Annotated in this window: 52 protein-coding genes (1 of these 52 cut by a window edge); 26 read left to right on the top strand and 26 right to left on the bottom strand. The window is 59.7% G+C overall.

Annotation, left to right across the window (positions count from 1 at the left end; genetic code table 11):
* Positions 1–12, bottom strand: the beginning of a protein-coding gene (locus tag AC1RL4_RS26305) for a 2-hydroxyacid dehydrogenase (protein ID WP_018929656.1). It extends 960 nt beyond the left edge of the window; only the first 12 of its 972 coding nucleotides appear in the window; it begins with the start codon at positions 10–12; its stop codon lies beyond the left edge, outside the window.
* A 566-nt stretch (positions 13–578) separates the two neighbouring features.
* On the opposite strand from AC1RL4_RS26305, the gene AC1RL4_RS26300 reads away from it, so the two are divergent.
* Positions 579–1,859, top strand: coding sequence for a serine/threonine transporter (locus tag AC1RL4_RS26300; RefSeq protein WP_019579351.1), 1,281 nt, complete (start codon positions 579–581; stop codon positions 1,857–1,859).
* A gap of 12 nt (positions 1,860–1,871) precedes the next feature.
* Here the strand turns inward: AC1RL4_RS26300 and AC1RL4_RS26295 are convergent, their stop codons facing one another.
* Positions 1,872–2,552 (bottom strand): glycosyltransferase, encoded by a 681-nt coding sequence (locus AC1RL4_RS26295; RefSeq protein WP_050438312.1) that lies wholly within the window; start codon positions 2,550–2,552, stop codon positions 1,872–1,874.
* Between the two features lie 149 nt (positions 2,553–2,701).
* Positions 2,702–5,311, bottom strand: a complete 2,610-nt coding sequence (gene acnB / locus AC1RL4_RS26290) for a bifunctional aconitate hydratase 2/2-methylisocitrate dehydratase (RefSeq protein WP_018929654.1) — start codon at positions 5,309–5,311, stop codon at positions 2,702–2,704.
* Between the two features lie 409 nt (positions 5,312–5,720).
* Between acnB and AC1RL4_RS26285 the strand changes: the two genes are divergently transcribed.
* Positions 5,721–6,191: a DUF1289 domain-containing protein gene (locus AC1RL4_RS26285; RefSeq protein WP_007937731.1), complete on the top strand. Its 471-nt coding sequence runs from the start codon at positions 5,721–5,723 to the stop codon at positions 6,189–6,191.
* 104 nt (positions 6,192–6,295) lie between these two features.
* Here the strand turns inward: AC1RL4_RS26285 and AC1RL4_RS26280 are convergent, their stop codons facing one another.
* The gene (locus AC1RL4_RS26280; RefSeq protein WP_230172534.1) at positions 6,296–7,159 is read right to left on the bottom strand and encodes a universal stress protein; all 864 of its coding nucleotides are present in this window, start codon (positions 7,157–7,159) and stop codon (positions 6,296–6,298) included.
* Between the two features lie 159 nt (positions 7,160–7,318).
* Here AC1RL4_RS26280 and AC1RL4_RS26275 point away from each other — a divergent pair, with 159 nt between their 5' ends.
* The 3 genes from AC1RL4_RS26275 to AC1RL4_RS26265 all read left to right on the top strand — a co-directional run bounded on the left by AC1RL4_RS26275 (position 7,319) and on the right by AC1RL4_RS26265 (position 10,082).
* Entirely contained in the window at positions 7,319–7,927 is a 609-nt protein-coding gene (locus AC1RL4_RS26275; protein ID WP_008010271.1) for a MiaE family protein, read from the top strand.
* A 160-nt stretch (positions 7,928–8,087) separates the two neighbouring features.
* Positions 8,088–8,795: a winged helix-turn-helix domain-containing protein gene (locus AC1RL4_RS26270; protein ID WP_096481623.1), complete on the top strand. Its 708-nt coding sequence runs from the start codon at positions 8,088–8,090 to the stop codon at positions 8,793–8,795.
* Entirely contained in the window at positions 8,796–10,082 is a 1,287-nt protein-coding gene (locus AC1RL4_RS26265) for an ATP-binding protein (protein ID WP_019579349.1), read from the top strand.
* A gap of 120 nt (positions 10,083–10,202) precedes the next feature.
* Here AC1RL4_RS26265 and AC1RL4_RS26260 read toward each other — a convergent pair whose 3' ends face one another.
* The 4 genes from AC1RL4_RS26260 to AC1RL4_RS26245 form a co-directional block, all read right to left on the bottom strand.
* Positions 10,203–10,691, bottom strand: coding sequence for a GFA family protein (locus AC1RL4_RS26260; protein ID WP_019579348.1), 489 nt, complete (start codon positions 10,689–10,691; stop codon positions 10,203–10,205).
* Positions 10,692–10,789: 98 nt separating this feature from the next.
* Complete coding sequence (locus tag AC1RL4_RS26255) at positions 10,790–11,407, bottom strand: DNA-3-methyladenine glycosylase family protein (protein WP_230172536.1); 618 nt, start codon at positions 11,405–11,407, stop codon at positions 10,790–10,792.
* Positions 11,408–11,482: 75 nt separating this feature from the next.
* Positions 11,483–12,295 (bottom strand): isocitrate lyase/PEP mutase family protein, encoded by an 813-nt coding sequence (locus AC1RL4_RS26250; protein WP_019579343.1) that lies wholly within the window; start codon positions 12,293–12,295, stop codon positions 11,483–11,485.
* 60 nt (positions 12,296–12,355) lie between these two features.
* Positions 12,356–13,438: a bifunctional transcriptional activator/DNA repair enzyme AdaA gene (locus tag AC1RL4_RS26245; protein ID WP_096480082.1), complete on the bottom strand. Its 1,083-nt coding sequence runs from the start codon at positions 13,436–13,438 to the stop codon at positions 12,356–12,358.
* Positions 13,439–13,564: 126 nt separating this feature from the next.
* Between AC1RL4_RS26245 and AC1RL4_RS26240 the strand changes: the two genes are divergently transcribed.
* Positions 13,565–13,978 carry a VOC family protein gene (locus AC1RL4_RS26240; protein WP_086946053.1) on the top strand — a complete coding sequence of 138 codons (414 nt, stop codon included), beginning with the start codon at positions 13,565–13,567 and terminating at the stop codon, positions 13,976–13,978.
* 3 nt (positions 13,979–13,981) lie between these two features.
* Here the strand turns inward: AC1RL4_RS26240 and AC1RL4_RS26235 are convergent, their stop codons facing one another.
* Positions 13,982–14,602: a LysE family translocator gene (locus AC1RL4_RS26235; RefSeq protein WP_096480084.1), complete on the bottom strand. Its 621-nt coding sequence runs from the start codon at positions 14,600–14,602 to the stop codon at positions 13,982–13,984.
* A 181-nt stretch (positions 14,603–14,783) separates the two neighbouring features.
* Positions 14,784–14,996, bottom strand: a complete 213-nt coding sequence (locus AC1RL4_RS26230) for a DUF1059 domain-containing protein (RefSeq protein WP_007937743.1) — start codon at positions 14,994–14,996, stop codon at positions 14,784–14,786.
* Positions 14,997–15,237: 241 nt separating this feature from the next.
* On the opposite strand from AC1RL4_RS26230, the gene AC1RL4_RS26225 reads away from it, so the two are divergent.
* Positions 15,238–15,825: a LysE family translocator gene (locus AC1RL4_RS26225; protein WP_230172538.1), complete on the top strand. Its 588-nt coding sequence runs from the start codon at positions 15,238–15,240 to the stop codon at positions 15,823–15,825.
* A 24-nt stretch (positions 15,826–15,849) separates the two neighbouring features.
* Here the strand turns inward: AC1RL4_RS26225 and AC1RL4_RS26220 are convergent, their stop codons facing one another.
* The 3 genes from AC1RL4_RS26220 to AC1RL4_RS26210 all read right to left on the bottom strand — a co-directional run bounded on the left by AC1RL4_RS26220 (position 15,850) and on the right by AC1RL4_RS26210 (position 21,076).
* Entirely contained in the window at positions 15,850–19,533 is a 3,684-nt protein-coding gene (locus tag AC1RL4_RS26220; RefSeq protein WP_230172540.1) for a hypothetical protein, read from the bottom strand.
* Between the two features lie 171 nt (positions 19,534–19,704).
* A complete protein-coding gene (locus tag AC1RL4_RS26215; protein WP_028940447.1) occupies positions 19,705–20,538 on the bottom strand; it encodes an AraC family transcriptional regulator in 834 nt (277 codons plus the stop codon).
* 34 nt (positions 20,539–20,572) lie between these two features.
* Complete coding sequence (locus tag AC1RL4_RS26210) at positions 20,573–21,076, bottom strand: VOC family protein (RefSeq protein WP_018929635.1); 504 nt, start codon at positions 21,074–21,076, stop codon at positions 20,573–20,575.
* 252 nt (positions 21,077–21,328) lie between these two features.
* On the opposite strand from AC1RL4_RS26210, the gene AC1RL4_RS26205 reads away from it, so the two are divergent.
* The 4 genes from AC1RL4_RS26205 to AC1RL4_RS26190 all read left to right on the top strand — a co-directional run bounded on the left by AC1RL4_RS26205 (position 21,329) and on the right by AC1RL4_RS26190 (position 25,252).
* A complete protein-coding gene (locus AC1RL4_RS26205) occupies positions 21,329–21,784 on the top strand; it encodes a (2Fe-2S)-binding protein (protein ID WP_007937751.1) in 456 nt (151 codons plus the stop codon).
* Positions 21,785–21,820: 36 nt separating this feature from the next.
* The gene (locus AC1RL4_RS26200) at positions 21,821–23,989 is read left to right on the top strand and encodes a xanthine dehydrogenase family protein molybdopterin-binding subunit (protein WP_230172541.1); all 2,169 of its coding nucleotides are present in this window, start codon (positions 21,821–21,823) and stop codon (positions 23,987–23,989) included.
* A 1-nt stretch (position 23,990) separates the two neighbouring features.
* A complete protein-coding gene (locus AC1RL4_RS26195; protein ID WP_018929632.1) occupies positions 23,991–24,569 on the top strand; it encodes a hypothetical protein in 579 nt (192 codons plus the stop codon).
* 74 nt (positions 24,570–24,643) lie between these two features.
* Positions 24,644–25,252, top strand: coding sequence for a GGDEF domain-containing protein (locus tag AC1RL4_RS26190; protein WP_204123768.1), 609 nt, complete (start codon positions 24,644–24,646; stop codon positions 25,250–25,252).
* On the opposite strand, the gene AC1RL4_RS26185 is transcribed toward AC1RL4_RS26190, so the two are convergent.
* Both AC1RL4_RS26185 and AC1RL4_RS26180 read right to left on the bottom strand, forming a co-directional pair.
* The gene (locus tag AC1RL4_RS26185; protein WP_230172542.1) at positions 25,243–26,520 is read right to left on the bottom strand and encodes an amidase; all 1,278 of its coding nucleotides are present in this window, start codon (positions 26,518–26,520) and stop codon (positions 25,243–25,245) included. The genes AC1RL4_RS26190 and AC1RL4_RS26185 overlap by 10 nt on opposite strands.
* Complete coding sequence (locus AC1RL4_RS26180) at positions 26,517–26,942, bottom strand: VOC family protein (RefSeq protein ID WP_019579332.1); 426 nt, start codon at positions 26,940–26,942, stop codon at positions 26,517–26,519. Before AC1RL4_RS26180 ends, AC1RL4_RS26185 begins: the two co-directional genes overlap by 4 nt.
* Positions 26,943–27,056: 114 nt before the next feature.
* Between AC1RL4_RS26180 and AC1RL4_RS26175 the strand changes: the two genes are divergently transcribed.
* Entirely contained in the window at positions 27,057–27,923 is an 867-nt protein-coding gene (locus AC1RL4_RS26175; RefSeq protein ID WP_204123766.1) for a LysR family transcriptional regulator, read from the top strand.
* Positions 27,924–28,117: 194 nt separating this feature from the next.
* A complete protein-coding gene (locus tag AC1RL4_RS26170; protein ID WP_230172543.1) occupies positions 28,118–29,347 on the top strand; it encodes an NHL repeat-containing protein in 1,230 nt (409 codons plus the stop codon).
* Positions 29,348–29,419: 72 nt separating this feature from the next.
* On the opposite strand, the gene fabI is transcribed toward AC1RL4_RS26170, so the two are convergent.
* From fabI to gloB, 8 genes are all read right to left on the bottom strand, one after another.
* Positions 29,420–30,214 carry an enoyl-ACP reductase FabI gene (gene fabI / locus AC1RL4_RS26165; RefSeq protein ID WP_007937760.1) on the bottom strand — a complete coding sequence of 265 codons (795 nt, stop codon included), beginning with the start codon at positions 30,212–30,214 and terminating at the stop codon, positions 29,420–29,422.
* A gap of 22 nt (positions 30,215–30,236) precedes the next feature.
* On the bottom strand, positions 30,237–31,847 hold the full coding sequence (locus AC1RL4_RS26160) for an ABC transporter ATP-binding protein (protein WP_018929627.1): 1,611 nt from the start codon (positions 31,845–31,847) through the stop codon (positions 30,237–30,239).
* Position 31,848: 1 nt separating this feature from the next.
* A complete protein-coding gene (locus AC1RL4_RS26155; RefSeq protein WP_007906755.1) occupies positions 31,849–32,868 on the bottom strand; it encodes an ABC transporter permease in 1,020 nt (339 codons plus the stop codon).
* A 1-nt stretch (position 32,869) separates the two neighbouring features.
* Positions 32,870–33,943, bottom strand: coding sequence for a microcin C ABC transporter permease YejB (locus AC1RL4_RS26150; RefSeq protein ID WP_018929626.1), 1,074 nt, complete (start codon positions 33,941–33,943; stop codon positions 32,870–32,872).
* Between the two features lie 4 nt (positions 33,944–33,947).
* Positions 33,948–35,789, bottom strand: coding sequence for an extracellular solute-binding protein (locus tag AC1RL4_RS26145; protein ID WP_096480091.1), 1,842 nt, complete (start codon positions 35,787–35,789; stop codon positions 33,948–33,950).
* A complete protein-coding gene (locus AC1RL4_RS26140; RefSeq protein WP_019579328.1) occupies positions 35,786–37,618 on the bottom strand; it encodes an extracellular solute-binding protein in 1,833 nt (610 codons plus the stop codon). The genes AC1RL4_RS26145 and AC1RL4_RS26140 overlap by 4 nt, the downstream gene beginning before the upstream one ends.
* Positions 37,619–37,919: 301 nt before the next feature.
* Positions 37,920–39,374: a transglycosylase SLT domain-containing protein gene (locus AC1RL4_RS26135; RefSeq protein ID WP_096480093.1), complete on the bottom strand. Its 1,455-nt coding sequence runs from the start codon at positions 39,372–39,374 to the stop codon at positions 37,920–37,922.
* A 99-nt stretch (positions 39,375–39,473) separates the two neighbouring features.
* Positions 39,474–40,241: a hydroxyacylglutathione hydrolase gene (gene gloB, locus AC1RL4_RS26130; RefSeq protein ID WP_019579326.1), complete on the bottom strand. Its 768-nt coding sequence runs from the start codon at positions 40,239–40,241 to the stop codon at positions 39,474–39,476.
* A 65-nt stretch (positions 40,242–40,306) separates the two neighbouring features.
* Here gloB and AC1RL4_RS26125 point away from each other — a divergent pair, with 65 nt between their 5' ends.
* From AC1RL4_RS26125 to AC1RL4_RS26105, 5 genes are all read left to right on the top strand, one after another.
* On the top strand, positions 40,307–41,065 hold the full coding sequence (locus AC1RL4_RS26125; protein ID WP_019579325.1) for a methyltransferase domain-containing protein: 759 nt from the start codon (positions 40,307–40,309) through the stop codon (positions 41,063–41,065).
* Between the two features lie 93 nt (positions 41,066–41,158).
* Positions 41,159–41,611, top strand: a complete 453-nt coding sequence (gene rnhA, locus AC1RL4_RS26120; RefSeq protein WP_003180633.1) for a ribonuclease HI — start codon at positions 41,159–41,161, stop codon at positions 41,609–41,611.
* A gap of 91 nt (positions 41,612–41,702) precedes the next feature.
* On the top strand, positions 41,703–42,461 hold the full coding sequence (gene dnaQ / locus AC1RL4_RS26115; RefSeq protein ID WP_019579324.1) for a DNA polymerase III subunit epsilon: 759 nt from the start codon (positions 41,703–41,705) through the stop codon (positions 42,459–42,461).
* Positions 42,462–42,649: 188 nt separating this feature from the next.
* Positions 42,650–44,905, top strand: coding sequence for an Orn/Lys/Arg family decarboxylase (locus AC1RL4_RS26110; RefSeq protein WP_018929620.1), 2,256 nt, complete (start codon positions 42,650–42,652; stop codon positions 44,903–44,905).
* 14 nt (positions 44,906–44,919) lie between these two features.
* A complete protein-coding gene (locus AC1RL4_RS26105) occupies positions 44,920–45,534 on the top strand; it encodes a GNAT family N-acetyltransferase (protein WP_028940455.1) in 615 nt (204 codons plus the stop codon).
* Here AC1RL4_RS26105 and AC1RL4_RS26100 read toward each other — a convergent pair.
* Both AC1RL4_RS26100 and AC1RL4_RS26095 read right to left on the bottom strand, forming a co-directional pair.
* Positions 45,500–46,393: a LysR substrate-binding domain-containing protein gene (locus AC1RL4_RS26100; RefSeq protein ID WP_019579322.1), complete on the bottom strand. Its 894-nt coding sequence runs from the start codon at positions 46,391–46,393 to the stop codon at positions 45,500–45,502. The genes AC1RL4_RS26105 and AC1RL4_RS26100 overlap by 35 nt on opposite strands.
* Positions 46,394–46,481: 88 nt before the next feature.
* Positions 46,482–46,718 (bottom strand): hypothetical protein, encoded by a 237-nt coding sequence (locus tag AC1RL4_RS26095; RefSeq protein WP_018929617.1) that lies wholly within the window; start codon positions 46,716–46,718, stop codon positions 46,482–46,484.
* 184 nt (positions 46,719–46,902) lie between these two features.
* On the opposite strand from AC1RL4_RS26095, the gene AC1RL4_RS26090 reads away from it, so the two are divergent.
* A complete protein-coding gene (locus AC1RL4_RS26090; protein WP_018929616.1) occupies positions 46,903–47,463 on the top strand; it encodes an NADPH-dependent FMN reductase in 561 nt (186 codons plus the stop codon).
* A 144-nt stretch (positions 47,464–47,607) separates the two neighbouring features.
* Positions 47,608–48,891 (top strand): arsenic transporter, encoded by a 1,284-nt coding sequence (locus AC1RL4_RS26085; RefSeq protein WP_018929615.1) that lies wholly within the window; start codon positions 47,608–47,610, stop codon positions 48,889–48,891.
* Positions 48,892–48,913: 22 nt separating this feature from the next.
* Here AC1RL4_RS26085 and AC1RL4_RS26080 read toward each other — a convergent pair whose 3' ends face one another.
* Complete coding sequence (locus tag AC1RL4_RS26080; RefSeq protein ID WP_096480095.1) at positions 48,914–49,864, bottom strand: DUF1853 family protein; 951 nt, start codon at positions 49,862–49,864, stop codon at positions 48,914–48,916.
* Between the two features lie 112 nt (positions 49,865–49,976).
* Between AC1RL4_RS26080 and AC1RL4_RS26075 the strand changes: the two genes are divergently transcribed.
* The 6 genes from AC1RL4_RS26075 to pepN are packed head-to-tail and all read left to right on the top strand — an operon-like array spanning position 49,977 to position 56,491.
* Positions 49,977–50,867, top strand: coding sequence for an NAD(+) kinase (locus AC1RL4_RS26075; RefSeq protein ID WP_060540504.1), 891 nt, complete (start codon positions 49,977–49,979; stop codon positions 50,865–50,867).
* The gene (locus tag AC1RL4_RS26070) at positions 50,864–51,838 is read left to right on the top strand and encodes a metallophosphoesterase (RefSeq protein WP_172901237.1); all 975 of its coding nucleotides are present in this window, start codon (positions 50,864–50,866) and stop codon (positions 51,836–51,838) included. The genes AC1RL4_RS26075 and AC1RL4_RS26070 overlap by 4 nt, the downstream gene beginning before the upstream one ends.
* Complete coding sequence (locus AC1RL4_RS26065; RefSeq protein ID WP_019579319.1) at positions 51,835–52,704, top strand: rhomboid family intramembrane serine protease; 870 nt, start codon at positions 51,835–51,837, stop codon at positions 52,702–52,704. Before AC1RL4_RS26070 ends, AC1RL4_RS26065 begins: the two co-directional genes overlap by 4 nt.
* A 31-nt stretch (positions 52,705–52,735) precedes the next feature.
* Complete coding sequence (locus AC1RL4_RS26060; RefSeq protein ID WP_007906784.1) at positions 52,736–52,996, top strand: YeaC family protein; 261 nt, start codon at positions 52,736–52,738, stop codon at positions 52,994–52,996.
* Positions 52,993–53,823 carry a DUF2797 domain-containing protein gene (locus AC1RL4_RS26055; protein WP_018929611.1) on the top strand — a complete coding sequence of 277 codons (831 nt, stop codon included), beginning with the start codon at positions 52,993–52,995 and terminating at the stop codon, positions 53,821–53,823. Before AC1RL4_RS26060 ends, AC1RL4_RS26055 begins: the two co-directional genes overlap by 4 nt.
* Positions 53,824–53,833: 10 nt before the next feature.
* Entirely contained in the window at positions 53,834–56,491 is a 2,658-nt protein-coding gene (pepN, locus tag AC1RL4_RS26050) for an aminopeptidase N (RefSeq protein WP_019579316.1), read from the top strand.
* Positions 56,492–56,755: the final 264 nt, after the last annotated feature.

The raw sequence follows: 56,755 nt of genomic DNA, 5'->3' as shown, positions 1-56,755 counted from the left end.
GGTTGCGGTCATGCTGGGCTCCTGTGGGCAGCGGAGTGTCGGGGCTCGAACGTCGCGTCAGATTGCTGACTCCAGAGCAGATTGGCAATGGTCCGAGATCATAGGCTATTGGTTGGCAAGCACCTGTGCAGGCGTTGGCGATACCGGCGAGCTTCTTAGATACAACACTAGATCAGTGCGCGGCAGGTGGAGAGGATTTGTCCGCGATGAAATTGCCGTAGCAGCTGTCGAGCCTGCGAGGCTGCATTCGGGTGTAGCAGCTGTCGAGCTTGCGAGGCTGCGTTCGGCTGCGCAGCAGTCGTAAAATCAGGCACTGCGGTCCGTCAGGCACACCGTACATTCAGGGTTTACTAAAGCGTGTCAGAAAACGACACATCGCATACCAACTGCCGACAGTTATTTTTCTAAAAGCGACAGGCCTTTGATCTGCTCCGCACAACCATTGCTCAGCTAAGCCTTTGCTTCTGCTCGTTTATCGCGGAGAATCCCGCCCCTGTTTCGGCCGGAGCATGTCTGTCGGTTTTTTCCGACGCGTCCTGACCGAGTGGCAAGTGACCGGAAAGCGGAGATCCGACCGGATGAATGATCAGGCCAATAGCGTCGACGAACGCTATGTAGCGGCGACACCAGCGAGCCTCGAAAGCTGGAATCGCCATGACACCACCTGGATGCTGGGCCTGTTTGGCACGGCAATCGGGGCCGGTACCCTGTTTTTACCCATCAACGCGGGGCTGGGCGGCTTTTGGCCGTTGCTGATCCTGGCATTGCTGGCGTTCCCCATGACGTTTTACGCACACCGTGGCCTGACCCGCTTTGTGCTGTCCGGTCGTGAAGGTGCAGACATCACCGAAGTGGTGGAAGAACATTTCGGCATTAAGGCCGGCGCGCTGATCACCTTGTTGTATTTCTTCGCGATCTTCCCGATCCTGCTGATCTACAGTGTGGCCCTGACCAACACCGTGGGCAGTTTCCTCGAACATCAGCTGCACATCATGCCGCCACCGCGCGCCGTGCTGTCGTTCGTGCTGATTCTCGGCCTGCTGGCGGTGGTGCGTTGCGGTGAGCAGGTGATCGTCAAGGCCATGAGCCTGATGGTGTATCCGTTCATCGTCGCGCTGCTGTTCCTGGCGGTGTTCCTGATTCCTCACTGGAATGGCGGCATCCTCAGCACCGCGTCCACGCTGCCTGAGTCGTCGGCGCTGCTGCACACCCTGTGGCTGGCGATTCCGGTGATGGTGTTCTCGTTCAACCATTCGCCGATCATTTCGGCGTTCGCGGTGGACCAGAAACGTCGCTACGGCACTCATGCTCAAGAGCGCAGCTCGCAGATCCTGTCCCGCGCCCACCTCTTGATGGTGGTGATGGTGCTGTTCTTCGTCTTCAGCTGCGTGCTGACCCTGTCGCCGGCGCAACTGGCGGAAGCCAAGGCGCAGAACCTGTCGATCCTGTCGTACCTGGCCAACCACTTCAGCAACCCGACCATCGCCTTCGCGGCGCCGTTGATTGCCTTCGTGGCTATTTCCAAGTCATTCCTGGGCCACTACATCGGCGCCAGCGAAGGCTTGAAGGGTTTGATCGTCAAGAGCGGCAAACGCCCGGCGCCGAAGACCCTGGACCGTATCGTCGCCGCGTTCATGCTGGTGGTCTGCTGGATCGTCGCGACCCTGAACCCGAGCATTCTCGGCATGATCGAAACTCTCGGTGGCCCGGTCATCGCGGCGATTCTGTTCCTGATGCCGATGTACGCGATCCGTAAGGTGCCGGCAATGGCGCGTTACCGTGGCCAAGCCTCCAACGTCTTCGTGACGCTGGTGGGCCTGGTGGCCATTTCGGCGTTGATCTACTCGCTCACCGCCTGAAGCAGCGGGCGATCAATCGGGGCTGCCCCGGTTGATCGCCCCCTTCGAATGCCTGGCCAGACGACCTTTGGTTCGCTGGCGGCAATGCTCGATAGCCGCAACGGCTTTTTCGCAGGCCTTGCACAATGTGGCCGGCGCAGTGGCTTGCTGCGGTGCGAACCATTCGGGGCAGAAGCTGATCACGCCGTCCGGCGAGTGCATCCATTGACTGACAACATGTTGAACCGTCCCGCCCAGTCCCTTTCTGGCTCGTAACGCGTTGAGCTGTGGCGCACAGAGTTGGTCCAGCATCAGCCGGTGGGTCTCGCGCAAGAACGGTGAAATCTGTACCGAAAGGTAGGCAATGCCGAACTTCTCCCGGGCCACACGTGCGCCCAACGCCCAAAATGAGCCCACCACCACGATATCCTCATGGCGCCGCGCTGCGATGTAGTCATAGGTCGGTTCGAGCAGGTGCGAGACCGCGTTCCACTGCTCTGCCAAAGCGCTTTTCGAGTCTCGCGGGCGGGGCGTGTCGTCGCAGCTTTGCTGGCCTAACGGCTCGAATTCCAGCCCGTACTGTTCGACGGTGGCTTTGAACGCCGGCAGGCTGCACAAGGTCGCGCGATGACCGCGCAGGTTCAGCGCATTGGCCAGGCCAATGAAGGGGAAAACGTCACCGGGCGAACCGATGGCGATCAAGATGACCCGCATGACTCCTCCTTGAGATAAGGCCCGTGGGGCCTCGTGGCACGCCGTCCTGGTGCCGACATCAGGCAAAGATAGCTGGGTAATTGGCGTCAGGCATAAAAAAAACGCCGCTCATCTCACGATGGGCGGCGTTTTTTCATGGCTTTGTAGCGTTAGGCTTGAACGACCGGGATGTTGGCGTTCGCAGCAGCTTCACGGAACTCGGCGATCTGGTCGAAGGACAGGTAGCGGTAAACGTCGGCCGCCATGCTGTCGATCTTGCCAGCGTATTCCATGTACTCCTCGACGGTCGGCAGGCGACCCAGGATGGACGCAACGGAGGCCAGCTCGGCCGAAGCCAGGTAGACGTTCGCGCCGTCACCCAGACGGTTCGGGAAGTTACGGGTCGACGTCGACACCACGGTGGAGTTCGGCTCTACACGTGCCTGGTTACCCATGCACAGCGAGCAGCCTGGCATTTCCATGCGTGCGCCGGCCTTGCCGTAGATGCCGTAGTAGCCTTCTTCGGTCAGCTGGTGAGCGTCCATTTTGGTCGGCGGCGACAGCCACAGACGGGTTGGCAGCTGACCTTTGACCTGTTCCAGCAACTTGCCGGCAGCGCGGAAGTGACCGATGTTGGTCATGCACGAACCGATGAACACTTCGTCGATCTTCTCGCCAGCAACGCTGGAGAGCAGACGGGCGTCGTCCGGATCGTTTGGTGCGCAGAGCACAGGCTCATTGATGTCCGCCAGATCGATTTCGATGACTTCGGCGTATTCGGCGTCAGCATCGGCTTCCATCAGTTGCGGGTTGGCGATCCAGGCTTCCATCGCTTGAGCGCGACGTTCCAGGGTACGTGCATCGCCGTAGCCTTCGCCGATCATCCAGCGCAGCAGGGTGATGTTGGACTGCAGGTACTCGGTGATCGACTCTTTCGACAGCTTGATGGTGCAACCGGCAGCCGAACGTTCGGCCGACGCGTCGGACAGTTCGAAAGCCTGTTCCAGCGTCAGGCCTTCCAGGCCTTCGATTTCCAGGATGCGGCCGGAGAAGGCGTTTTTCTTGCCTTTCTTCTCGACGGTCAGCAGGCCATTCTGGATGGCGAAGTAAGGAATGGCATGAACCAGGTCACGCAGGGTGATGCCAGGTTTCATTTTGCCTTTGAAGCGCACCAGGATCGATTCCGGCATGTCCAGCGGCATGACGCCGGTGGCTGCGGCGAACGCGACCAGACCGGAACCGGCCGGGAACGAGATGCCCATCGGGAAACGGGTGTGCGAGTCGCCACCGGTACCCACGGTGTCTGGCAGCAGCATGCGGTTCAGCCACGAGTGGATGATGCCGTCGCCCGGACGCAGGGAAACGCCGCCGCGGGTCATGATGAAGTCAGGCAGGGTGTGGTGGGTGGTCACGTCGATCGGCTTTGGATAAGCCGCGGTGTGGCAGAAGGACTGCATCACCAGATCAGCGGAGAAGCCCAGGCACGCCAGGTCTTTCAGTTCGTCACGGGTCATTGGACCGGTGGTGTCCTGGGAACCCACGGTGGTCATCTTCGGTTCGCAGTAGGTGCCAGGACGAACGCCTTTGCCTTCTGCCAGGCCGCAAGCCTTGCCGACCATTTTCTGCGCCAGGGTGAAACCCTTGGTGCTTTCGGCCGGTGCTTCAGGCTTCTTGAACAGGTCGAACGGTGGCAGACCCAGTTCGGCGCGAGCCTTCTCGGTCAGGCCACGGCCGATGATCAGCGGAATACGGCCGCCGGCGCGGACTTCGTCCAGCAGAACCGGGGTCTTCATTTCGAAGGTGGTCAGGACTTCGTCGCTGTTGTGCTTGGTGACTTTGCCAGCATGCGGGTACAGGTCGATCACATCGCCCATGTTCATGTTGGAAACGTCGAACTCGATTGGCAGTGCGCCGGCATCTTCCATGGTGTTGTAGAAGATCGGAGCGATTTTGCTGCCGAAGCAGAAACCGCCAGCGCGCTTGTTCGGCACGTAAGGAATGTCGTCGCCGAAGAACCACAGTACCGAGTTGGTAGCGGATTTACGCGAGGAACCGGTACCGACCACGTCACCGACGTAGGCGATAGGGAAACCCTGGCCGCGCATTTCTTCGATCTGCTTCATCGGGCCGGTCTTGCCTTGCTCGTCCGGAACGATGCCGTCACGGGCCATTTTCAGCATGGCCAGGGCGTGCAGCGGGATGTCTGGACGCGACCAGGCGTCTGGAGCAGGGGACAGGTCGTCGGTGTTGGTTTCGCCGGTCACCTTGAAGACGCGCAGGCTGATCTTGTCGGCCAGCACCGGGCGCTTCTTGAACCACTCGCCGTCAGCCCAGGATTGCAGCACGGCCTTGGCGTGAACGTTGCCGTTCTTGGCTTTTTCAGCCACGTCGTGGAAGGCATCGAACATCAGCAGGGTGTGCTTGAGTTCTTCGGCAGCCACTGGCGCCAGTTCGGCGTCGTCCAGCAGGTTTACCAGGGTCACGATGTTGTAGCCGCCCTGCATGGTGCCGAGCAGTTCAACAGCGCGCTTCTTGTCGATCAGAGGGGATTTGGCTTCGCCCTTGGCGAGGGCAGACAGGAAACCGGCCTTTACATAGGCGGCTTCGTCCACTCCTGGCGGAACGCGATTGGTGATCAGGTCAACGAGGAAAGCTTCTTCGCCAGCCGGGGGATTCTTCAGCAGCTCGACCAGGCCTGCAGTTTGTTCGGCGTTAAGCGGCTGGGGAACGATACCCAGTGCTGCGCGCTCTTCGATATGTTTGCGGTAGGCTTCAAGCACAGTTATTACCCTCATCAGTGGTCCCAAATGGGTGTCCGGGACGCTCATCCCGAAATTACCGTACTCATGCGCTGCGTGGCGTTGTGGGCCGCTTAGCCAGAATTACCGGCAATTCCTTACAGAAGCTGCTTTCAAAGTTTTACGCCTGCAGAACGGGGAGCTGATGAGGGTTGGCGTTGGGCTTTTCCCCGCTGGAAAAACCCTTCGCCAACACCGCTCTGAAGGAACGACTGTGCTCGTGACGCTTTGAAAACAGCTTCTTAACGGACATTGGCGCCTTAAAAGGCTGGCTGATTCTACGGCAAAAAAATTTGAAAGGTAAGTTAGGTCCAAAACTTTGAGGGGTGATGAATGTTAGACAAAGGGCTAACATGCCGACCTGTTCTGCTTTCCCGTGTTTTGTCTACCTATGCCCAATCAGACCATCAAGACCCCCTGCGTCGGCCTCTGCTCCACTGTTTACGGTGATTTGGTGTGCCGTGGCTGCAAGCGTTTCCATCACGAAGTGATCCACTGGAACGGTTACAACGAGGAAGAAAAACGCGCGGTGTGGTTGCGGCTTGAGCAGCTGTTGTCGCAGGTGATGGCTGCCAAGGTAGAAATTTTCGATCCCGCGCTGCTGAGAATGCAGCTGGAACAGCGCAAGATCCGTTTTGTGCCGCATCAGTCGGAGTATTGCTGGGCTTATCAGCTGATCGCCCGGGGCGCGCGGGTCATCAATAATCTGGAAGCCTACGGAATGGTGCTGCTGCCGGAGTTCCGCGACTGGAACCTGCCGGAATTGCGCGATGCCATTGATCGGGAATTTTTCCTGCTCTCGGAAGCGCATTACCAGCGCTACATTGCGCCGGGGTTCCTAAAAGACGCCTTCGGCGGCTGATTTTTAAAAGCTTCGCGGGCAAGCCTCGCTCCTACAGTCTTGCGTTGCTTACCCTGTAGGAGCGAGGCTTGCCCGCGAAGGCGATCGACCCGACGCCGAAAATCTCAATGCCGGGTCACGATCTCTTCCAGGTGATCCATGATGTCGTCCGGCTTGAGCACCAGCACATCGCTTTCCAGTGCATCAAGCACCACTTCCGCCGTATTCCCGATCAACGCCCCGGACAACCCGGTCCGCGCCACCGTGCCGATTACCGTCACGGAGGCCCCCAGCTTATGGGCCATGAACGGAATCAATACATCCGCCGGGCCTTCCTCGATGTGCAGGTGGTCGTCGTCGATGTCGAACTCGGCCTGGAACGCCTGGCACTGCTCGCGGTAACGGGCCTCGATGGTTTCCTTGAGCTGCATCGTCGGGTCGGCCGCCGACAGCATCGGCGACGGATGGGCGCTGATCACGTGCAGATGGGCCTTGGCCAAGCTGGCAATGTCGTAGCCATGATCGATGATGCTGGCATGCAAGGTGCGGTGTTCGCCGTCCATGTTGCCGACATCGATGGCCGCCAGGATCACGCCACCGGCCCAGGGTTTGGCGGTTTTCACCAGCAGCACCGGAGTCGGGCAGTAGCGCAGCAGTTTCCAGTCCGCCGGGGTCAGCAGGGCCTTTTTCAGTGGGCTGTCGGGATAATGCTGCTTGACCACCAGCCCGCAACCTTCAGCCTGCTGCACATCGATAATGGTGTCGTGCAGGCTTTCGTTCCAGGCTTGCTCGGTGGTGACGTTGTACCCGTCCGCCAGCAGGGCCGCCTTGAGCACGCCGAGCATCGCGCTGTGATCATGCTTTTTATCGCAGACCAGCAGGTGCAGATGAGCCTGGGTCACGCCAGCGATCAATTTGGCCCGTTTGAGCGCCAGGCTTTCCGAGTGTTCGGGTTCAATGACCACCAGAATGCTGCGAATGGCTTGCATGATCGGGATCTCCAGGAAGGTAAAAACACTGCGTTGGACAACTATAGTTGCTGGTCGGGCATTCGCGACTTGATGCATATCAACGGTGGCGACTGGTGGTCTGTCGGCAGGCCGGTATAATCGGCGCCCTTCGTTTTGAACCTTTTATCCGTGAGCCCCATGATCCTTCCCGAAATTCACGAGTTCCTCGGCTGCCGCACGCCCGACGGTTGGGTCCAGGCCGCGCTGGCCGATCAGGAAACGCTGCTGATCGACCACAAAAACTGCGAATTCAAGGCGGCCAGCACGGCGTTGAGCCTGATTGCCAAGTATCACTCCCACGTCGATCTGATCAACCTGATGTCGCGTCTGGCCCGGGAAGAGCTGGTGCACCACGAGCAGGTCATGCGCCTGATGAAAAAGCGCAAGATCGAGCTGCGTCAGTTGTCCGCCGGGCGTTACGCCTCGGGGCTGCGCAAAGTGGTGCGCAGCCACGAGCCGGTGAAACTGGTGGATACGCTGGTGGTCGGCGCGTTCATCGAAGCCCGCAGTTGCGAGCGTTTCGAGGCGTTGGTGCCGCATCTGGATGAGGAGCTGGGCAAGTTCTATTTCGGCCTGCTGAAAAGCGAGGCCCGGCATTTCCAGGGGTATCTGAAACTGGCCTATCAATACGGTGACGCCAAGGACATCGCCCAGGTGATCGACAAAGTGCGCGACGCCGAACAGGCGTTGATCGAGTCGCCGGATGTGGAGTTCAGGTTTCACAGTGGTGTGCCGGTCGCGGCGTGACAATGTTTCATCTTCAATAATTGTTAAAAACTCTTAAAAGAATGAAACATCGCCAAAAACCGGCCCCCGTGGCCGGTTTTTGCTGTCTGCGATAACCGTCCCTTTATCGATTGGCGCCATAATGCCGGCCATTTCATTCAAGGGTTGGCAGACGGTCATCATGGAGAGTCTGGGTTTTGGCAAAGTATTGCTGGTGGAAGACGACGAGAAGCTCGCCGGGCTGATTGCGCATTTCCTGGCCCAACACGGTTTTGAAGTTCGACAGGTGCACCGCGGTGACCTCGCGGTAGCCGCTTTCCTTGAATTCAAACCGAAAGTCGTTGTGCTCGACCTGATGTTGCCGGGGCAGAGCGGCCTGCACGTGTGCCGCGAAATCCGCAGTGTGTCCGACACACCCATCGTCATCCTCACCGCCAAGGAAGACGACCTCGATCACATTCTCGGCCTGGAATCCGGTGCCGACGACTACGTGATCAAACCCATCAAACCCCCAGTGCTGCTCGCCCGATTGCGCGCTTTGCAACGCCGTCAGCTGCCGGACAGCAGTGTGTGCAGCTCACTGGAATTCGGTCATCTAAGCATCGATCGCAGTTGCCGCGAAGTGCGCCTGGCGGGCGAGGGCATCGAGCTCACCACCATGGAATTCGAACTGCTGTGGTTGCTGGCCAGCGCCGCCGGCAAGACGCTGTCCCGCGACGACATCCTCAACCGCATGCGCGGTATCGCCTTCGACGGCCTCAACCGCAGTGTCGACGTGTACATCAGCAAACTGCGCGGCAAGCTCAAGGACAACCCGCGCGAACCGGTGTGCATCAAGACCGTGTGGGGCAAGGGTTATCTGTTCAATCCGTTTGCGTGGGAGCTGTAAATGCTGCGGTTATTTTTGGGACTGTTTCTGGTGATGACGGTTGGCCTGGTACTGGGGCTGCAAACCGTCGAGCGCACGTTCGATGCGCTGCTCGACGGTCAGATGCGCAGCTACAACCAAGAGGCGGTGCGTGGTCAGGCCTGGTCGCTGGTCGAGCAATTGCGCGGCCTGGACAGTCCGGCCCGGGAGCGACAGCTGGAAGCCATACGCCCTCACTACGGTTTGGGCCTGGCTCTGGTCGAGACCGATCAATTGTCTCTGACCGATCAGGAACAAGCCGAGTTGGCCCAGGGCCTGCTGGTGATGCGCGACAAGTACACGCAGTTCATTTCGCGCATTGACGACGGTTCGCAACTGCTCAGCATCAAGCTGCCAGCCGAGCCGAGTCTGATGCCGTTCTACATTGCCGCGGCCTATCTGATGATCGCGGTGATGATCGGTTTTGTATTGTTTTTCTGGGTGCGCCCGCATTGGCGCGATCTGGAGACACTGCGCCTGGCCGCCGAGCGCTTTGGCGACAACGACCTGTCGGCGCGTATCCAGCTGTCCAAGCGCTCGAACATTCGTGACCTGGCCGAACACTTCAACCTGATGGCCGCGCGCATCGAGGGGCTGATCGCCAACCAGCGCGAGCTGACCAACGCGGTGTCCCATGAGCTGCGCACACCCATCGCGCGGTTGTCGTTCGAACTCGACCAACTCAAGCAACAGCCCGACCCAACCCAGAACCGCGAGTTGATCGCCGACATGTACGCCGACCTCGGCGAGCTGGAAGAAATGGTTTCCGAGTTGCTGACGTACGCCAGCCTTGAACGCGGCGCCACGGTGATTACCCGGGAGAACATTCAGGCCAGCCATTGGCTAGACAGCGTGGTGGGCAGCGTGACGCTGGAGGCTGAAGCCGCCGGGGTGCAACTGCTGATTGTCGAATGTCAGGTTGACGAAATTCGTATCGAACCGCGCTTCATGGCCCGGGCAGTGATCAATTTGCTGCGCAATGCCATTCGTTATGCCGATCAGCGGGTGGAAGTGTCGTTGGTGCGCACCGGTGATCATTACGAGGTGCAGGTCAACGATGATGGGCCGGGCGTGCCGCTGGACGGGCGGGAGAAAATCTTCGAGCCGTTCTCGCGCCTCGATGCCAGCCGCGACCGCCGCACCGGTGGTTTCGGCCTGGGCCTGGCGCTGGTGCGGCGGGTGTCTCAATCCCATGGCGGGCAAGTGGAAGTGGCGGATTCGCCGTGGGGCGGGGCGTCGTTTCGCATGACCTGGGCGCATTTGGATTAGCTCGGGGTTGCTCTCACTGACGCCATCAACAACACCGCATCATCAAAAGGTATAAACCACCTGACCAGCCAACGACATCTGCATCCGCCGCTCCACAATCGTCAAAGACTGTGAACGGGATTACCGACTTAAGCCCAGGCGAATATGCCACTGGGCAATGGACTCTACGGGGTAGACCTCGAATTGCTGGTCCCCCGGATACACCTCGACTTCCACCCACGGCGCCTTGGAGCCGAGCATCAGATGCGTGTGCTCGGGCGGCACCGGCAACGGGGTGTCGATGGCCGAGGCAAACGGGTGAATCAGCTCCGGCCATTCAGGGCTGAACAGCCATAGCCCCGAACCGCACAGGGAGCAGAAATGTCGCTCGGCGGTGCTGCGCCGGGCGCGTTTATCGCCTTCGTCCTTGAGCCGCGCATGGTAAATCGAGATGTGCTTGCGACCACGCACCTTGAGGCTCTGGGCGTCGCCCGCCAGGTTGATCGCATAACCGCCACCGCCCTGGGTCTTGCGACAGATGGAGCAGTAGCAACGCTGATAAGGGTAGGGGTGGGCGCTGGTCAGGCTGAACGACACCGCGCCGCAATGGCAGGAGCCTTCGAGCTGCATGGGAGCCTCCGATGGGGTTGGGATGACTCAAGACAGACTAGACCGTAAGCGTTTCTGGACAGTTGAATTTATGCTGGATGTGCTGGCGCCTTCGCGGTCTACCGGTTAGGCACCCGCCACAAGTACCACGCCGCCACCGTCCGATAAGGGCTCCACGCCAACCCGATATCAATCATCTGCTTGCGACTCGGCTGTTGTTCCAGCCCCTTCAACCGGCGATAACCCTCACGCACCCCGAAGTCATCGGCCGGCAAAACGTCTGGCCGCTCCAGGCTGTAGATCAGCAGCATTTCCACGGTCCAGCGGCCCACTCCGCGCAAGGTGATCAAACGCTCGATCAACGCTTCATCGTCCATCGCCAGCGCCGTGGCGTAGTCCGGCACCACGCCGTCCAGAGCCGCTTGGGCGATGCCCTGGATGGTCGCGATCTTGCTGGCGGAAAAGCCGCAACCGCGCATCTGCTCGAAGTCAGTCGCCAGGATCTGCTCGGGTCTGGGGAAGGTGCTCGCGGGAAACAACGCCAGCAGCCGGCCGACAATCGCATCGCCAGCCTTTGCATGCAGTTGCTGATAGGCAATCGCCCGCACCAGCGACTCATAAGGATCGCGCGCCGCATGGGGCTGATGCAGGCAGGGGCCGATGGCGCTGATGTGGCGCTGCCAGTCGGCATCGAGGGCCGAGAGGAATTGGCTGGCCAGTTGATAGTTGTCGGGCATGGAGCATCCTGAGGGGGCGGGTGGCAGCGGGAAGACTAGTCGTCTCCCCGCAGCGCCGCACTCCATTGCTTGCGGTCAAACTTTCCCGGTCGGGGCCAGCAGGGCGTTCACTTGGCTGTAGGTGAAGGCCTTGAGGTGACTGCTGTCGAGCGTGCCGGTTTGCAGAAAGCTTTTGGCCAGGCCGGCCATGGCGCCGTAGAGGAATTCGGCGATGCCCGAGCCGGCGCTCAAACGGCGTACGCCAAGGGCTTGCAGTTCTTCAGGCGACGGCAGGCCCGGGAAGCCGAGCACGTTCAGCGGCAGCGTCGTGCCGTGGCACAGGGCGTCGATCTCGTACGCCGCCGTGACGCCAGCGGCGAACAGTCCGTCGGCACCGGCCGCCTGATACAACGCGGCGCGTTTGAGCGTCTCGGCGACACGATCTTCGGCCGGCACCAGCCCCCTGAGGTACACGTCAGTGCGGGCATTGATGAACAGCTTCACATCCCGGCGATTGGCAACCTGGCGCGCGATTTCGATCTTGCGGGCCAGCAGGTCGGGCGGGGCAGCACCGTCCTCGATATTGATCCCCACGGCACCGGCGGCGATCACCGCGTCGACCACTTGCGCAACTCGCCCCAGGTCATCGGAATAACCCGCCTCGATGTCCACGCTCAACGGCACGCTGATGACCCGGGCGATGGATTCGACGGTGGAAACCAGCCGCTCAAGCGGCAAGGTGTTGCCATCCGGATAACCATGCACCCAGGCCACTGCAGCGCTGCTGGTGGCCACGGCTTTACTGCCCAGCTGTTCCACCAGTCGCGCCCCGGTGGCATCGGCGACGTTGGTCAGAATCAACAGCCCGCTCTGGTGCAGTTGATGGAATTGAGTGTCGAGTGTGTCCATCGAATGTCCTTCCTTATGACTCTTTATTGGAAAACCTTTTTTTGAAAAGCCGTGGAGTGATCAGAATGCCAGTTGTTGGGTGATTTGCACCGCGGCGCTTTCCAGCCTGAGCAGAAACGCTTTACGCGGTTGTCCACCACCATAGCCGGTCAACGAGCCGTCTGCGCCGATCACCCGATGACAGGGCAGCACAATCGCCAGACGGTTTTGTCCGTTGGCCATGCCCACGGCGCGACTGGCGCCGGGCTTGCCCAGTTGCGCGGCAATCGCGCCATAGGTGCTGGTCTGGCCGTAGGGGATCTTCATCAATTCGCTCCACACCTGCTTGGCGAACGCGCTGCCGGGCAGGTGGAGGGGCACGTTGAATTCGCTCCGTTTGCCGGCGAAGTATTGCGCCAGTTCCTCTTCGATCTGCTGCAAATGCCCGTTGTGGCCGGGGGCCACGGCGTAGCCATAATGGTTCTGCAGTTCTTCGATTTCCTTGGTCAATGCCGGTCGGTCGAGAAACTCCAATAGCACCAGCCCACGCTGTTCGGCCATGGCGATCATCGGCCCCAGCGGCGTGGTCAATCGGGTGAACAGCAGCGGCTCGCTGTGGGCGGCGCGACCGGGCGTGATGTGGAATGACTTTTGAAACGCATCGCGAAAACCGCTCAAGGATTCGTAGCCGGAATCGAACGCCGCGTTGTCGATGGATTCGCCTTGCTTGATGCCACCGAGGGCGATGCCCAGGCGTCGGCTGCGCAGCCAGGCGTGAAAGGTCATGCCGAAATGCTGCTTGAACCAGCGCCGCAGTTTCAGCGGCTCGATGCTCTCGGCGAGCAATTGGGCATCGGTCCAGCGCTGGTCGGGGGCGGCGTCGACGGATTTCAGCAGTCGTTGCACCCAGTCCGGCGCAATGGCCGCGGCGTCCAGCGGCTTGCACCGCAGGCAGGCTCGATAACCCGCCGACATCGCCTCATCGGCATGGGCGAAGAACTCGACGTTTTCCGGCTTCGGTTTGCGCGCCGTGCAACTGGGGCGGCAGAAGATGCCGGTGGTTTTGACCGCGGTAAAGAACACCCCCTCGTAGGCGGTGTCGCGTTCGAGCATGGCGCGAACCATCTCGGCGTGGGGCGGAAGCACAGCGTTTTGTAGGTTCATGGACTGAGCATAAGCCGCGTTGCCTGGCGCCTCCACCGGAAAATCGACAGAGAATTTTTGTACCCTGAGCTACAGTCATCGGGGCACTGGCAATGCTGTAAACGATATTTTCAGGAATCCATCCCAATGCAAGCATTCACGATTAAACACATCGATCACATCGTCCTGCGCGTCGAGGATCTCGAACGCAGCATCGCGTTTTACGGCGAGGTTCTCGGCGCCGAACTGGTCAAGCGCCGCGACGATCTGGGCCTGGTGCATTTGCGTGCGGGCACCTCGATGATCGACCTCGTCGATATCCAGGGCGAACTCGGCCGCACGGGCGGGGCTGCCGCTGGTCGCGAACGGCGCAACGTCGACCACTTCTGCCTGCGCATCGAACCGTTTGACGAGGAAGCGCTGGTCAGTCACTTGCAGTCCTTCGGCCTGAAACCCGAGAAAGCCGCGGTGCGTTTTGGTGCCGAGGGCAACGGGCTGTCGATCTATTGCTTCGATCCGGACGGCAACCAGGTCGAACTGAAAGGACCGTCCCAAGCGTAAAGGTCAGGCCCGTTTCGCCATCAACAGCACCGAAGCTGCCGCCGACAGCAACCCCGCGCAGCAACGGTTGAACATCCGCTTGCCCCGTGGTTCTGCAAACCAGCGGCGCATGTGCAGGCCCATGTAGGCGTAGGCGCTGATGGCAATCCATTCCAGCAGCAGGAACAACGCGCCGAGCACCGCGAATTGCGGAGCCACCGCCTGGGTCGGGTCGACGAACTGCGGCAGGAAGGCGGTGAACAGCAAAATGGCCTTGGGATTACCCGCTGCCACCAGAAACTCCTGCCGCGCCAGGGCCAGAATCCCCACCGGCGTGCCGGTGACGTGCTGCTCGGCCTCGGGATTGGCACGCCACAGTTGCCACGCCAGGTACAACAGGTAAGCGGCACCGATGATCTTGATCGCGTAGAACAGCCATTCCGAGGTTTTCAGCACCACCGACAATCCGGCGGCGGCCAGGCCAATCATCCCGGCAAACGCGAGCAAACGCCCGACGCCGGCCACACAGGCGCGACGATAGCCATAACGGGTGGCGTTGCTGACCGACAACAGATTGTTTGGGCCGGGGGCCATGTTCAGGGCGAAGCAGGCCGGCAAAAACAGGAGGAGGGTGGCGAGGTCCATGAACGGGGCTCCAGGAACGAGAGCGGTATTTTTATCACGGGTGGTTGGTGATTTGGCCCATACAGCGGTGGATGCAAATAGCCGTACAGAAAAACACGGGACAGACCACGATTGTTCGGCATTTGCCTTGAGTCGTGGTCTGTCCCTTCTTGCGTTTACGGATCGCAGTCTTCGGCAGTTCCTACGCCGGACGCGGTGCTTCTACGGGCGGGGTCCCGTCGTGGAACATTGTCTTCAGTTGAGCACGCAGTTCTGGTGAATCGGTGTGCTTGTGAACACTGACCGCATGCTGTGCCGCGGCCTCCAGCAGTTCGTTTTCAGAGTCTGCGGACAGGGCGACCGAGCATTTGGAAGCGCTTGGGAACTCGCGGCAGTCGATGTATTTACGCGCCATGATCTTCTCCTCCCTACGATGAAGGCAGGCTGTGGCCTGCGTGAACGATCACTCGACGCGCCCCGCATCGAGTGTGCCGACTCTTGAAGTATAGGCCCGCCATAAGGTGCCTCGTGACAGTCTTGCAACCTACAGGGCGCGACATGCATCGCGGAACAGGCAAGGGTTGTTTTCTTCAATACAGCATTTCCCTGGCTCTTTACCTTGAGCCCTGGTTCAACTGAATTGAAGAAGGTATGCAATGAGTCTGATTCTTTCCATGGCGGCGTTTGCCTTGGTCGCTTCCATTACACCGGGGCCGGTGAACATTGTGGCGTTGAGTTCGGGGGCGCAGTTCGGTTTTCGCGCCAGTCAGCGACATGTCGCCGGAGCAACGCTGGGTTTCGTTTTATTGCTGGTATTGATGGGAATGGGGTTGCATGAGGTATTGCGGTTGTGGCCGGCGCTGACGCAAGTGGTGCAACTGGCGGGTGTTGCGTTTCTGTTGTTCATGGCCTGGAAACTGGCGGCGGACGATGGCCGCATCGATGCGGATAAATCGCGCCGGGCGCCGTCGATGTTATATGGCGCGATGATGCAATGGCTCAATCCGAAAGCCTGGCTGGCCTGTGTAGCGGGCATGGGCGCGTTCGTCGCGGACGGCGAGGCGCGGCTGGTCTGGCAGTTCGCGGCGGTGTATCTGGTGATCTGCTATGTGTCTGTCGGATGTTGGGCGTATGCCGGGACATGCCTGCAGGGTTATCTGAATAATCCTGTAGGCATGCGATGGTTCAACCGGCTCATGGCATTGTTGCTAGGGCTGAGTGCGGTGTATTTGTTGCTTTCCTAAGCAACATACCCTCAGTCATTCACCTTAATCGAGTCCGTGCAGCAAACTGAACTCTTGTTTTGTCAGCGGTGTGAACCGGTTGTTTCGAAGCTGGCTGATGGCATACAGGGCACGACCCGTACGGCCATTACCGTCGCCTAGACCGTGGAAACCTACGACGGTCGCCAGCAACTGTTTGTCGAAATGCTCATGACTGGAATTCAGTGTTTTCAGATGTTGTTCCATCGCGGCGAATCCACTGATGTTGCTGGCGTATTTCTTGTCATTGACGCCCACGCGCACGACGTCCGAGGTGGCTGGCGCGATACGGGCATGCAGCTGTTTGATCACGGTCGGATCAGTCAGTGTTTTTTGATTGCCGGCGTACTCGCGCAGTACCGAAACGATGCTGTCGAGGTCGTTGCCAGGGGAGGTAGAACCATTGACGATCCAGGCGCCGGCCCTTTGCGAGTTATCGGTAAAGCCCATTGGATTGAAGGCTGACTCTGGCATGACCTGATTAAACGGTGTCTTGCCCAGGTCTTGCTGTAATACGTTTTGTTGGTAATTCTTCATGTAGGTGACGTTTTTCGTTTCGACCTGGGCAAAGGTTGCCAGCGTATCGGCGTAACTTTGGACAGCGGATGCGGAGCGGGCGCTGGTGTAGCTGTATTGAGCTTTTTCCAGGACGGCCTTGAAAAGATCATCAACAGCCGTTCGGCCGATCAATGCCTGCAGATCTTGTGTTTGCCTGAGTCCGGTCGCCGATTCAACAAGCGCATTGTTGAACAGATGCTCCAGTTCGGACGGCAGAGCGCCATCTGGCAGTCGACTGTGCTTGTTGCCCAGGCGGGTCACAATCTGTTCAACGGTTTGAATGCCGTCGTCCTTGAACAGCGCACGACCATGGGCAACCGTGTCCAGCGACATTCGAATCCGTGGGGCCGCGCCGGAATGGTTGATGGCCTTGATCAAGTCGTAGCCGTTTGCACCGGACATAAAACGCAATTGCTGTCTGGCCAGGTGAGAAGCGGAGCGGGCGTGGCCGCTCAACTTCATTACACCTCGAGCCAGCAGCTTGCCGCCACCGGTGAGTAACTTTGCAGGATCGTCGATGGGAGTGAAGAGGCTGATGACGGTACTGCCAACCACTTTGGAAGTGGAAAGCAGTTTCGAGACCAGGGTTGTGGCCTTCGCGCTGATAGCGGCCACTTTAATGCCGATGACGGCAACGGAAACAGCGAGGGCCGCGGCATCCATGATACAGCCGAAAATGGCGCGGTTTTGTCGGGCAGGAACCCCCGAGGAAAGCTCCTCGACGCACTCCTTGAACGGAATGATCAGGTTCAGAATGAACGTGTATATAGCTTCGGTCTTTTCAATCGCTTTTTCACGTTTGGTCTGATCGAAGCCCAGTTGCATCAGTTCATCTTCAGTGAAATAAGGATTCTCTTTTGCAATAAGATTGCTGATTGCTTCTTTTCGCGTCGAACGAAAGTAGGGGTTCGGTGTGGTGGTGTCTGCACTTGCTGATGGGTTGAACTCACCGATCTTGTGGATGAAAAAAGCGGATTTTGAATAGCTGCGGGGGGCCGTGTTCGCTCGATAAGCCTGTATATCCAGACGGCCTTCCAAATGTTGTTGGTGGTCCACAAATGTTGCGCCGGCTATGGGCCCGTTGGCCATTACCAGAGGACGAAACACTTCGCTGAGTTCTTCGCTGAATACACATTCCGTCCTCATCGGGAACAGTTGATAACAACGAAGCTCCGAATGGAGCACCGCACAGATGAGAACGCCGTAACGAGCGGTCTTTCCGGGGGTGGGCGTTGCCGGTCTTACGACGCCCGGCCAGCCGGGAATATAAGGAGCTCGGGTGGTTGTGTACTCCTGAACACAATAGATACCCAGGTGGCCGTCCTCAATGAACGACCTGTCCGTCAGGCTTAGTTGCGAAAATGTAACATTGATAATGGCCGACAACGCTTCGGTCATTGAGTTGTAATGATTGTGGATCGCTTGCTGAAATAAATCTGCAACGGGGTACATGTCAGCCAGATCAGGGAAGGACTGGTAAATGCTGGTCCCTTTGGCTCGATCCCAATCCTGGGTGTGAAGCTCGTCGCCCAGGTAAAGATCGACAACCGATACCCGCCTTCCTGCGCCGCCGCCCGTTCCGCGATGTTTGACCAACAGTTCCTCGGGGTCACAATCCGGCACCTGGGATTTCAGTTCTTTAAGCGCGAGCGCCTTGCGATGGGGCAGCGGTTTGCCCAGATCAATCAAGGCGCTCGTCATCATGTCCGCATGTTGCTTGTACTCATCCATCGCCACCGTAACGGCTTGCTGATTGAGGTTGCCCTCTGAATTCCGGGAGATCAGGTCGTTCATCAGCGCCCAGGTGATCACCGGGTCAGCCGAGTGTGCGGTAAACACTGCTTTGAGCTCGGGTGTCAATTGCGATGCGCGGGCGAACCCCAGCAGGTGTTGGTAGGCCATGTTCCGGGAAACACCGGGGGTGATCGCTTCGGCAAAGTGTACGGCCTGGGTGAAGACGACCCATGCCGGTGTGCCGATACGCAGATTGGACGGCAGTTCATCGGCAAGATACTCCGGCGCCATGCCACCCAAGACCAGTTCCGCGACGAGCGGGGCAACCATGGCGTCGAGCTTGAGTTGGCTGACCAGATGCTGTTCAAGTTGCGTGCGGACCGCTGAGGGGGGAAGCAGCAAATAACGCTTCGAGTAGAGGTCAAAACCTGCAAACGAGGTATTGGCGCTGTCCAGTTCCGGATCAAGGTCAAGCAGCATCACCGCAATCATCAGCTGTTCGATGAACTGCTCGGTGGGCTTGGGGCCGTTTTCATCAGCGAACCAGCCTAATGCCGTCATGAACGCATGCCCATTATTCGCGCTCGACACTGCAATATCGATCAGCCGTGCCAGACGGTAACCTTGGCTGGTGGGCAGTTTGTCGGCGGAAAAGCTTTCAAGTTTCAGCGCATGGCCATAAATCGAAACCAAAGGAAGTTCGCCTCCGGTTTCTTCCTCGATCACATCGCGAATGAGGGCGCGATTTTTCTCCGTGAGTTCGAACGGTGAGTCTTTGGGAGGGCTCAGCAACTCCCAGTAGTTCCCATAGGGGGACGGTGCTGGAAGTGTGGTGACATTCAGTAAATCAATTAACTCTTTTGCACTTTCCACGCTGGCCGGAAGTGGCATGCCGTGAAAACGCAACCACTGGCTTATTGTGATTTTTTCGGTGGACGTCACCCATCCGCCGGTCAGCTTGGCACTGTCTGAAAGGAGGCCTAGCTGTTCATCGATATCGGCAACGCCGGTGTAGTGATGGGCGATGTCGTTACGCTCGGAGAAGAAACCAACGGTGACCAGCTCGCCGTTGACTTCACGGGTACTGATATTGTCATAGGCGTAAAAGAGTTGGCCGTGTTCATTGACATGAAAGATGTTTGTTTGGGGGATGCCTTGTTCGCCGCCGATTTTTTTGAAGTCGGGTTGCCGGGTGAGCCTCGCCAGGCAGGTAGTAGCTGGACGATGTAACTGGGAGAAGTCGGAATTCGGGTCACAGGTAACGGATACACGATCCCACGACCATCCAACGGTTGCCATGACGTCTTCATCGCTGAGGAAGTTGGCGATGGCTTCAATGACTGATTGTTTCTCGCGTTGGTTGCTGGAATGAAGTACGTGGTTATTCGACGTGTTCAAGTAAGAAGCTCCATCTTCTGATATTGGGTTGTCGCGTGGGAAGGGAGCTTAAATAATAGTTTTGAGTGTTGTCATGTTAGTTATATGACTTTGTATGACTTTTGTCGGTATGGCTCGTGGGTTGATATTAACTAATCTGTTTTTAACAGGGGCGTTTGTCGGCGTATTAACTTACCCGCGATATTGCCCCGGTGTCGCCGCCAGATGTTGCTTGAACGCCCGCTGAAAATGCGCCTGATCGGCAAACCCGGCTTCCAGTGCTACATCGGCGATCAGCCTGCCGCTGCGCAGTCGATCCCGGGCGAACTGGATGCGCCGGTTGACCAGAAATGCATGGGGCGTCATGCCGTAATGCTGTTTGAACGCGCGGATAAGGTAGGACGGCGACAGTTGCGCCGCTTCGCAAATGTCTTCGAGCTTGAGCTGATGCGTGCAGTTATCGCGGATGTAGTCGGCGGCCCGTTCCAGCTTGAAGTTAGGCTCGCGCAACGGTTGATCTACAGGGTTGAGCCGCTGTTGCACCTCGGTGAAAAACTCCACCGCCGCGCTGTGCTTGCGCAGCACGTCTTGCTGCTGATCGATCAACACCTCGTATACGTTCTTCAGGCCGGCAAACAGCTCGACATCGCGATTGTGGGTGATGGAAAACCGGCGAAACGCCGAATCCTGGCTGAAGCCGAGCTGATGCTGCAAGTCGGTCAGCCAAGGCGTCTCGACGTACAGCATCAGGTACGACCAGGGCTGGTCGTCGATCGGATTGCAGGCATGCACATCGCCGGGGTTCATCAACACCACGGTGCCGGAGCTGACCTGAAACTCCGATTGCTCATGGATGTAGGTGCTGCGCCCGGCGGTGATTGCACCGATGGAAAAGTGTTCGTGGGAATGCCGTGCGTAGCAGACCTCGCGGCCGTCGGCGATGGAGCGGGCTTCGATGAAGGGCAGGGCGTCGTCGCGCCAGAAACGCGGGGCTTTGTCTGCATCTTTGGCGACGGTGTGCTTCATCTCGATGTCCTCGGCGGGCCAGTGCCTGAGTGTATTAGCTCTGGCCGGCAAAGGCTCGTTCCAGTTCGGCTATGTCGAGCTTTTTCATTTGCAGCATCGCTTGCATCGCGCGCTGGGACTTGTGCGTATCGGGGTCTTGCATCATGTGCATCAGCGCGATCGGCACGATCTGCCATGACACGCCGAATTTATCCTTGAGCCAGCCACATTGCTGCGCCTGCACAGGCCCGCCGGCGGACAGGTTGCCCCAGAAGTGGTCGACTTCCTCCTGATTCTGACAATTGACCTGGAACGACACCGCTTCGTTGAAGGTGAACACTGGCCCGCCATTGAGACCGGTGAAGGTCTGGCCATCGAGCTCGAAGCTGACCGTCATCACCGAACCTTCCGGGCGGCCGTGGATTTCCTGACCGGCTTTGCCGTAATGGGTGATGGCGGTGATTTTCGAGTGATCGAAGATCGAGCAATAAAATTTCGCCGCCGTTTCGGCCTGATCGTCAAACCACAGGCAGGGCGTGATTTTTGGAAAGCGTTGCATGGCGGTTGTCCTCGGCAGGTTAAACACACTGGATTATCAGATTAGCCAGTCCGCAGTAGACGGGTGGCGCCGTAGATCGACAAGTCCGTAGCAGCTGCCGAGCTGCTACGGGACGGGAGCGACCGGTGGTCGATGAACATGGCTTGTGGGTGAAATTGCGCTTAGCTGTAGGGATGACCCAAGGCGCCGCGTAGGTATTTCGCTGCCACAGCGGCGCCCCTTCAGAACACCGTGAGTCTGAGGAAATCAGCCATGCTGACCCTGAATATCAATGGCAAGGACCAGGAACTGGATGTCCCCGCGGACATGCCGTTGCTCTGGGTTCTGCGCGATGTCGCGCACCTGACGGGCACCAAATTCGGTTGCGGCATGGCCCAGTGTGGCGCCTGCACCGTACACGTCGACGGCGCGCCGCTGCGCTCTTGCATCACGCCCGCTACGGCGGTGGCCCACGGGCAGAAAATTCTCACCATCGAAGGCCTGTCCAGCGACGGCTCGCACCCGGTGCAACAGGCCTGGGCCGAACTCGATGTGGTTCAGTGCGGTTATTGCCAGTCCGGGCAGATCATGTCGGCGGCCGCGTTGCTGGCGAAGATCCCCAAGCCTACCGACAGCGACATCGACCAGGCGTTGTCCGGCAACATTTGCCGCTGCGGCACCTACCCAAGAATCCGCGCCGCGGTCAAACGCGCCGCCGAGATCGGGTGAGGCGACGTTGAAGCCACGTTGAAGGGAGTCTGAGCAATGAACAGCATCAACCCTGTCTCGCGTCGCGGTTTTCTCAAGGGCAGTGCCGTGTTGGGTGGCGGTCTGGTGGTGGCGTTTGTCATTCCTGGCGGCCATCGCTTCGCCTTCGGTGCCGAGAATCAAGGAGAGGTGTTCGCGCCCAATGCCTTTTTACGCATCGGCAACGACAACAGCGTCACTGTGCTGCTCGGCCATTCGGAAATGGGCCAGGGCATCTGGACCGGCCTGACTATGTTGATCGCCGAAGAACTGGACGCCGACTGGTCGAAAATACGCGTCGAACACGCGCCAGCCTCGGCCGCCGAGTATGGCCTGCCGGCGTTTGGCGGGATGCAAATCACCGGCGGTTCGACCTCGACCTGGATGGAGTTCGATCGCTATCGTCAGGCCGGCGCAGCGGCGCGCTTGATGCTGATCGACGCTGCGGCCAAGCGATTCGACATGGCGCCTTCGCAGATCCACACCGAATCGGGCGTGGTCATTGCCGGCGACAAACGCGTCACTTACGGCGAACTGGCGGATGACGCCGGCAAGTTGCCGGTGCCGGATCCAGCCTCGATCAAGTTCAAGGAAGCCAAGGACTGGAAGGTCATCGGCAAACCCACCAAGCGCCTCGATACCCCGGAGAAAATCACCGGGCAGGCCAAGTTCGGCATGGACGTGCAATTCGACGGGCTCATGACTGCGGTGGTCGCTCGGCCGCCAGTGTTCGGTGGCAGCGTCAAATCCTTCGAAGGCGCCGAGGCGCTGGCGGTGCCTGGCGTGCACAAAGTGGTGCAGGTGCCCACGGGGGTCGCGGTGATTGCCGATCATTATTGGGCGGCGAAGCTGGGGCGCGATGCGCTGAAGGTTGTATGGGAACCGGGGCCGAACGCCGGGCTCGACAGCCAGCAACTGCTGGAAAGCTTCCGTAAACTCGCCGCCACCCCCGGCACCTCGGTCAGCCAGGCCGGGGACGCGACGGTGATGTTGGGCAGGGCGGCGAAGACTATCGAGGCCGAATACAGCGTGCCGTACCTGGCCCACGCGCCGATGGAACCCCTCAATTGCACGGTGAAAATCACCAAGGACACATGCGAAATCTGGACCGGCACGCAGTTCCAGACCCTGGATCAGATGATCGCGGGGAAGATCACCGGGCTCAAGCCCGAACAGGTCGAGATCCACACCCAATTCCTCGGTGGCGGCTTCGGGCGTCGGGCCAACCCGACCTCGGATTTTGTCAGCGAGGCGGTGTACGTCGCCAAAGCGGCGGGCGAACCGGTGAAAACCGTCTGGTCCCGAGAGGATGACATTCGCGGCGGTTACTATCGCTCGGCATTCCTGCATCAGGCACGCATCGGGCTGGACGCCGACGGTATGCCGATCGCCTGGAAGCATGTGCTGGTCGGGCAGTCGATCATGGCCGGCACGTCGTTCGAGGCGACCATGGTCAAGGACGGTGTCGACAAAACCTCCGTCGAAGGTGTGTCCGACAGTCCTTATTTAGAGGGGCTGGCCAATCACCTGATCGACCTGCATTCCCCGCAAACCGGCATCAGCGTGCTGTGGTTGCGGTCGGTGGGGCATACCCATACGGCATTCGTCATGGAGTCGTTGATCGATGAGCTGGCAGAGGCGGCCGGCAAGGATCCGGTGGAATACCGACGAACCTTGCTCAAGGCGCATCCACGGCATCTGGGGGTGCTGAATCTGGCGGTGGAGAAAGCCGACTGGAAAGCCCCATTGCCGGACGGCCACGCATTGGGCGTGGCGGTGCATGAGTCTTTCGGTAGCTACGTCGCCCATGTGGCGGAGGTGTCGCAGGACAACCTGGCGATTCGCGTACACCGGGTGGTGTGTGCGGTGGATTGCGGCATTGCGGTCAACCCGCAGAGCATCGCCGCGCAGATGGAGTCAGGCATCACCTTCGGTCTCGGATTTACCTTGCACAGCAAACTGACGTTCAAGAACGGCCAGGTGCAGCAATCCAATTTTCACGACTATCAGGTGTTGCGCCTGAACGAAATGCCCGTGGTCGAAGTGCATATCGTCCCCAGCACCGACAAACCCGGCGGCATCGGCGAGGTTGGTGTACCGCCCGTGGCGCCGGCCGTGGCGAACGCGGTGTTTGCCCTGACCGGGCAGCGTCTGCGGGAACTGCCGCTGCAATTGTCGGGGGTGTGACATGAAACGACATCTGTTGCTGGGCGCGGTGGTGCTGATCGGGCTGACTGGCTATGCCTCGGACCTGTTCGCTGATGATAAAGAGGCGCTGAAGGCGTTTGACACGGTACAGAAGGTGTTCCAGAGCCCGCGCTGTCAGAACTGTCATATCCCCGGCGATTCGCCTTTACAGTTCGACGCCGGCAATCCTCACGCGATGAGGGTGGTTCGCGGGATGGATGGCAAAGGGGCGGCCGGTCTGCCGTGTGCCAGTTGCCATGCCGACAGCAATCCGCCCGCCAGTTATGGGCCTCACACACCGCCTGGAGCGCCGCATTGGAGCCTGCCGCCAGCCGCGCACAAAATGGCCTGGATCGGCCTGCCGCCCGACAGGTTGTGCGCAATGATCAAGGATCGTTCCAGTAATGGCGATCGTGATTTTGCGGCACTGATCAAACATGTCAGCGAGGACAAACTGGTGCTCTGGGGCTGGCATCCAGGTGAGGGACGGACGCCGGTGCCGGTGCCCCACGACATTTTCGTCACCCAGTTCAAACTCTGGGCGGACGCTGGAGGGCCGTGTCCGGTGGCGGGTAGCTGACCAGCGGCGCGTTTATAGGGAGTCAAACCGGGTGTGAACGACTCTAACGTTTATATCCATCAAGGGAGTGAGTAATGCTAACCCCAGACAAACCGCTCAAACCCGGCGTGGGCACGCCGAACGTCCTCGACGGCGCCGTGCAGGACCGCGATGTACTGCGCGACCTGGCGCGCAAGGCCGAGCAAGAACTGATGGGCGTGCAGATGGCGAGCATGGATGAGTTGACGCTGCTGTCCAATCGTCATGGCTTCGAGGCTCTGGCCCAATTGGCGCTGGAGGCCTGTCGGCAGTTGGGCCAACCTGCGACCTTGTTGTTTTTCGACCTTGACGACTTCAAGCGCATCAACCGGTTGTATGGGCGTGCCGAGGGCGACAACGCCCTGAAAACCTTTGCCGACGTGCTGCGCATCGCTTTTCGTGAAAGCGATGTGATCGGTCGGCTGGGCAGCGATGAGTTTGCCGCCTTATTGACCGGCGCCAACACGGTGGAGATTGCCGCAATCAGGGCGCGCCTTGAAGAAATACTCGATGAGCGTAATGCCACGGTGCATCGTGGCTATGACATTCGCTTCAGTGTCGGGCAGATCGAGTTTGATGCTCAGCTAACCCAAACGGCGCAAGACCTGCTGGCTCTGGTCGATAAGGCGTTGCGTGCCCGACAGTTCGATGCTCGTCATTCTTGAATGGCGCCTTGCAAAACCGCTGCAACGTGCTCGGCCGTTCGTAACAGCCGACCATCCTCTCTGAACCTTCCGATCATCTGTAGCCCGACAGGCAACATGGCTTGGCCGGGCCTCAGCGGGATGTTCAGTTGCGGCCAGCCAAACGCCCCCCAGAACTTGATGAAATCCGACGGTCCGGTGCTTTCCAGGCCGACCGGCGCGACCATCCCGCAAGAGGCGCCGAGCATGGCGTCGAAGGGGCGGCAAAGCTCGCTCAAGCGTGGGGCAAGATCAGCCAGGCGCGCCTTGGCAGCGGATTCCTGTTGCCAGGTTGTGGTTGCCGCCCGCTCGAACATGGCCAGGGTCGAAGGGCTCAATTGTGTTCGGTGTTGTTGAAACTCCTTTGCCAGCGAGCGGGCACCTTCGCAATCGTTAATCAACTGATGATCGTCGAATACACCGGCAAACTCATCCGGCAGCCGTACATCGCTCACGTGATGGCCGGCGCTGCGCAACTGATCCACCGCCTGTTCCAGGGCAAGGACCACGTCGGGGTCCACTTGATCCCAGCGCGACGTGCGGCAGAACCCCAATTGCAGTGTACGCCGCTCGATGTCAGGCACCACGAACTCGGGAATCAACACGCGCGCTACCAGGTGCAGGTCGCGCACTGACTGGCCATACCAACCCACGGTGTCGAAGCTCGGCGCCAACGGTTTTACCCCTTCCAGCGACACCAGCCCCAGCGACGGTTTGAAGGCGAAGAGGCCGCAGTAAGACGCCGGCTTGAGCAACGAGCCAGCGGTCTGGGTGCCCAGCGCCAGGGCAAAGAACCCTGCAGCCATCCCGGCCGCCGAGCCAGCGCTGGAGCTGCCCGGCGTTCGCGTAAGGTCATGGGGATTGCGGGTTGGACCGGTGTGCATGTACGCAAACTCGGTGGTATGGGTCTTGCCCATGATCAGCGCCCCGGCCTGGCGCAGTAGCGTCACGACGTGGGCGTCCCGGGAGGGTTGATGGTCGGTATAAATGGGCGAATAGAACTGCGTGGGGTAGGCCGCGGTGTCGAAAATGTCCTTGATGCCCACGGGGACGCCGGCCAGCAGGCCACGGCCGTTGTGCTGCGCCGCATCGGCGCGGACCTGCAGGGCGTCGAACGAGACAAAAGCCTGGATATCCGGCTCTTGAGCCTGAATGCGCTGAAGAAATGTTTCGGCGATGATGGCGGCGGTAGTTTCACCATTGACCACCGCTTCACTGAGGGTGGTGGCGTCAAGGGGCGAGCGGATCATTTGGCGAACAACTGATTGATATTTTTGAACGCCTTGAACTCCAGAGCATTGCCGCAGGGATCGAAAAGAAACATCGTGGCTTGTTCGCCCACCAATCCCTGAAACCGGATGCCCGGCTCGATCACGAAGTGTGTACCCAGGGCTTTCAGGCGTTCGGCTAGCGCCTCCCATTCTTCCATCGGCAATACCACGCCGAAATGCGGTACCGGTACGTCGTGGCCATCCACGGCGTTGGTATGGGCGGCTTCCTGAGAAGCGTTTTTCGGGGCCAGATGAATCACCAGTTGATGGCCGAAAAAGTTGAAATCGACCCAGTGATCGCTGGAGCGACCTTCTTCCAGGCCGAACACCTCGCCATAGAAACGCCGGGTAGCGTCCAGATCGTAAACCGGGATGGCCAAATGAAAAGGGGACAGTTGCATCGGATGTGCCTCGATGGGTTGAGCGTTGAGGCTGAGTTTAGTCCTGTGCTTTTTGATTAAAAGACGATAGTTTTTGCAGCGAGCTCAAATTATTTCGATCAATTGGGGAGCCGTATGCTGCGGGAACTGAAAACCTTCATTGCCGTGACGCGCCATGGCACGTTCGCAGCGGCAGGCATGCACATCGGCCTGACTCAGTCGGCGGTCAGCGCGCAGATCCGCAATCTGGAGCAGGCGTTGGGCATACGTCTGTTCGATCGCACCGGGCGTCAGGCACTCCTCAATGCCGCAGGGCAACGAGCGTTGCCGATGGCTCAGGAAATGCTCGAGATCTTCAGTCGCATGGCCGTCAGTGATGACATCAGCGAGTTTCGTGGCGAATTGAAGATCGGCGCGGTGGCCACTGTCCAGACCGGTTTGTTGCCACAGGCGTTGTTGCGACTCAGGCAACAGGCGCCATTGCTGGAGGCGAAACTGGTGCCGGGGGTATCCCTGAACTTGCTGAGCCAGGTGGACACTGGCGAAGTGGACCTGGCGATTCTGATCAAGCCGCCGTTTGAATTACCCAAGGAATTATCGGTGCAAGTCATTCGCCGGGAGCCGTTTGTGCTGATCGTGCCGGCCGACCTTGAGGGGGATGACCCGCTGCAGTTACTCGCCAGCCATCCCCATGTACGCTACGACCGCAATTCATTCGGTGGGCGATTGGTGACGCGTTTTTTGCGCGAGCAGCAGATTGATGTGCAAGTAGCGCTGGAGCTCGACGAGCTGGAAGCGATCGTGAAGATGGTTGAATGTGGACTCGGCGTTTCACTGCTGCCCGAGGCGGGGCTGTGGCTTGAGCATGGGGCGAAGGTCCGGATCATCCAGTTGGGTAAGTTGACGTTTTATCGCGATATCGTCCTTTTACAGCGCTACAGCCAGCGCACACAGCCGATCCAGCAGCTATTCGCCAACTGCCTCACACAAATTGCTGGCTAAAGCAGATGTAGCAGGTATGTGCTGTAAAGAATGTATTTTGGCTCTTGACGACACTAAAACTGTTATTTCTGGCAGTGATGCTTTTTTCAGTTTTCGCACTATCGTGGCCCTATCAAACGGACTCGGCCGTCTGTAGGAATGGTTTGTGGCATTCCTCGGATTGCATGAAACCAACAATTCAGGAGGATGACCGCATGACAGCACAAGCCAGCATGGAGCAAACACCAGGTGATCTGGATTTGGGATTTGCTGAAGTAGGCATGATCAATATTCCGCAAGATTCGTCTCAATGTGTCGTTGAAACAACTGCAGAAAAACTTCTTTACGCGGCTCAAAAAGGCAATTCCCAATGGGTGTATCGTGCCGCGTCTGGTGGCACTCCCGATCGTGATTTCACAACGTTTGAGTGGAGCTTCGCCAAAGGCCAGTTCGAAAAGCCTACACGCTTACTGGCTCGAGAAGACGGCAAATTCCTGTTGATTGGTTACACAGGTAGTGACCCCTTTATCAGGCAGGCTGCGATTACGCAATTCAATGAAGAAGGAAGTCCTAATTTAGTCTTTGGTACAAGAATTTTCCCTTTGCCCGTTGATCCTGTCCCTCCGGGGCAGGGTTTGCAGACCGACGAACCCACGGGATGTCTCACGGCTGACAACCATGTTTTAGTGGGTGCAAGTTACCAATTGTCTGACAACGATGGCATCACCATCGATTCGGCAGGTCGCGTATACAGCCTTGATGATCAAGGTAATCCCGATGCCGGTTTTAACGAATCAGGAATGATCGAAGTCAGGTTTAAAGGTCCGATAACGAAGATCCTTAGCCTCTCCGTCTTGCCAGATGGGCGTATTGTTGTGTTTGGGATCGTTGATCGCCCGTCTCAAGAACAATCAAACTCAAGGGCAGCCCTGGCTTGCTATAACCGGGACGGCACGTTGCACAAGGCCTTCGGCATTGACGGTTTTTGGGAAAATGATGATTACACCAATTTTGGCGCGATGGTGCTGGACGGCGACAAGATAGTCATTGCCGCTGTCACGTCGATCAACGACGATGGTAAACGTTATATTTCCGTGCAACGCCTACTGGGTAATGCCACCGCGGATCCGTCCTTTAACGGTGGAAATACCCAAGTGGTTGATCTGGATACCAGCTTTTTAAATATCCCCTCCATCGCCGTACAACCGAATAGAAAAATCGTGGTTGGAGGGAGTGAGGATTTTCCTGCGCAGAAGCTTTACTGGCTACGCATCACAGAAGGCGGTGTGCTCGACGTTTCTTTTGGTCGCTCTGGGGTGGTTCGGGAGCAAACAGGTCGCGTGAACGACATTATTGTCCAACGCACCGGAAATCGAATCATCATTGCGGCTGATCTGAACTCAGGTGAACGTCCAGGTCCGAAAGTCCTGGGTATCCAGAGCTGACGGTAACCGCTGCTATTTCAGGCATAAAAAAACCCGCCAGAAATGGCGGGTTTTTTAACGGCTAACCGAAGATCACTCTTCGATGTTGCCCATGGCGGTGGTGTTGAAGCCGCCGTCTACGTACATGATTTCGCCGCTGATGCCGGACGCCAGGTCCGAGCACAGGAAAGCGCCGGCGTTGCCGACTTCTTCGATGGTGACGTTACGACGCAGCGGGGTTTGCGCTTCGTTGGCGGCCAGCATTTTGCGGAAGTTCTTGATGCCGGAAGCGGCGAGGGTGCGGATCGGGCCAGCCGATACGCAGTTGACGCGGGTGCCGTCCGGGCCCAGGGAGCCGGCCAGGTAACGTACGCCAGCTTCCAGGGAAGCCTTGGCCATGCCCATTACGTTGTAGTTCGGCATGGTGCGCTCGGCGCCCAGGTACGACAGGGTCAGCAGGCTGCCATTGCGGCCTTTCATCATTTCGCGACCAGCCTTGGCCAGGGCCACGAAGCTGTAGGCGCTGATGTCGTGAGCGATGCGGAAACCTTCACGGGTGGTGGCTTCGGTGAAGTCGCCGTCCAGTTGGTCGCCCGGGGCGAAGCCGACGGAGTGCACGATGCAGTCCAGGCCGTCCCACTTCTTGCTCAACTCTTCGAAGACCTTGGCGATTTCGGCATCGCTGGCCACGTCGCACGGGAAGCACAGCTCAGGGCTCGAACCCCAGCCTTGTGCGAACTCTTCGACACGACCCTTGAGTTTGTCGTTCTGATAAGTGAAGGCAAGCTCAGCGCCCTCGCGATGCATGGCGGCAGCGATGCCGGATGCGATGGACAGCTTGCTGGCGACACCGACGATCAGTACGCGCTTACCGGCGAGAAAACCCATGTGTTGCTCCTCTCTTTCAGGTTTATTGCGCAGTGGCTGGTGCCAGAAAAGCGGCTTCCAGCAACTGCTGTGTATACGGATGTTGGGGGGCGGCAAAGATACTTTGCGCGTCTCCCTGTTCGACCACTTGGCCATGCTTGACCACCATCAGCTGGTGGCTCAGCGCTTTGACGACAGCCAGGTCATGGCTGATAAACAAATACGTCAGGTTGTACTTGGTTTGCAGTGAACGTAGCAGCTCCACCACTTGGCGTTGCACGGTGCGGTCGAGGGCCGAAGTCGGCTCGTCCAGCAGAATCAACGCCGGTTTTAGCACTAAAGCCCGGGCAATGGCGATTCTCTGCCGCTGCCCACCGGAAAATTCATGGGGGTAGCGGTGCCGGGTTTCCGGATCCAGGCCTACCTCCTTGAGTGCCGCAATAATCGCTTGTTCCTGCTCGGCCTCGGTGCCCATCTTGTGGATCCGCAGGCCTTCGCCGACGATCTGGCTCACGCACATCCGTGGGCTCAGGCTGCCGAAAGGGTCCTGGAACACCACCTGCATTTCCCGCCGCAGCGGCCGAACCTGTTGCTGCGTCAGGCAGTCTAGCTGCTTGCCTTCAAAACGGATTGCGCCTTTGCTGCCGATCAGCCGCAAAATCGCCAAACCGAGCGTCGACTTGCCGGAACCGCTTTCTCCCACAATCCCCAGGGTCTGTCCCTGGGGCAGGCTGAAATTGATGCCGTCCACCGCCTTGATGTGGTCGACGGTCTTTTTCAGAAAGCCTTTCTTGATCGGGAACCAGACTTTCAGATCCTCGACTTGCAGCAATGGCGGGCCAATTACATTGGTCGCAGGCTTGCCGCTGGGCTCCGCTGCCAGCAGTTCCCGGGTGTACGGATGCTGCGGCGCGCGGAACAATTCTTCGCACGATGCCTGTTCGACGATGCAACCGCGCTGCATGACACATACGCGATGCGCAATTCTTCGTACAAGGTTCAAATCGTGACTGATCAGTAACAACGCCATGCCCAGGCGGGCCTGCAATTCCTTGAGCAATTCGAGGATTTTCAGCTGAACAGTCACGTCCAGCGCGGTGGTCGGTTCGTCGGCGATCAGCAGTTCCGGCTCGTTGGCCAGGGCCATGGCGATCATGACCCGTTGGCGCTGGCCACCGGACAATTCGTGGGGCAGGGCCTTGAGACGCTTCTCGGGTTCCGGGATGCCGACCATCTCCAGCAGCTCCAGCGTGCGCCTGGTCGCGACTTTGCCGGTCAGGCCCTTGTGGATGCCCAATACCTCGTTGATCTGCTTCTCGATCGAATGCAGGGGATTGAGCGAGGTCATCGGCTCTTGAAAGATCATCGCGATCCGGTTGCCGCGGATGTGGCGGATGGTTTTCTCTTTCAGCTCCAACAAGTTCCGGTCGGAATAGGTGATGGTGCCGGACGGATGCCGGGCCAGCGGATAGGGCAGCAGCCGCAGGATCGAGTGGGCGGTCACCGATTTGCCGGAGCCGCTTTCACCCACCAGCGCCAGGGTTTCGCCGCGCTTGATGTCGAAGCTGACGCCTTCGACCACCCGCTGAACGTGCTCGCCAACGACAAATTCGACGGCCAGGTCGCGCACTTCGATCAGATTGTCCTGATTCATTTCACTTCCTCGGGTCGAAGGCATCGCGAGCGGACTCGCCGATGAATACCAGCAAACTCAACATCAACGCCAGCACCGCAAACGCACTCATGCCGAGCCACGGCGCTTGCAGGTTGGATTTGCCCTGGGCCACCAACTCACCCAGCGACGGGGCGCCCGGCGGCAAACCGAAGCCGAGGAAGTCGAGGGCGGTCAGCGTGCCGATGGCGCCGGTCAGGATGAACGGCATGAAGGTCATGGTCGAGACCATGGCGTTGGGCAAAATGTGGCGGAACATGATCGCACCATTCTGCATGCCCAGCGCCCGGGCCGCGCGCACGTATTCCAGATTCCGCCCGCGCAGGAACTCGGCGCGCACCACATCCACCAGGCTCATCCACGAGAACAGCAGCATGATCCCCAGCAGCCACCAGAAGTTCGGCTGCACGAAACTGGCAAGGATGATCAGCAGGTACAGCACCGGCAGCCCGGACCAGATCTCCAGGAAACGCTGCCCGGCCAGGTCGACCCAGCCGCCATAAAAGCCCTGCAAGGCGCCGGCGATCACGCCGATGATCGAGCTGAGAATGGTCAGCGTCAAAGCGAACAGCACCGAAATCCGGAAACCGTAAATCACCCGGGCCAACACATCACGGCCCTGATCGTCGGTGCCCAGCAGGTTATCGGCGGACGGCGGCGCGGGGGCCGGGACTTTCAGGTCGTAGTTGATGCTCTGGTAGCTGTAGGGGATTGGCGCCCACACCACCCAGGCGTCCTTGGCCTTGAGCAGTTCGCGGATGTACGGGCTCTTGTAGTTGGCTTCCAGCGGGAATTCGCCGCCGAACGCGGTTTCCGGATAGCGCTTGAGCGCCGGGAAGTACCAGGCGTTGTCGTAATGCACCACCAGTGGTTTGTCGTTGGCGATCAGCTCGGCGCCGAGGCTTGCGCCGAACAGAATCAGAAACAGCCACAACGACCACCAGCCACGCTTGTTGGCCTTGAACAGCTCGAAACGTCGGCGATTGAGAGGGGACAGGTTCATCTCAATGCTCCCGGCTTTCGAAGTCGATGCGCGGATCGACAAGGGTGTACGTGAGGTCGCCGATCAGCTTCAGCACCAGCCCCAGCAGCGTGAAGATGAACAGCGTGCCGAAGACGATCGGGTAGTCGCGGTTGATCGCTGCTTCGAAACTCATCAGGCCGAGGCCGTCGAGGGAGAAGATCACTTCCACCAGCAATGAGCCGGTGAAGAAGATCCCGATGAGCGCTGAAGGGAAACCGGCGATCACCAACAGCATCGCGTTGCGAAACACATGGCCGTAGAGCACGCGGTGACGGGTCAGGCCCTTGGCTTTGGCGGTGACCACGTATTGCTTGTTGATTTCGTCGAGGAAGCTGTTTTTGGTCAGCAGGGTCATGGTCGCGAAGTGGCCGATCACCAGTGCAGTGACCGGCAGAGCCAGGTGCCAGAAATAATCGAGGATCTTGCCGCCGGTGCTGAGCTCATCAAAGTTGTTCGAGGTCAGGCCCCGTAGCGGGAACCAGTCGAAATAGCTGCCGCCGGCGAACACCACAATCAGCAGGATGGCGAACAGGAACGCCGGGATCGCGTAACCGACGATGATCGCCGAACTGGTCCACACATCGAAGTGACTGCCGTGTCGCGTCGCCTTGGCGATCCCCAACGGGATCGACACCAGGTACATGATCAGCGTGCTCCACAGCCCGAGGGAGATCGACACCGGCATCTTTTCCTTGATCAGGTCGATGACCTTGGCGTCGCGGAAGAAGCTGTCGCCGAAATCCAGGGTGGCGTAGTTCTTGATCATGATCCACAAGCGTTCCGGCGCCGATTTGTCGAAGCCGTACATGTGCTCGATTTCCTTGACCAGCGCCGGGTCCAGGCCTTGCGCCCCACGATAGGCCGAGCCGGCTACCGACACTTCGGCTCCGCCGCCGGCAATGCGGCTGGTGGCGCCTTCGAAGCCTTCGAGTTTGGCGATCATCTGTTCCACCGGCCCACCGGGGGCGGCCTGGATGATCACGAAGTTGATCAGCAGAATGCCAAACAGGGTCGGGATGATCAGCAGCAGTCGCCGAAAAATATACGCCAGCATCTGATTACTCCGTGCCCGCAGGGTCGGCTTGCAGTTTGGTTTCGACTTCTATCGCAGGTGTCGCGTCGGGCTTGACCCACCAGGTATTGATGCCGATGTCATATTTGGGCGAAACCTTCGGGTGGCCGATGTGGTTCCAGTACGCCACGCGCCAGGTCTTGATGTGCCAGTTGGGGATCACGTAATAGCCCCATTGCAGCACCCGGTCCAGCGCCCGGGCGTGGGCCACCAGGCTTTTGCGCGAATCGGCGTTGATCAGTTGCTCGACCAATTGGTCCACCACCGGGTCTTTAAGGCCCATGGAATTGCGGCTGCCGGGTTTGTCGGCGGCGGCGGTCATCCAGAACTCGCGCTGTTCGTTACCCGGCGAGTTGGATTGCGGGAAGCTGCCGACGATCATGTCGAAGTCCCGGGAGCGAACGCGGTTGATGTATTGCGAGACGTCGACCCGACGGATCACCAGGTCGATGCCCAGGTCGCTGAGGTTGCGCTTGAACGGCAGCAGCACCCGCTCGAACTCGGTCTGGGCCAGCAGGAACTCGATGGTCACCGGTTTGCCGGTGGCGTCGACCATCTTGTCGTCGACGATCCGCCAGCCGGCCTCTTGCAGCAGTTGATAGGCTTTGCGCTGCTGGGTGCGGATCATGCCGCTGGCGTCGGTCAGCGGGTTCTGGAACGCCTCGCTGAACACCTGCTCGGGAATCTTGCCGCGGAACGGGTCGAGAATCGCCAGTTGATCGGCGTCCGGCAGGCCGGTGGCGGCCATTTCCGAGTTTTCGAAGTAACTGCGGGTACGCACGTAGGCACCGTTGAACAGTTGCTTGTTAGTCCACTCGAAGTCCAGCAACAGGGTCAGCGCCTGGCGCACGCGCACATCCTGGAACACCGGACGACGCAGGTTGAACACGAAGCCTTGCATGCCGGTGGGGTTGCCGTTGGGGATTTCTTCCTTGATCAGCCGCCCTTCGGTCACCGCCGGAATGTTGTAGGCCTTGGCCCAGTTTTTCGCGGATATTTCCAGCCAGTAGTCGAACTGACCGGCCTTGAGTGCTTCCAGTGCAACGGTGTTGTCGCGGTAATAGTCAGTGGTCATCACGTCGAAGTTGTAGAACCCGCGATTGACCGGCAGGTCCTTGCCCCAGTAATCCTTGACCCGTTCATATCGCACGGAGCGCCCGGCTTTCACTTCGGTGACTTTGTACGGGCCGCTGCCCAGCGGTAGTTCCAGGTTGCCCTTATTGAAGTCACGGGTGGCCCACCAATGTTTGGGCAGCACCGGCAACTGGCAGAGGATCATTGGCAATTCGCGGTTGTTGTTGTGCTTGAACTTGAACAGCACTTTGAGCGGGTCTTCGGCGATCGCTTCCTCCACGTCGCTGTAATAGCCGTGGTAGAGCGGGGCACCTTCCTTGATCAGGGTCTGGAAGCTGAACACCACGTCTTCGGCGCGCACAGGGTGGCCGTCGTGGAAACGTGCTTCGGGGCGCAGATAGAAGCGCACCCAGGTGTTGTCCGGGGCTTTTTCGATTTTGCCTGCGATCAAGCCATATTGAGTGAACGGCTCATCGAGACCCTGTTTGGCCAGGGTGTCGTAGATCATGCTGATGTCGTCGGCCGGCACGCCTTTGCTGATGAACGGATTGAGGCTGTCGAAGCCACCGAACCCGGCCTGACGGAAGATTCCGCCCTTCGGCGCGTCGGGGTTTACGTAATCGAAGTGCTTGAAGTCGGCCGGGTATTTCGGCGGCTCGTTGTACAGGGTCAAGGCGTGTTGCGGGGCGGCGCAGGCCAGCCCGGCGAACAACAGACCGCTGGCCTGCAAGAGCAGGGCGCGTAAGGGAGTCATTGATCTTTCTCCGAAGATTTCAGCCACCACGCGCTCAGGCCCAGGGTATAGGGCGGCGTGGTGACGAAGGCGAACCGGTTGCGGTAGGCCAAACGGTGATAATTGAGGTACCAGTTGGGAATGATGTAGTGCTGCCATAGCAGCACCCGGTCGAGCGCCTTGCCGGCGGCGACTTGTTCATCCCGGGTCTGGGCGCCGAGCAGTTGTTCGAGCAAATGGTCGACCACCGGGTCGGCGATGCCTGCGTAGTTCTTGCTGCCCTTGATCCCGACCTGGCTGGAGTGGAAGTACTGCCATTGCTCCAGGCCCGGGCTGAGGGTCTGGTTGAGGGTCATCAGGATCATGTCGAAATCGAATTGATCGAGGCGCTGTTTGTACTGGGCGCGATCGACCGTGCGCAGCCGTGCGTCGATACCGATGCTGGCGAGGTTCTCGACGTAAGGCTGAAGGATCCGCTCCAGGTTCGGGTTGACCAGCAGGATCTCGAAGCGTAGCGGTTGGCCGATGCTGTTCTGCAGCCGCTGGCCATTGAGCTTCCAGCCGGCTTCGGCGAGCAGGCCCAAGGCCTTGCGCATGGTTTCGCGCGGAATGCCGCGGCCTTCAGTCTGCGGCAGGCTGAACGGCTCGGTGAGCAGCTTGGCGGGCAACTGATCGCGATAGGGCTTGAGCAACAGCCACTCGTGGCCGACCGGCAGTCCCGTGGCAGAGAACTCGCTGTTGGGGTAGTAACTCATGGCGCGTGTGTAGGCGCCACTGAACAGCGTGCGGTTGGTCCACTCGAAATCGAACATCAGCCCCAGCGCTTCACGGACCTTGATCTGGGCGAAGGTCGACCGCCGAGTGTTCATGAACAGGCCCTGGCTCTGGGTCGGGATCTGGTGCGGGATCTGCGCCTTGATCACCTCGCCACGGCGCACGGCCGGGAAGTCGTAGCCGTTGTCCCAGTTTTTCGCCTGATGCTCGATGTAGATGTCGAACTCGCCGGCCTTGAACGCTTCGAAGGCCACGTCGCTGTCACGGTAGAACTCGACTTCCATGCGATCGACGTTGTATTTGCCGCGATTGACTGGCAGGTCCTTGCCCCAGTAATCCTTGACCCGTTCGAAGACGATCTGCCGCCCAGGGGTTACCGAAGTGATGCGATAGGGCCCGCTGCCCAATGGCGGCTCGAAGGTGGTGGCCTTGAAGTCGCGATCTTTCCAGTAATGCTGGGGCAACACCGGCAACTCGCCCAGGCGCAGGATCAGCAACGGATTGCCGGAGCGCTTGAAGACGAAGCGAATGCGCCGCGGGTTGAGGATGTCGACCCGCGACACTTCCTGGAGGTTGGTGCGGTATTGCGGATGACCTTCCTTGAGCAGCAGACGATAAGAAAACGCGACATCGTAAGCGGTGATCGGCGTGCCATCGTGGAAGCGCGCTTCGGGGCGCAGGTTGAACACCACCCAACTGCGGTCCTCGCTGTATTCCACCGATTGGGCGATCAGGCCATAACTGGACGTTGGCTCATCGCCCGACGGCGCGTACTGACCGGTGCCGACCATCAGTGGTTCGTTGAGTTCGTTGATGCCGTATTGCAGGAAGTTGGCCGTGGAAACCGGGCTCGAACCTTTGAAGGTGTAAGGGTTGAGCGTATCGAAGGTGCCAAACGCCATCACCCGCAACGTACCGCCCTTGGGCGCTTGCGGGTTGACCCAGTCGAAGTGGGTAAATCTGGCCGGGTACTTGAGCGTGCCGAACTGCGCATAACCGTGGCTTTCGCTGATCGTCGCGCTTGCGGGGGAGCTCAAGGCCAGGCTGATCAGGAGCAGGAGGAGGGGACGCTTCAAGTCAGAGATCCGATCCAGGCGGCTTGGGCTTTGTGGGCCGTACAGTAACAGCTTGTATCGACAGGAAAAAGACGGGGCTTAATGTGCGATTAATTGTTAGGGGATTGGCCTGCAAGCGCGATACCTGCGGCGAGGGGGCTTGCCCCCGTTCGGCTGCGAAGCAGTCGTGAAACCGGTGCGCGCTGTCTGTCAGAAGAAACCCGTTGCAGGTTGAGGGGGCTGCTTCGCATCCCAACGGGGGCAAGCCCCCTCGCCACAGCAAGCCCCCTCGCCACAAAAGCCCCTGGGCAGGGCGTGCTGTTTAATGCGGGGAAGAAACCGTCAGCATCTGACCCGGTTTCAGCGCCTGGCCTACCCGAGGGTTCCAGCGCTTGAGGTGTTGCATTTCGACATTGAAACGTTTGGCAACCATGTACAACGAGTCGCCTTGCTGGACCTTGTACTGGGTCTGCGGCTTCTGTTTGTCCGACTTGCCGCTGGTTTTGCTGTTCGCCGCCACGACAGTGTTGATGCGACCGCTGCTGCGCTTGGTGGTGTCCTGCATCACAAGGGTCTGGCCGACCTTGAGGTTCTTGCCGTTCAGCTTGTTCCAGCGTTGCAGGTCCTTGACGTCGACCTTGTTGGCCCTGGCAATGGAGGCCAGATTTTCTCCGCGCTTGACCCGGTAGGCGCGCTTGATGCTGGCGATTTCGCTGTCGTCGGCACCTTCGAACACCGGCTTGAGCGGCCGCTGGCTGATCAGCTCTTCAGGACGCATGGTCGACAGGCTGGCAGTCAGCAGTTGCGCCTTGGACGTCGGCACCAGCAGATGCTGGGGGCCGTCGATGGTAGTGCGTTGCTTGAAGGCCGGGTTGAGCTGGAACAGTTCGTCTTCGTCGATGTTGGCCACCGCGGCAACCTTGGACAGGTCCATGCGCTGGTTGATTTCGACGACCTGGAAGTACGGTTCGTTGGCGATCGACTTGAGGTTCACGCCATAGGCATCGGGCGCCAACACCACTTGCGACAGCGCCAGCAGCTTCGGCACATAGGCCTGGGTTTCCGCTGGCAGCGGCAGGTTCCAATAATCGGTTGGAAGACCGAGCTTCTCGTTGCGCTCGATGGCCCGGCTGACCGTGCCTTCGCCGGCGTTGTAGGCCGCCAGGGCCAGTAGCCAGTCACCGTTGAACATGTCGTGCAGGCGGGTCAGGTAATCCATGGCCGCGGTGGTCGAGGCGGTGATATCGCGACGGCCATCATAGAAACGGGTTTGACGCAGGTTGAAGTAACGCCCGGTGGAAGGAATGAATTGCCAAAGACCCACCGCGTCGGCCCGGGAATAGGCCATCGGGTTGTAGGCGCTTTCAATGACTGGCAACAGCGCCAGTTCCAGCGGCATGTTGCGTTCTTCAAGGCGTTCGACGATGTAGTGAATGTAGAGGCTGCCGCGTTCGCCGGCGTTTTCGAGGAAGGACGGGTTACTGGCGAACCACAGGCGCTGCTGCTCGATGCGCGGGTTGACGCCCAGGTTGTCCTGCAACTGGAAGCCCTGGCGCATGCGCTCCCAGACGTCCTGGGGAACTTGCGGTGTTGGTTTTTCGCTGAGCCAGATTGGTTTTTGCTTGGCTCGCGCGGCGATATTCGGTGTGTGTGTCGCGTCAGTCTGCGGCACATGGCTTGAACAGCCCGCCAAAGTGGCGGACACAGCCACCGCGATGGCTTGAGCCAAGCGGGTCAATGCGTCTGAATTGGTGGCTTTACGAATAGGTGACGACATTGGCTGGAAGTAAGTTCCGGGCGAAAATGTCGGGCGATTCTAGAAAGCACACCCCCTGCGGTCAACCATTCAGAATTTTTGTACCATTGCGCAGGCAGCTTAGAACGTATCTTTCCAAGCCCGCAATGCAGCAAAGACCGCACTCGGCGCCCGGTTTTCGGTTCCATTCCGTTCGTCCACTTTTTCTTTAACGGATGTTTCGCCGGTACGCAAAAACGGATTGGTGAGCTTTTCCAGCGCCAGGGTCGAAGGCAGCGTCATGATTCCGGCTTCCCGTTGACGGGTGACTTTGGCCAGTCGTTCGAGGGTGTCGGGATTGCCCGGTTCGACCGCCACGGCAAACTTCAGATTGCTCAGGGTGTACTCGTGGGTGCAGTAGACCAGCGTGTCTTCGGGAAGCGCCGCGAGGCGGCTCAGCGAGTGATGCATTTGCTCGGGCGTGCCTTCGAACAAGCGTCCGCAACCGGCAGCGAACAGGGTGTCGCCGCAAAACAAATGACCACGGTGGTAATAGGCGATATGCCCCAGGGTATGGCCCGGTACTGTGATGACATCGAGGTCCCAGCCCAGCACGTTGATCCGGTCGCTGTCCTTGAGGGCCACGTCCCGTGCCGGGATGGTCTCGCTGGCCGGGCCATAGACGGTTGCGTCTGTCGCTTTTTTCAGCCGCTCGACGCCGCCGACATGGTCATGATGGTGATGAGTGATCAGAATATCGCTTAACACCCAACCCGGGTGCGCCGCGAGCCACGCCTCTACGGGCGCGGCATCGCCCGGATCGACTACGGCGCAGCGCTGGGTGCTGTGGTCTTGTAACAACCAGATGTAGTTGTCGGTGAAGGCGGGCAGGGCACTGATCTGTATCATCGTCGGATTCGCCAAGCGGAAAACATTGGCGCATCTTAGAGCTTCCTGGCGCGTTGGAGAATGCAATGACCGATAAAGCGTTCGCTCAGGCTGATCCTGACTGGCTGGCATTGATCAGTGCGGCTCGTGACTGGCTGTCCGGTCCCATCGGGCAATTTTTGCTGGACGAAGAACGACGCATGCTCGAAGACGAGTTGGGGCGCTTCTTCGGCGGCTATCTGGTGCATTACGGTCCCTCGGCACAGACGCCACCGTCGGCGCCGCAGGTGCAGCGCAATGTGCGACTCGGCGCGCCGTTGCCGGGGGTCGAGATCGTCTGCGAAGAGCAGGCCTGGCCCTTGAGCGAGCATGCCGCCGATGTGGTGGTGTTGCAGCATGGGCTGGATTTCTGCCTGTCGCCCCACGGCTTGTTGCGCGAAGCGGCGAGCAGCGTGCGCCCCGGCGGGCATCTGCTGATTATCGGGATCAACCCCTGGAGCAGTTGGGGCCTGCGTCATGTGTTCGCCCATGACGCCTTGCGCAAGGCGCGCTGCATTTCGCCGTCGCGGGTCAGCGACTGGCTGAACCTGCTGGGCTTCGCGCTGGAGAAACGCCGCTTCGGGTGCTATCGTCCGCCGCTTGCGTCACCTGCCTGGCAAGCTCGTCTGGCCGGTTGGGAGCGCAAGGCCGGTGACTGGCAATTGTCGGGTGGCGGCTTCTATTTATTAGTCGCGCGCAAGATCGTGGTGGGGCTGCGGCCGGTGCGCCAGGTACGGCGCGAACCGATGGGCAAACTGATTCCGTTGCCGATGGCCAAGGTCAATCGTCGTCACATCGAACCGTAATACACTTTTTTATATTCCCGGCCGGGTATGCCCCGGCCTCGGGCATCGTCGGTCACCGATCGGCGAGCCAGCGCATTTTCTGGATAGATTGGCATGAGCGATAGCGTAGAACTCTTCACCGATGGCGCCTGCAAGGGCAATCCTGGCCCAGGCGGCTGGGGCGCGTTGCTGGTGTGCAAGGGCGTCGAAAAAGAACTCTGGGGCGGCGAAGCCAACACCACCAACAACCGCATGGAGCTGATGGGGGCGATCCGTGGCCTGGAAGAGCTCAAGCGTTCTTGCGACGTGCTGCTGGTGACCGACTCCCAGTACGTGATGAAAGGCATCAACGAGTGGATGGCCAACTGGAAGAAACGCGGCTGGAAAACCGCCGCGAAGGAACCAGTGAAAAACGCCGACCTGTGGAAACTGCTCGACGAGCAGGTCAACCGCCACAACGTCACCTGGAAATGGGTGCGCGGGCACATCGGCCATCATGGCAACGAACGGGCCGACCAACTGGCCAACCGTGGCGTGGATGAAGTGCGCGGGTACAAGCAGGCTTGATTCCGGCGTAACGCGGTCTATCTGAAAGACCCACGCGAGCGTGTTAACATCGCCGCTTTTGCACGATTGACCCGTTGAGAGCTGAGCACTGATGGCCACCAGATCCGTTGTACTCGATACCGAAACCACCGGCATGCCGGTGACCGACGGCCACCGGATTATCGAAATCGGTTGTGTCGAGTTGCTCGGTCGGCGCCTGACCGGCCGGCATTTTCACGTTTACCTGCAACCGGATCGCGAGAGTGATGAAGGCGCCATTGGCGTCCACGGCATCACTAACGAATTTCTGGTGGGCAAGCCGCGTTTCACTGAAGTGGCCGATGAATTTTTCGAGTTCATCAAGGGCGCACAGCTGATCATCCATAACGCGGCGTTCGACGTTGGCTTCATCAACAACGAATTTGCCTTGATGGGCCAGCACGATCGCGCGGACATCACACAGCACTGCACGATCCTCGACACCCTGATAATGGCCCGGGAACGTCACCCGGGGCAGCGCAACAGCCTCGACGCCTTGTGCAAACGCTATGGCGTCGACAACTCCGGCCGTGAACTGCACGGCGCCTTGCTCGACTCCGAGATTCTCGCCGACGTTTACCTGACCATGACCGGCGGCCAGACCAGCCTGTCGCTGGCCGGTAACGCGTCCGATGGCAACGGTTCGGGCGAAGGTGCCGATAATTCCGCCACGGAAATCCGTCGTCTGCCGGCCGATCGTCAGCCGACCCGGATCATCCGCGCCAGTGAAGAGGATCTGGCTCAGCACGTTGCGCGCCTGGAAGCCATTGCCAAATCCGCCGGCGCGCCGTCGCTGTGGCAGCAATTGGCCGAGGCCAAGGCTCAGGCGTAATTCATCGCGCGTTCCCTGTAGCAGCCTTCGGCAGCTGCTACGGGTGGAGTGTCCGAACCGCTGCCCTTGCCACAAAAGAGTGCGTCAGCCGACCCGCCACGGGGCATCCCCCTCGCCACATGCGCTCCAACCCTCTACCCTGAGGTGATTGGCAGGCCACGATCTGCCGCTTCAGGACGCCGAGCCTCATGTATAAAGATTTGAAATTCCCGGTCCTGATCGTCCACCGCGACATCAAGGCCGACACCGTTGCCGGTGATCGTGTGCGTGGCATTGCCCGGGAGCTGGAGCAGGAAGGTTTCAGTATCGTTTCAGCGGTCGATTACACCGAGGGGCGTCTGGTCGCCTCGACCCATCACGGCCTTGCCTGCATGTTGATTGCCGCTGAAGACGCCAGCACCCACGCGCATCTTCTGCACAACATGGCCGAACTGATCCGCCTGGCGCGGGTTCGGGCGCCGGACCTGCCGATCTTCGCCCTGGGTGAACAGGTCACCCTGGAAAACGCCCCGGCTGACGCCATGGCCGAGCTCAATCAGCTGCGCGGCATTCTCTATTTGTTCGAAGACACCGTGCCATTCCTTGCCCGTCAGGTTGCCCGTGCGGCGCGCAAGTACCTGGACGGCCTGTTGCCGCCGTTCTTCAAGGCGCTGGTGCAGCACACCGCCGACTCCAATTATTCCTGGCACACGCCGGGGCACGGCGGCGGTGTGGCGTATCACAAAAGCCCGGTGGGGCAGGCGTTTCACCAGTTTTTCGGGGAAAACACCCTGCGTTCGGACTTATCGGTGTCGGTGCCGGAACTCGGTTCGCTGCTCGATCACACTGGCCCGCTGGCTGAGGCGGAAGCGCGAGCGGCTCGCAACTTCGGTGCCGATCACACCTTTTTCGTGATCAATGGCACCTCGACAGCCAACAAGATCGTCTGGCATTCCATGGTGGCACGCGATGATCTGGTGCTGGTGGATCGCAACTGCCACAAATCGGTGTTACACGCGATCATCATGACCGGCGCGATTCCGCTGTACCTGTGCCCGGAGCGCAATGAGCTGGGGATCATTGGCCCGATTCCGTTGAGTGAGTTCAGCCGCGAATCAATCCAGGCCAAGATCGACGCGAGCCCGCTGACCCAGGGCCGCGAGCCCAAGGTCAAGTTGGCGGTGGTGACCAACTCGACTTATGACGGCCTCTGTTACAACGCCGAACTGATCAAACAGAGCCTGGGCAACAGCGTCGAGGTGCTGCATTTCGACGAGGCCTGGTTCGCCTACGCGGCATTCCACGAGTTCTTCGCCGGCCGTTATGGCATGGGCACGTCCCGCAGCGAAGACAGCCCCTTGGTGTTCACCACTCACTCCACACACAAACTGCTGGCGGCGTTCAGCCAGGCGTCGATGATTCACGTTCAGGACGGCGGTGCACGGCAGCTGGATCGCGATCGTTTCAACGAAGCGTTCATGATGCACATCTCGACCTCGCCGCAGTACAGCATCATCGCCTCGCTGGACGTGGCCTCGGCGATGATGGAAGGGCCGGCCGGTCGTTCGCTGCTACAGGAAATGTTCGACGAAGCGCTGAGTTTTCGCCGGGCGCTGGCCAATCTGCGCCAGCATATCGCCGCCGATGACTGGTGGTTTTCCATCTGGCAGCCGCCCTCGGTCGAAGCCATCGAGCAAGTGGCCGCCGAAGACTGGCTGCTGCAACCCGACGCCGATTGGCACGGCTTTGGCGGCGTGACCGACGACTATGTGCTGCTCGACCCAATCAAGGTCACGCTGGTGATGCCGGGGCTGACGGCGGGCGGCGCGCTGAGTGCGCGCGGGATTCCGGCGGCGGTAGTCAGCAAGTTCCTCTGGGAGCGTGGGCTGGTCGTGGAAAAGACCGGGCTGTATTCATTCCTGGTGCTGTTCTCGATGGGCATTACCAAGGGCAAATGGAGCACGCTGCTGACCGAATTGCTGGAGTTCAAGCGCAGTTACGACGCCAACGTCAGCCTGGCCACCTGCCTGCCGTGCGTGGCGCAACAGAACATGGCCCGATATCAAGGCATGGGGTTGCGCGATCTGTGCGATCAATTGCACGCCTGTTATCGCAGCAACGCCACGGCTAAACACCTCAAACGCATGTACACGGTGTTGCCGGAAGTCGCGATGAAGCCAGCGGACGCCTATGATCAATTGGTACGCGGGGAAGTGGAGGCCGTTTCGATCGATGCCCTGGACGGGCGGATCGCGGCAGTGATGCTGGTGCCATACCCGCCAGGGATCCCGTTGATCATGCCCGGTGAGCGTTTCACCGAGTCGACCCGCTCGATCATCGATTACCTGAAGTTTGCCCGGGCGTTCGACAGCAGCTTCCCCGGGTTTGTCGCCGATGTGCATGGCTTGCAACATGAAGACGAGGGCAATGGACGGCACTACACCGTCGATTGCATCAAGGAATGAGGACCTTTGCGAGTATGCAGCCTGTCATGAATCCCAAATACCCGGGCCTCTCGGTGCGTGTCGCCGATGAGGGTTTTGCGGCTTATATCTGGGGCAGTGATTTCAGTTTTGAAGTCGCCGCCTATGGCGCAGCAGAAATCGGCAGGCCGGTGGCGCAGTGGCCGGTGACGCCAATCACCCCGTATCGCAAGTGCTACGGCATCGATCCCGAAGAGTTCAGCAGTTTTCGCGATGCCGCCGACAGTGCGATTTTCATGGCTTATCTGGATGATGAGCCGGTGGGCCACCTGGTGGTCAGCACCAACTGGAACGGTTTCGCCCATATCGATGAATTGGCGGTGCATGCACCGGCGCGTCGCCATGGCGTGGCCAAGGCGTTGCTGGACGTAGCGCAGTTCTGGAGCCGCAAGAAAAAGCTGCCGGGCATCATGCTGGAAACCCAGAACAATAATCTTGGGGCCTGCCGGCTGTATGAACGCTGTGGCTACGTGGTTGGCGGGATCGATCATCTGCGCTATCGCGGGATCGACCCGAACACCGCCGAAGTCGCATTGTTCTGGTATCGATTGTTCGATAACCCGCTGGAAAAACCGATCAGCTCGCCAGCATCGCCACGGCTTGTTCCGTGATGATGTCCAGCAGCGTCTGAACCGCTGGAGAGGGCTCGGCGTTTTTCAGGCGCAAGGCATAGACGCTGACCGGCACCGCAGGCGCCAGCGGGCAGGCATCGAGCCCGGCCGATTTGGCGCCGAGGGCGGTAAACGGATCGACAATCGCCAGGCCTTCACCGGCCTCGACCATGCTGCGCATCATTTGATGCGTCTGCACCCGGGTCTGGATGACCGGGGCAGGGCGCAGCGCATGCAGCTTGTTGTCCAGCGCCGGGCTGAGCGGGTCGTGACCTTCCAGGCCAACCATTGACTGGCCGGCCAGGTCTTGCAGCGAGATGTACTTTTGTTTCGGTTGCAGCCAGCCATGGGGTGCCAATAGCTGGAGCTTGCCCTGGGCGATGACCTGGCAATCGATATCGGCGTGGTCCGGGTCGTGCAGGCTCAGGCCCAGATCGCTTTCGCGCAGCAGCAGGCTTCTGACAATCTCGCGGGTCGGTTGGCTCAGGAGGGTGCAAGGTGCATCGGGGAGGCGTCGGCGCAGCGCCGCGATGCTCTGCGGCAACAGTTGTTGCGCCAGCGGCGGGGTGCAGATGATTCGCAGGGGCGGGGCCAGATATTGCTTGAGGCTGCTGGCCAGTCGCTGGACCGGCTCAAGGGCCTCGTAGACGCGGGCGATCTCGACCTGCAACTCCCGCGCCTCGCGCGTGGCTTGCAGACGGCCACGCACGCTGGCAAACAGCATGAAACCCAACTGATCCTCGGCATCGCGCAGCGTGCGTTCAACCTCGGTCACGGGCAACTGCAACCATTCGGCGGCGGTGCCCAGGTGACCGGTCTGCAGGAGCGCCTGGATCACTTCGATATGACGTAAACGCATGCGTGAAGTCCATGTTCAGCAGGTGAGGGAGTCAGTGACTGAATCCTAACTCAAGTGCGCGCATATGACTTCTGCTCATAACAGCGGGTTATGAAGCGACGTTCGTTTCAGGTTCGCGAATGAGGGTGACACCGGTTTGCACCAGCACAAACGCGTTGTCGTCGAGTTTGTTGACCCGATCGCCAATGGCCAGTTTATAGGTGGTGACAGGCGCAGAGCCGGCGAGGCCGTCGTGCGACAGGGTGGATTCCTGGAACTCATGCACGGAATAAACACGGCCTTCCGCGTCTCTTGCATGGAACTGACCGACGAGTACTGCTGCCATCTGCTTAGAACCTCTGGAGATAAATCACTCAATTTGCGGTTCTGTAGACCGTGGTTGGGCGAGGTAAGTTTTCCTACAGGAAAAAAATAGTCAGGGGCGGCGATTTTCCGTCGCCCGCTGGTTGAATCGTCATTTGATCATCTATAACTAGAAGCTCTTTCCATCGAACAGTCGAGTATCTTCCATGAGCAACGTCTACGAGATCGCCGTTCTGGTCGGCAGCCTGAGAAAAGCATCGATCAACCGCAAGGTCGCGCTGGCGCTGGCCGAGCTGGCGCCTGCCAATCTGAAGCTGACGATCGTCGAAATCGGCGATTTGCCGCTGTACAACGAAGACATCGATGGCGATTCACCGCCGGCAGCCTACAGCACTTTCCGACAACAGGTGCGTTCATCCGACGCGGTGCTGTTCGTGACCCCGGAATACAACCGTTCGGTGCCGGCGCCGTTGAAGAATGCGATTGACGTCGGTTCGCGTCCCTATGGCCAGAGTGTCTGGGACGGCAAGCCGGGTGCGGTGATCAGCGCTTCACCGGGCGCCGTCGGCGGATTTGGCGCCAACCACAATGTGCGCCAGTCGATGGTGTTTCTCAATGTACCGTGCATGCAGCAGCCGGAAGCTTATCTGGGCGGCGCGGGTTCAGCGTTCGACGAGGCGGGCAAGTTGTCGGAGTCGCTCAAGCCGTTCCTGCAGAAATTCATCAATGCGTATGCGCAGTGGGTCGAGCAGCATAAAAAGCCATGACCGCTTCCTTTTAGCTCGTAGCGGCTGCCTCGCAGGCTCGGCAGCTGCTACATCAGGCATTTCATCCCACCTTCACTTTACGGCCTATTCAAACCTCCCTATATTCCGCGCTTCGTTTTTCCGTCGGGCTGGAACCGGGTTTATATGCTCATCGCATCGTTGATTTTTTTGCTGACCATCACCCTGGTGATCTGGCAACCCAAAGGCCTGGGCGTCGGCTGGAGTGCAGTATTCGGCGCGGTACTGGCGCTGCTGTCCGGGGTGGTGCACCTGAGCGATATTCCGCTGGTATGGCAGATCATCTGGAATGCCACCGGCACCTTCGTTGCGCTGATTATCATCAGCCTGCTGCTGGATGAGGCGGGGTTCTTTGCCTGGGCCGCGTTGCATGTGGCTCGTTGGGGGCGGGGCAGCGGGCGCAAGCTTTTTGCTTATATGGTGCTGCTCGGCGCACTGGTGTCGGCGTTGTTCGCCAATGACGGCGCGGCGCTGATTCTCACGCCGATCGTGATTTCCATGCTGCTGGCGCTGCGTTTTTCCCCGGCGGCGACACTGGCGTTCGTGATGGGCGCCGGTTTCATCGCCGACACCGCGAGCCTGCCGCTGGTGGTGTCGAACCTGGTGAACATCGTTTCCGCGGACTTCTTCAAGATCAGTTTCAACCGCTACGCTGCGGTGATGATTCCGGTCAATCTGGTAAGCGTGGCGGCGACCCTGGCGATGTTGATGGTGTTTTTCCGTCGCGACATCCCCCGTGATTACCATCCCGAGCAATTGGCAGACCCGGCCACCGCGATTCACGACACCGCGACGTTTTATGCCGGTTGGGTCGTGCTGGTGATTCTGCTGCTCGGCTGCTTTGCCCTCGAGCCGCTGGGCATTCCGATCAGCGCGATTTCCGCGGTGTGCGCCGCGTTACTGCTGGCCATTGCCGCCCGTGGCCACAAGATTTCCACGCGCAAAGTCATGAAAGAAGCGCCGTGGCAGATCGTGATTTTTTCCTTAGGCATGTACCTGGTGGTGTATGGCCTGCGCAACGCCGGGCTCACCGGGTACCTGGCTGGTTGGCTGGACGGTTTTGCCGGTTACGGCGTGTGGGGCGCGGCCATGGGCACCGGGGTGCTGACGGCGTTGCTGTCATCGGTGATGAACAATCTGCCGACCGTGCTGATCGGCTTGCTCTCGATCGATGCCAGTCAGGCGACCGGCGTGGCGAAAGAGGCGATGATCTACGCCAACGTCATCGGCAGCGACCTGGGGCCGAAAATCACCCCGATCGGCAGTCTGGCGACCTTGCTGTGGCTGCATGTGCTGCAGCGCAAGAATATCCGGATTGGCTGGGGCTACTACTTCAAGGTCGGGGTTGTGCTGACGGTGCCGGTGTTGTTGGTGACGTTGGCGGCCTTGGCGTTGCGGTTATCCATTTAGACCGGGCGGACACTGCAAGCGCTCAACCACTGCCCGGCACATTCGGCCAAAGATCGGACACCAGAAACAGCCGCTCGGCCTCTTCCCAATCCCCTTTGGCATTCTCTGTCAGCCGCACCATCAATTGGGCGGGTGCCAGCGGGTCCAGATCGCTCAGCCACGTGTCCAGCTGTTCAGCGCTCCAGGTCTGCTCCTTGGGATAGTGCGCCGGCGCCAGCCAGGCGTGGCGGGGCAGAGGTTGCCAGCGACCGAACGGACGCTGCACGACAAACTCCGCCCAGTCCTTCTGGTGCAGCCAGCTACCGCGCAGATGCTGAGGGTGTGCGCCACTCGGTGGTTCGGCCTGCCCTGGCCACGGATAGAGCAGATAACCGCCCAGCCATAGATGCGCGCTGAACTGCTGGATATCCAGCGACGCCAGCACCTCACGGCTCTCCGCCCGCGCGGAAATCGGTAATTGATGCCGGCTCAGGTGTTCCAGTTTGCGGTCCAGCCGATCATGACAACCCGGTCCGAGCCACTGCGCGGCGTCATGGCCGTCACCGTTCTGCGGGCCGAGGTAGAGCTTGATCGCCAGTTCCAGATGATGCACGCCATCGCGATCGCGCAGCAGCATGTCCAGTTCACCCAAGGTGTGGCCTTCACGGCGGATCGGCATGTTGGCGGCGATCAGCTCGATCCCCGGCGCGTGCCGCACGGCGTACTGCCACAGCCGTTCGTAGTACAAACCCAGGCGCCGGGTCCTGGCCTGGGCCAGCCAGTGCAGCAAATCGTAACTGTCACGATCCAGTTGCCTGAGCCAGTGTTCCAGGCGCTCCGGCGCCTGCACCCAATCACTGCCGGCCAGGGGGTGACGCTGCGGCCACGGGGTGGCGTCGAGCATCGGCGGCGCGAGGATGACCCAAGCCAGGTCGCGCACTTCAGGGTGGCGCAACTGGTGAGGTAACTGGAGCAAGTCTGGAAATAGGATCATCTTGCGAGCATAGCCCGAAACTAGAGCACACCGTTGTAGCTGAAAGGGTTTTGTCTACGCCGCGCTTTCGCCCATAATCGTGTTTTTCGCCGCCACACGCGTTAGGGGCCTCATGGAGCAATTTCGTAATATCGGCATCATCGGTCGCCTGGGCAGTTCTCAGGTGCTGGATACCGTCCGCCGACTGAAACGGTTTCTGCTCGATCGTCACCTGCACGTGATCCTCGAAGACACCATCGCCGAAGTCCTGCCAGGCCATGGCCTGCAAACTTCGTCGCGCAAGATGCTCGGTGAAGTCTGTGACATGGTGATTGTGGTCGGTGGTGACGGCAGCCTGCTGGGCGCTGCCCGGGCGCTGGCCCGGCACAACATCCCGGTGCTCGGCATCAACCGTGGCAGCCTGGGATTCCTCACCGATATTCGCCCCGATGAGCTGGAAGTCAAAGTCGCCGAAGTGCTCGACGGCCATTACCTGGTGGAAAACCGTTTCCTGTTGCAAGCCGAAGTCCGGCGCCACGCCGAGGCCATCGGCCAGGGCGATGCGCTGAACGATGTAGTGCTGCACCCCGGCAAGTCGACGCGGATGATCGAGTTCGAGCTGTACATCGACGGCCAGTTCGTTTGCAGCCAGAAGGCCGACGGCCTGATCGTTGCCACGCCGACCGGTTCGACCGCCTACGCGATGTCTGCGGGCGGCCCGATCATGCATCCCAAGCTCGACGCTATTGTGATTGTGCCGATGTACCCCCATACCTTGTCGGGTAGGCCGATTGTGGTCGATGGCAACAGTGAGCTGAAAATCGTCGTGTCCAAAGATATGCAGATTTACCCGCAAGTCTCCTGTGACGGGCAGAACCACTTCACCTGCGCGCCCGGTGACACCATCACCATCAGCAAGAAAGCGCAGAAGCTGCGGCTGATTCACCCACTCGACCACAACTACTACGAAGTCTGCCGGACCAAGCTCGGCTGGGGCAGCAAGTTGGGTGGTGGAGGCGACTGATGCTCGATCCCGCGCGTAGCTACGACCTGATCGGTGACGTGCACGGTTGCGCTCTGACCCTTGAGCACTTGCTCGACCGGCTCGGTTACCACAAACAGGCAGGTGTCTGGCGGCATCCGTCGCGCATGGCGGTGTTCCTCGGCGACATCATCGACCGCGGCCCGCGGATTCGCGAGGCGCTGCACATCGTCCACGACATGGTCGAGGCCGGCCAGGCGCTGTGCATCATGGGCAACCATGAATTCAACGCCCTCGGCTGGAGCACGCCGGCGCTGCCGGGCAGCGGCAAACAGTTCGTGCGCGAGCACACCCCGCGCCACGCCCGACTGCTTCAGGAAACCCTGACCCAGTTCGAAGATCACCCCCAGGATTGGCACGACTTCCTGCAATGGTTCTACAAGCTGCCATTGTTCGTCGATGCCGAGCGTTTCCGCGTGGTGCACGCCTGTTGGGATGCCAGCCTGATCGAGCCGTTGCGCGGGTTGTTCCCCGACGGTTGCATCGACGAACACTTCCTCCAGGCCTCCGCGGTGCCGGGCAGTTTCGCCTGCACCGTGTTCGATCGTCTGCTGCGCGGCACCGACATGCGCTTGCCCCACGGCTTGACCATGACCAGCGGCGACGGCCTGACGCGCTCGTTCTTCCGCACTAAATTCTGGGAAGACGACCCGCAAACCTACGGAGACATCGTGTTCCAGCCCGACGCCTTGCCCGAGCCGGTGGCCCGCACGCCGCTGTCGTCCAGCGAAAAAGACAACTTGCTGCGCTACGGCATCGATGAGCCAATGCTGTTCGTCGGCCACTACTGGCGCAGCGGCAAACCGGCGCCGATCCGCCCGAACCTGGCGTGCCTGGATTACAGCGCGGTGCTCTACGGCAAACTGGTCGCTTATCGTCTGGATCAGGAAACCCGTCTCGACCCGCATAAATTTGTCTGGGTCGACGTCGAGCGGCCGGAGGTGTTGCAATGACGGCGGTGGCGGTATTGCGTCTACCACTGGCGGTAGATTTGAGCGGGTTCGTCAAACTGCTGCAGCGCATGCAAGTGCCCCATCGGGTCAGCGAAGAGGCGGGTGAGCAGGTACTGTGGGTACCGGCCAGCATCAGCGAAGACGTGCGCTCGTTGTACGAACGCTTTCCGGCCGGCGACCCCGATCAGCAACTGGATATCCCGGTGGCGCCGACCCTGCAACGTCCGGGTTTTGTCGAGCAGTTGCGACACAGCAAGGCCACGGCGTTCGTGCTGTTGCTGAGCCTGATCGTCGGCGTGGTGACGTTGCTGGGCGAAAACCTCGAGACGATGCGCTGGCTGACCTTCCTCGATTTCCGCGTGGTCGGCGAATACATCCATTTCACGCCACTGGCCGATAGCCTGGCGGCGGGGCAGTGGTGGCGTCTGGTGACGCCGATGCTGATCCATTTCGGCATCCTGCACCTGGCCATGAACGGCATGTGGTATTGGGAACTGGGGCGGCGCATCGAGTCGCGGCAGGGCAGCATCAACCTGATCGGCCTGACGTTGCTGTTCAGCCTGGTATCCAACTATGCCCAGTTCCTTTTCAGCGGCCCGACCCTGTTTGGCGGGTTGTCCGGGGTGCTGTACGGCCTGCTCGGGCATTGCTGGATCTTCCAGCTGTTGTCGCCGAACCCGGCTTATCGCCTGCCCCGAGGGGTGTTGGTGATGATGCTGGTGTGGCTGTTGCTGTGCCTGTCGGGGCTGGTCTCGATGATCGGCTTCGGCGAGATTGCCAACGCGGCCCACGTCGGCGGGTTACTCATCGGATGCTTCACCGGTTTGTTGGGCGGTTTGTACAACCGCCGTAAACTGGCCGTCTAAACAGTTATGAATAAAGAGCGCGGAGCCCTTGATGTCCTCTTTTAACGAAATGATCAAAAACATCACCCCGGATATCTACCAGAGCCTGAAACTGGCGGTGGAAATCGGCAAATGGTCCGACGGCGGTAAACTCACCGCCGAGCAGCGCGAACTGTCCCTGCAAGCGATGATCGCCTGGGAAATCCAGAACCTGCCCGAGGAAGAGCGCACCGGCTACATGGGCCCGCAGGAGTGCTCGTCGAAGTCGATCGAAGTGCCGAATATCCTGTTCAAGTCGGATGCCATCCATTGATCGAGATTGGCCGCGGTGCAATCAGCAAAATGTCGGCGCGCCTTGACGGGCCGAACGTGCAGTACGCTTTTCGTCTGGGCGACGCCGAGGTACCGGTCAATCCTTTGATCGGCACCACGGTGCGCCTGGAGTACCTGGGGGCGATCCACTGCACCCATTGCGGACGCAAGACCAAAACCAGTTTCAGCCAGGGTTACTGCTACCCGTGCATGACCAAACTGGCCCAGTGCGACATCTGCATCATGAGCCCGGAGCGTTGCCACTACGACGCAGGCACTTGCCGGGAGCCTGAGTGGGGCGAGAAGTTCTGCATGACCGACCATGTGGTTTACTTGGCCAATTCGTCGGGGATCAAGGTCGGCATTACCCGCGCCACCCAACTGCCGACCCGTTGGCTCGATCAGGGCGCCAGCCAGGCCTTGCCGATCGTGCGCGTCTCGACCCGCCAGCAGTCGGGCTTCGTCGAAGACCTGTTCCGCAGTCAGGTCGCTGACAAGACCAACTGGCGTGCTTTGCTCAAGGGCGATGCGGTGTCGGTGGACCTGGCGCAGGTTCGCGATCAGCTGTTTGAAAGCTGCGCCGAAGGTTTGCACAGTTTGCAGGAACGATTCGGCCTACAAGCAATCCAGACGATTACCGATGTCGAACCTCTGGAAATCCGCTATCCGGTCGAGCAGTACCCGGCCAAAATCGTCAGCTTCAACCTGGACAAGAACCCGATTGCCGAAGGCACACTGTTGGGGATCAAGGGTCAATACCTGATTTTCGACACCGGCGTGATCAATATTCGTAAATACACGGCCTACCAACTCGCCGTGCATCAGTAAGGACTCCAGCATGCGCACCGAACAACCGAAGATGATCTACCTGAAGGACTATCAGGCGCCTGAGTACCTGATCGACGAGACGCACCTGACCTTCGAGTTGTTCGAGGACCACAGCCTGGTCCATGCGCAACTGGTGATGCGCCGCAACCCTGAGCGTGGCCCGGGCCTGCCGCCATTGGTGCTCGACGGCCAGCAACTCGAGCTGTTGTCGGTGACCCTGGCCGACCAGGAGCTGAGCGCCGCCGACTACCAACTGACCGAGAACCATCTGACCCTGCACCCGACCGCAACAAGCTTCACGGTCGACACCAGCGTCCGGATCCACCCGGAAACCAACACCGCTCTGGAAGGCCTGTACAAATCCGGCACCATGTTCTGCACCCAGTGCGAGGCCGAAGGTTTCCGCAAGATCACCTATTACCTCGACCGCCCGGATGTGATGAGCACGTTCACCACCACGGTGGTCGCCGAGCAGCACAGCTATCCGGTGCTGCTGTCCAACGGCAACCCGATTGCCTCCGGTCCCGGTGAAGACGGCCGCCACTGGGCGACCTGGGAAGACCCATTCAAGAAGCCTGCCTACCTGTTCGCGTTGGTGGCCGGTGACTTGTGGTGTGTCGAAGACACCTTCACCACCATGACCGAGCGCTCCGTGGCGCTGCGCATTTATGTCGAGCCAGAAAACATCGACAAGTGCCAGCACGCCATGAACAGCCTGAAGAAGTCCATGCGTTGGGACGAAGAAGTCTACGGTCGCGAGTACGACCTGGACATCTTCATGATCGTTGCGGTCAACGACTTCAACATGGGCGCCATGGAAAACAAGGGCCTCAACATCTTCAATTCCAGCGCCGTGCTGGCCCGCGCCGAAACCGCTACCGACGCCGCACACCAGCGGGTCGAAGCGATCGTCGCCCACGAATACTTCCACAACTGGTCGGGCAACCGCGTGACCTGCCGCGACTGGTTCCAGCTGTCGCTCAAGGAAGGCTTCACCGTGTTCCGCGATTCGGAGTTCTCGGCCGACATGAACTCGGCCACGGTCAAGCGCATCCAGGACGTGGCGTACCTGCGCACCCACCAGTTCGCCGAAGACGCCGGCCCCATGGCCCACGCCGTGCGCCCGGACAGCTTCATCGAGATTTCCAACTTCTACACCCTGACCGTGTACGAAAAGGGTTCGGAAGTGGTCGGCATGATCCACACCTTGCTCGGGGCCGACGGTTTCCGCAAAGGCAGCGACCTGTACTTCGAGCGCCATGACGGCCAGGCCGTGACCTGCGATGACTTCATCAAGGCCATGGAAGATGCCAATGGCGTCGACCTGACCCAGTTCAAACGCTGGTACAGCCAGGCCGGCACACCGCGCCTGGCGGTGAGCGAGTCCTACGATGCCGCAGCGAAAACCTACAGCCTGACCTTCCGCCAGAGCTGCCCGCAAACCCCGGACAAGGTTGAGAAGCTGCCGTTCGTGATTCCGGTGGAGCTGGGTCTGCTTGATTCGAAAGGCGCGGCGATTGCATTGCGTCTGTCCGGTGAAGCCAGTGCTCAAGGCACTTCGCGGGTGATCTCGGTGACTGAAGCCGAGCAGACTTTCACTTTCGTCGACATTGCTGAAAAACCGCTGCCGTCGTTGCTGCGCGGCTTCTCGGCGCCGGTGAAACTGAGCTTCCCGTACGACCGCGATCAACTGATGTTCCTGATGCAGCACGACAGCGACGGTTTCAACCGTTGGGATGCCGGCCAGCAGTTGTCGGTGCAGGTGCTGCAAGAGTTGATCGCCCAGCAGCAGAAGGGCGAGGCGCTGGTGCTGGATCAGCGTCTGGTTGCAGCGCTGCGTACCGTGCTGTCCGACGAGACGCTGGATCAGGCCATGGTCGCTGAAATGCTCTCGCTGCCAAGCGAGGCGTACCTGACCGAAATCAGCGAAGTGGCTGATGTCGAAGCCATCCACACCGCTCGCGAATTTGCGCGCAAGCAACTGGCGGACACTTTGTTCGAAGCACTATGGCTGCGTTATCAGGCCAATCGCGATCTGTCGAAGAAGACTCCGTATGTGGCCGAAGCCGAACACTTCGCCCGTCGCGCCCTGCAGAACATTGCGTTGTCCTACCTGATGCTCAGCGACAAGCCAGAAGTATTGGCGGCGACCCTTGAGCAGTTCGACAGCTGTGACAACATGACCGAGCGCCTGACCGCGTTGGCCGTGTTGGTGAATTCGCCGTTCGAAGCGCAGAAAGCCAAGGCACTGGCGAGCTTCGCCGAGCACTTCAAGGACAATCCGCTGGTCATGGATCAGTGGTTCAGCGTTCAGGCCGGCAGCACGTTGCCCGGCGGTCTGGCGCGGGTCAAAGCCTTGATGCAGCACCCTGCGTTCAATATCAAGAACCCGAACAAGGTGCGGGCACTGGTCGGCGCATTTGCCGGACAGAACCTGATCAACTTCCACGCGGCGGATGGTTCCGGGTATCGGTTCCTGGCGGATCTGGTGATTGAGCTCAACGGCTTTAACCCGCAGATTGCTTCTCGCCAACTGGCGCCGCTGACCCGCTGGCGCAAGTACGACAGCGCCCGTCAGGCGTTGATGAAAGGCGAACTGGAGCGGATTCTCGCTTCGGGGCAGCTGTCCAGCGACGTGTACGAAGTGGTCAGCAAAAGCCTGGCCTGATCTGGTTGCCTGCTCTCTCAAGTGTTCACTCGGACCTTGTGGGGGCGGGCTTGCTCGCGATGGCGGCCTGATAGCCGACCGGGATTTTTGATGGAGTACATATCCATTTCTGCGGTAACGGCTACTTAGGGTTTCGCCCTTACGGCGAGGCACTTTTGGCAAACGCCCCAAAAGTACCCAAAAGGTCTCGCCCCAAGCGTCCGGCCCCTCGCTGAGGCTCGGCGTTCCTTCGCTCCGGTATCCATCTGGGGGCATCGCCCTACG

The organism is Pseudomonas sp. GW822-FHT07A10, from assembly GCF_058798795.1.
This window is presented reverse-complemented; position numbering and strand designations above follow the sequence as displayed.

What these genes read in the sequence shown, in the direction of transcription:
- rnhA (WP_003180633.1), top strand. Translation starts at nt 41,159, where the DNA reads ATGAGCGATAGCGTAGAACTCTTCACCGATGGCGCCTGCAAGGGCAAT.
- AC1RL4_RS26100 (WP_019579322.1), bottom strand. Translation starts at nt 46,393, where the DNA reads ATGCGTTTACGTCATATCGAAGTGATCCAGGCGCTCCTGCAGACCGGT.
- AC1RL4_RS26150 (WP_018929626.1), bottom strand. Translation starts at nt 33,943, where the DNA reads ATGCTGGCGTATATTTTTCGGCGACTGCTGCTGATCATCCCGACCCTG.
- AC1RL4_RS26235 (WP_096480084.1), bottom strand. Translation starts at nt 14,602, where the DNA reads ATGGACCTCGCCACCCTCCTCCTGTTTTTGCCGGCCTGCTTCGCCCTG.
- AC1RL4_RS26135 (WP_096480093.1), bottom strand. Translation starts at nt 39,374, where the DNA reads ATGTCGTCACCTATTCGTAAAGCCACCAATTCAGACGCATTGACCCGC.
- AC1RL4_RS26285 (WP_007937731.1), top strand. Translation starts at nt 5,721, where the DNA reads ATGCCCAATCAGACCATCAAGACCCCCTGCGTCGGCCTCTGCTCCACT.
- AC1RL4_RS26245 (WP_096480082.1), bottom strand. Translation starts at nt 13,438, where the DNA reads ATGAACCTACAAAACGCTGTGCTTCCGCCCCACGCCGAGATGGTTCGC.
- AC1RL4_RS26085 (WP_018929615.1), top strand. Translation starts at nt 47,608, where the DNA reads ATGCTCATCGCATCGTTGATTTTTTTGCTGACCATCACCCTGGTGATC.
- AC1RL4_RS26255 (WP_230172536.1), bottom strand. Translation starts at nt 11,407, where the DNA reads ATGCCCGACAACTATCAACTGGCCAGCCAATTCCTCTCGGCCCTCGAT.
- AC1RL4_RS26240 (WP_086946053.1), top strand. Translation starts at nt 13,565, where the DNA reads ATGCAAGCATTCACGATTAAACACATCGATCACATCGTCCTGCGCGTC.
- AC1RL4_RS26295 (WP_050438312.1), bottom strand. Translation starts at nt 2,552, where the DNA reads ATGCGGGTCATCTTGATCGCCATCGGTTCGCCCGGTGACGTTTTCCCC.
- AC1RL4_RS26265 (WP_019579349.1), top strand. Translation starts at nt 8,796, where the DNA reads ATGCTGCGGTTATTTTTGGGACTGTTTCTGGTGATGACGGTTGGCCTG.
- AC1RL4_RS26170 (WP_230172543.1), top strand. Translation starts at nt 28,118, where the DNA reads ATGACAGCACAAGCCAGCATGGAGCAAACACCAGGTGATCTGGATTTG.
- AC1RL4_RS26205 (WP_007937751.1), top strand. Translation starts at nt 21,329, where the DNA reads ATGCTGACCCTGAATATCAATGGCAAGGACCAGGAACTGGATGTCCCC.
- AC1RL4_RS26215 (WP_028940447.1), bottom strand. Translation starts at nt 20,538, where the DNA reads ATGAAGCACACCGTCGCCAAAGATGCAGACAAAGCCCCGCGTTTCTGG.
- dnaQ (WP_019579324.1), top strand. Translation starts at nt 41,703, where the DNA reads ATGGCCACCAGATCCGTTGTACTCGATACCGAAACCACCGGCATGCCG.
- AC1RL4_RS26090 (WP_018929616.1), top strand. Translation starts at nt 46,903, where the DNA reads ATGAGCAACGTCTACGAGATCGCCGTTCTGGTCGGCAGCCTGAGAAAA.
- AC1RL4_RS26260 (WP_019579348.1), bottom strand. Translation starts at nt 10,691, where the DNA reads ATGCAGCTCGAAGGCTCCTGCCATTGCGGCGCGGTGTCGTTCAGCCTG.
- AC1RL4_RS26145 (WP_096480091.1), bottom strand. Translation starts at nt 35,789, where the DNA reads ATGACTCCCTTACGCGCCCTGCTCTTGCAGGCCAGCGGTCTGTTGTTC.
- AC1RL4_RS26080 (WP_096480095.1), bottom strand. Translation starts at nt 49,864, where the DNA reads ATGATCCTATTTCCAGACTTGCTCCAGTTACCTCACCAGTTGCGCCAC.
- AC1RL4_RS26160 (WP_018929627.1), bottom strand. Translation starts at nt 31,847, where the DNA reads ATGAATCAGGACAATCTGATCGAAGTGCGCGACCTGGCCGTCGAATTT.
- pepN (WP_019579316.1), top strand. Translation starts at nt 53,834, where the DNA reads ATGCGCACCGAACAACCGAAGATGATCTACCTGAAGGACTATCAGGCG.
- AC1RL4_RS26075 (WP_060540504.1), top strand. Translation starts at nt 49,977, where the DNA reads ATGGAGCAATTTCGTAATATCGGCATCATCGGTCGCCTGGGCAGTTCT.
- AC1RL4_RS26210 (WP_018929635.1), bottom strand. Translation starts at nt 21,076, where the DNA reads ATGCAACGCTTTCCAAAAATCACGCCCTGCCTGTGGTTTGACGATCAG.
- AC1RL4_RS26195 (WP_018929632.1), top strand. Translation starts at nt 23,991, where the DNA reads ATGAAACGACATCTGTTGCTGGGCGCGGTGGTGCTGATCGGGCTGACT.
- AC1RL4_RS26175 (WP_204123766.1), top strand. Translation starts at nt 27,057, where the DNA reads ATGCTGCGGGAACTGAAAACCTTCATTGCCGTGACGCGCCATGGCACG.
- AC1RL4_RS26180 (WP_019579332.1), bottom strand. Translation starts at nt 26,942, where the DNA reads ATGCAACTGTCCCCTTTTCATTTGGCCATCCCGGTTTACGATCTGGAC.
- AC1RL4_RS26125 (WP_019579325.1), top strand. Translation starts at nt 40,307, where the DNA reads ATGACCGATAAAGCGTTCGCTCAGGCTGATCCTGACTGGCTGGCATTG.
- AC1RL4_RS26185 (WP_230172542.1), bottom strand. Translation starts at nt 26,520, where the DNA reads ATGATCCGCTCGCCCCTTGACGCCACCACCCTCAGTGAAGCGGTGGTC.
- gloB (WP_019579326.1), bottom strand. Translation starts at nt 40,241, where the DNA reads ATGATACAGATCAGTGCCCTGCCCGCCTTCACCGACAACTACATCTGG.
- AC1RL4_RS26230 (WP_007937743.1), bottom strand. Translation starts at nt 14,996, where the DNA reads ATGGCGCGTAAATACATCGACTGCCGCGAGTTCCCAAGCGCTTCCAAA.
- AC1RL4_RS26275 (WP_008010271.1), top strand. Translation starts at nt 7,319, where the DNA reads ATGATCCTTCCCGAAATTCACGAGTTCCTCGGCTGCCGCACGCCCGAC.
- AC1RL4_RS26300 (WP_019579351.1), top strand. Translation starts at nt 579, where the DNA reads ATGAATGATCAGGCCAATAGCGTCGACGAACGCTATGTAGCGGCGACA.
- AC1RL4_RS26105 (WP_028940455.1), top strand. Translation starts at nt 44,920, where the DNA reads ATGCAGCCTGTCATGAATCCCAAATACCCGGGCCTCTCGGTGCGTGTC.
- fabI (WP_007937760.1), bottom strand. Translation starts at nt 30,214, where the DNA reads ATGGGTTTTCTCGCCGGTAAGCGCGTACTGATCGTCGGTGTCGCCAGC.
- AC1RL4_RS26270 (WP_096481623.1), top strand. Translation starts at nt 8,088, where the DNA reads ATGGAGAGTCTGGGTTTTGGCAAAGTATTGCTGGTGGAAGACGACGAG.
- AC1RL4_RS26250 (WP_019579343.1), bottom strand. Translation starts at nt 12,295, where the DNA reads ATGGACACACTCGACACTCAATTCCATCAACTGCACCAGAGCGGGCTG.
- AC1RL4_RS26280 (WP_230172534.1), bottom strand. Translation starts at nt 7,159, where the DNA reads ATGCAAGCCATTCGCAGCATTCTGGTGGTCATTGAACCCGAACACTCG.
- AC1RL4_RS26095 (WP_018929617.1), bottom strand. Translation starts at nt 46,718, where the DNA reads ATGGCAGCAGTACTCGTCGGTCAGTTCCATGCAAGAGACGCGGAAGGC.
- AC1RL4_RS26060 (WP_007906784.1), top strand. Translation starts at nt 52,736, where the DNA reads ATGTCCTCTTTTAACGAAATGATCAAAAACATCACCCCGGATATCTAC.
- AC1RL4_RS26065 (WP_019579319.1), top strand. Translation starts at nt 51,835, where the DNA reads ATGACGGCGGTGGCGGTATTGCGTCTACCACTGGCGGTAGATTTGAGC.
- AC1RL4_RS26110 (WP_018929620.1), top strand. Translation starts at nt 42,650, where the DNA reads ATGTATAAAGATTTGAAATTCCCGGTCCTGATCGTCCACCGCGACATC.
- AC1RL4_RS26200 (WP_230172541.1), top strand. Translation starts at nt 21,821, where the DNA reads ATGAACAGCATCAACCCTGTCTCGCGTCGCGGTTTTCTCAAGGGCAGT.
- AC1RL4_RS26155 (WP_007906755.1), bottom strand. Translation starts at nt 32,868, where the DNA reads ATGAACCTGTCCCCTCTCAATCGCCGACGTTTCGAGCTGTTCAAGGCC.
- AC1RL4_RS26225 (WP_230172538.1), top strand. Translation starts at nt 15,238, where the DNA reads ATGAGTCTGATTCTTTCCATGGCGGCGTTTGCCTTGGTCGCTTCCATT.
- AC1RL4_RS26190 (WP_204123768.1), top strand. Translation starts at nt 24,644, where the DNA reads ATGCTAACCCCAGACAAACCGCTCAAACCCGGCGTGGGCACGCCGAAC.